The following is a 55,915-nucleotide window of genomic DNA, read 5'->3' as shown; positions in this document are numbered from 1 at the left end:
CGATCACCAGATTGACCGTTTCGGTGTCCGCGCCGATATGGGCCAGCCCTTTGCGCAGGAGCTGGATCGCCAGCACGCCGCCGAAGGTCGAGATGATCGAGCCTGCGCCCCCGGTCAGCTTCGTGCCGCCCAGCACGACGGCGGTGATCACCCAAAGCTCGTAGAGCTCCCCGTCATTGGGGTTCACCGAGCCACTCTCGGAATAGAACACCACCGCCGACAGGGCCGCGAGAAAACCGATAATCATGAAGTTGACCATCATATGCGGCCCGACCCGGATGCCCGCGTTCACCGCCGCCGCCCGGTTGTCCCCGATGGCGTAGGCGTTGCGGCCATGGACGGTGCGGTTCATCAGGAACCAGATTACAGCGGTGACGATCAGCAGGAACCACGTGGCCGTGTGCAGGCCCAGAAACTGCTGTTCGGCGAAATCCACGAGGGTCCAGTTCAGGTGGCTGGTCGGCTGCTCGCCATTATACATGAAGACGAGGCCGCGATAACCCAGCATGGAGCCCAGCGTCACGATGAAGGCATCCACGCCGGTTTTCCAGACGATCAGCCCGTTCAGCGCGCCGAGCGCCGTACCCACGGCCAGCGCGAGGATCCACGACACCGGGATGACCGCATCGCCGAGCCCGGCAAAGATGGGCCAGGTCATGCTGTCCAGCAGGATCACCGCACAGAACGCGTAGATCGCGCCGACGCTCAGGTCGATATTGCCGTTCACCATGATGATCGTCATGCCCATGGCGATGATCCCGATGGGAGCAGACTGTTTGAACAGCAGGAGCATGTTGTCGACGTCCATGAACGCCTTGTCACTGACGCTGAGGAACTCACCTGCGACGGTGAAGAAGATCAGCTCCAGCGCGATAAAGCCCCAGATGGCGCCGCGCTTGAGAAAGGTGGAGAGTGTTCCGGGTTTCATGATCTCTTCTCCTCAGGCGATCGGGGACCAGAGCTTGCCGCGCTTGGCTGCGATATCGAGCCAGACTGCAAGGATGATGATGACCCAGGTCACAACATACTGGACGTAGAATTGCAGACCGACAAGCAGGAGGCCGTTCTGGATGAAGCCGAGGATCAGCACGCCGATTACGGTTTTGAAGATCGTGCCGGATCCGCCCAGCAAGGATGCGCCCCCGAGGATGACCGCCGCAAGCACCTCCAGTTCCAGCCCCTGTCCGACCGTATTCTGCGATCCCATGGAGCGGCTGGCCTGAATGAGCCCGGCCGTGGCGACGCAAAAAGATGACATCAGATAGCAGCTGAACACGACCCGTGCCCGGCGAATGCCCGAGAAGGTCGCCGCGGTGCCGTTGCCGCCGACCGCGTAGACCTTCCTGCCAAAGGGCGTCTTGGCGAGGATGAGGCCCAGCACCGATGCCAGCAGCGCAAAAATCAGGATGGGCACCGGGATACCGATGATCTCCCCTTGGCCGAAGATGCCGAACCAGGTGGCCTCCTTGTCCGCAATGTCCATATTCTTGCCGCCGGACCACGTCAGCGTCAGGCCATGGATCGCAGAGAGCATACCAAGAGTGACGATGAGTGAGTTGAGCTTCAGATAGCCCACCAAAAACCCGATCAGCGCTCCGAGGCAGAGTGTCAGGGCGAACATTGCGGGAATGGCAAGGGTCGGTCCGATCTTGTCATGCAAGTCCAGCACAACGATGGTCGAGAACGACATCATCGAGCCAACGGACAGGTCCAGATTGCCGCTGATGACCACGAATGTGACCCCCAGCGCCATCACCCCGAGGATCGCCGAAGACCGCACCACGCCCATGACGTTGTCGGGGTCCAGAAAGCGGCCGTTGGCCAGCGTAAAGCCAATCATGAACAGCGCAAAAGCGACAAGGATCCCCTGTCGCGCCAGAAAGCTGCCGATATTCTGTTTCGTCAGACCTGACATGGTCTGTCACCTCCCCCGGTCGTGAAATAGCGGGTCATGCCCGATGGAAATCTGTCTGAGCAGAGGACGGTCCGGTCGCAAACGTTCCGGGCCGTCCACTGGTCAGAAAAACGGGGTCGGGCACAATGCGCCCGACCCCTTTAAGGTCGGATCAGAAGACCGGCTTGGTGAAATCACCCATGTTGTCCTGGGTGATCTTCGGCGTGTCGAAGTAGTTCAGCGCCGGAACGTCCTTGCCCTCAAGCACGTCGATGGCGGTCTGCAGCGCGGCCTCGGCGTCATCGACGGGCGACTGGTAGATGGATCCCCAGTACTCGCCACGCTCCATGGCCTCGTAGCCGACGGCAAAGTTCGTGGCGCCGACAAAGATGATGCCCTCGCGACCGGCGGCCTTGGCGGCGTTCAGCGCGCCCACGCCCATGTTATCGTCACCGGCGTAAACGCCGTCGATGTCGTCATACTTGACGAGGAACGCTTCCATGACCTTCTGGGACTTTTCACGGTTCCAGTCGCCGGGCTGGGTGTCGATCACGGTCACGTCCGGGCAGACTTCGGGCAGACGGTCTTCGAAGCCCTTGGCGCGCTCGATGGCGGTGGTGTAGCCGGGCTGGCCCGTGATGTGGACGACCTGCGCTTCGCCGTCGATGCCCATCTCTTTGAACTTGTCACACATGATTTCGGCGGAGCGGGAACCTTGGGTGATGTTGTCCGGGCCGGAGAAAGACGCCACGAACTCAGCGCCTTGCTCGGCGATATTGGAGTTGGTGACGATGACCGGAATGTCGGCCTGCTTGGCCTTGCGGACGGCGGGGATCACGGCTTCGCCATTGGTCGGCCAGATGATGATGGCGTCGACTTCCTGCTGGATCAGGTCTTCCATCTGGGCGATCTGACGGGCCACGTCGCCGCCGGCATCCAGAACCACGGCCTCAACCATCTCGTTGGCTTCGGCAGCCGCGATAAAGGCTTTTTCGTAGGTCGTCTGGTAGCTGTCCACGCCAACATTGTTCTGGGTGATGCCGATGGTCATTTTGCCGCCGTGCTCGCCGGCAAAGGCCATGCCGGTCAGCAGGGTGGTGGCGGCCAGGGTTGCGATCGTTGTTTTCATTTTGGATATCCTCCCAAGATATATTGATGGCACCACGCGTTGGTCTGAGGTTGCGTGGTTGACAAGGCAGACCATGCGCCCCGGTATCGCCAGCTTCTCTCCGAATTTTATCCATTTTGACACTTTATGGTTTCAAAATGGATAACTGCTCGCTGTGACTCAGTCTTCATCTTGTCCAATTTAGGGAGGTCGGTCGATGAGCCGTCTTGAAATGTCCAAATCGAAGATTGCTGTGCCCCCCATGCCAAAGGATACTCTCTCGGACAAGATCAGCCCGGCGCTTCGCGCCGGTACGGCGTCTGATCGGGTGTCCCATGCTATTGATTTCCTGACAGCAGTGGGCGACGAAGTGGATGGCCTCATCGAGCGTCCCGCGCCATCGCCGCACCTAAAAATGCTATGTCATGTGGTGCGAGGTCATCTGGAAGGCCGTATGATTACCGCCTCGTCTGCCATCGCGGCCTCGGGCGTGCCATACGCCACGGCGAACCGGCGTCTGGCAGAACTGATTGGCGACGAACTCATTGAACAGCGGGCAAAGACCCGGACAGGCAAGAGCTTTACCCTGCATCCGTCTGCGCGGTTGATGGACAGTATTCAGCAGCTGGCGGACCGGCTTCCCCGGCTTGCGGCGGAAACGCTCAGCCATGCGCCTGATGATGGCGACTATTACTTCGGCGGCTCCTACCGCACCAGCCAGGTGATCGGTCAGGTCCGCCCGCTGCCGCAGCCGTTGAAGCTCGCAGGCGGGTTGAAGGTTCTCGTGCATGGCGATCCGACCTTCCTGGCGATGTCGCATCTCAAGCGCCAGTTCGAGCAGATCATCGGGTGTTCCATCCACCAGCGCGCGTTCTCCATCGACCGTCTCCGGGCGGAAACCCTGCGCGATGCGGCGCGCCGGACTTCGCGCTACGATATCATTGCCGTGGATCTGCCGTGGATCGGTGAATTTGCGACCCAAGGCGTCCTGACCCCGCTCGACGAAGTGATGGATATCGAACGTCTTGACCCATCCGATTTCCACACCGCTGGCTGGCAGGCCGCGCACTGGGATGGTCGCCCGTATGGCGTGCCGAACCAAACGACGCCGGAGCTCTTGTTTTATCGCAAGGATCTGTTCGCTGAGGCCGGGCTGGAGCCGCCTGCAACGACTGAAGCGGTTCTGGCGGCGGCGAAAGAATTTCATAAGCCCACCCGGGGCCGCTACGGGATCGCGTGGAATGCAGCGCGCGGCACGGCGCTCGGGCATCAGTTTATGATGGCCTGCGCGGGTTTCGGACAGCCGGTTCTGGACCTGCCGAAAATCGCTGGCGGATTTGAGGCCATGAGCCTCGCGGGCCGGGATATGCGGCCGATGTTCGATCAGCCCCACGCCCTTATGGCTGCTGAATATCTGTTGGAGCTGATGCGCTATTCCCCGCCAGACATCCTGTCGATGAGCTGGTATGAGCGCGTCCGACCCTATGCGGCTGGCACGGTTGCCATGGCTTATGGCTACACATTGCTGGCGCCGTACTTTGAGGCCGACCCGGGCTCGCCCGCGCGGGACAACACTGGCTACTTGCCCCATCCCTCAGGGGCCGGGGCGCCGCCGGTTGCGCCCGTGGGCGGCTACTTGTTGGGCATTCCCGCGAATATCGCGCCCGAACGCCGAAAGGCCGCCGCCGAAGCGTTGATCTCCTTTACCTCAGCCGCGGCGCAGAAGCAGGTGGTCACCGCCGGATCGCGTAGCCAGCCTCGTTATTCGGTCGGTGCCGACCCCGAAGTTCGGGCGCTTAGCCCGATCTTTGAAGCGGTGGACGGAATGTCCTGGCGCGACGAGCTGCAGTTCTGGCCCCGGCCGCCGGTGCCTGGGATCACCGAGATCATTCAGGCTTGCGGCGAAGAACTTCACGATATGCTGCGCGGCATCACGTCGCCGCGTGACGCTCTGGCGCGGGTTCAGGCCCGGGCAGAGATAGCCCTCAAACAACCATAGGGAGGACAACATGGACACTGAACGTCTCAAAGGAAAGAACATCCTGATCACAGGAGCGGCGCGCGGAATGGGTGCGGCCAATGCCGAGCATTTCGCCGAGCAGGGCGCGAATGTGTGCCTCGGGGATCTTGATCTCGACGCCGCGCAGGAAATGGCCGACAAGATCAACGCCGCCGGGAACGGCAAGGCCATCGCCGTCAAGATGGACGTGACCAAGCGCGAAGACAACGCCAATGCCGTTGCCGCCGTGGTTGAAGCGTTTGGCGAGATCAATGTTGGTCTGTTCAATGCCGGTCTGAACAAGCCCCGGTTCTTCATGGATATTGATGAAGACAACTGGGACATGATCATGAACGTCAACACCAAGGCCATGTGGCTTGGGATGCAGGAGACGGCGAAGCAGATGATCGCGCAGGGCAAGCGCGACTATCCCTACAAGCTGATCAATGTGGGCTCCATCGCCTCGCGCAAGCCGCTGGTCGATGTGACGGTCTATTGCACGTCGAAATATGGCTGTCTGGCCCTGACCCATTGCGGTGCCATCGGCCTCGCGGAGCACGGGATCACCGTAAACGGCTACGCCCCCGGCGTGGTGGTGACGCCGTTGTGGGAGCAGCTCGACAAGGATCTCGTGGAGATTGGCTTTAAGGACCGCGAAGGTCAGGCCTATGACGACATCGTGCGCGACGCCCTGCAAATCAAGCGCGTCTCCTATCCCGATGACGTGAAGGGCACCGCTGCCTTCCTGGCCTCGTCCGACAGCGACTACATGACCGGCCAGATGATCCATATCGATGGGGGCTGGTGCATCCAGTAACCCCCTAACCAATTCACTTTAAACAAGAAACGGGTGCGCGAGACCGCACCCGAAGGAGAACGCCATGTCTCGCGCACTTATGCCGAATATGCTTACGCCCCAGGATCTTGAACCCAATTGGGAATGGCGCGAGCGCCTCCCGGCCTGGGGCCATACCTCGGTGGATTTCGAGCGCCGCATCGACCACGATCGCCTGCGTCGCTATCGCCTGGCCCGGACCCGTCAGTCGCTGCAGAACTCGCAAGCCGGTTCGCTGCTGTTGTTCGATGTGAACAACATCCGCTACGTGACAGCCACCAAGATCGGCGAATGGGAACGGGACAAGATGTGCCGCTTCTGTCTGCTGACCGGCGATGACAGCCCGTATGTCTGGGACTTCGGCTCCGCTGCCGTGCATCACAAGCGTCATTCCGACTGGCTGGAACCCGATCACTGCCTTGCCGGTGTCGTCGGTATGCGCGGGACCATTCCACCGGATTTCGGCCTGATGCAGAAATACGCCAAGATGATTGCCCAGCTCATCAAGGATGCGGGCATGGCGAATATGCCGGTCGGCGTGGACTATGCTGAGACCGCGATGTTCCACGCGCTCAAGGAAGAGGGCATCAATGTGGTCGACGGCCAGCAGATCATGCTGGCGGCGCGCGAGATCAAGAACTGGGACGAGATCCAGCTCCTGACGCAAGCGGCGTCGATGGTCGATGGCGTCTACCACATGATCTACGAAGAGCTGAAGCCGGGCGTCCGCGAGAACGACATCGTCGCCCTGTCGAACAAGATGCTCTACGAGATGGGCTCGGATGACGTTGAGGCGATCAACGCGATCTCGGGCGAGCGCTGCAACCCGCACCCGCACAACTTCACTGACCGACTGATCCGCCCGGGCGATCAGGCGTTCTTTGACATTCTGCAAAGCTATCAGGGCTACCGGACCTGCTACTACCGCACGTTCAACGTGGGTCGCGCGACACCGTCACAGAACGACGCCTATGTGAAGGCGCGGGAATGGATCGACGCCTCCATTGCGATGATCAAGCCGGGCGTGACCACCGACAAGGTGGCCGAGGTCTGGCCGACGGCGGAATCGCTGGGCTTCCCGAACGAAGATGCGGCGTTTGGTCTGCAATTCGGTCACGGTCTGGGTCTGGCGCTGCATGAGCGTCCGATCATCAGCCGCGCGATCAGTCTCGATCACCCGATGGAGATCAAGACGGGCATGGTGTTTGCGCTGGAGACCTATTGCCCCGCCACCGACGGCTACTCGGCCGCTCGGATCGAGGAAGAAGTCGTGGTGACGGAGACGGGCTGCGAGGTGATCTCGCTGTTCCCGGCCGAAGAACTGCCCATCGCCAACCGCTACTGAGCGCCGCCCGCCGGCGGCGCGCCTCCGGCGGGGGTATTTTCAGACACAAAGAAAGGGGCAAGGCGCCCCTTTCGACGGGGGATCGTCATGGCCGAGGCCAAGCACAATACCGAAGACTACCTGCGCATGTACCGGCAGATGGTGCGAATCCGCACCTTTGAGGACAATGCGAACCAGCTATACCTCTCGGCGAAAATGCCGGGGCTGACCCACATGTATTCCGGTGAAGAGGCCGTTGCGGTGGGCATCTGCGAAGCGCTCACCGACGATGATCGCATCACCTCGACCCATCGGGGCCATGGGCACTGCGTGGCCAAGGGTGCTGAGTTCAAAGAGATGTTCTGTGAGCTTTTGGGAAAAGAAGAAGGCTATTGCCGGGGCAAAGGCGGCTCGATGCATATCGCCGATCAGAGCCATGGCAATCTGGGTGCCAACGCCATTGTCGGCGGTTCGATGGGCATTGCGACTGGCTCCGCTCTGCGGGCGAAGCTGCTCGGATCGAACGATGTGACCGTGTGCTTTTTTGGCGACGGCGCGACGGCGCAGGGGCTGCTCTACGAGGTCATGAACATGGCCGCGCTCTGGAACCTGCCGGTCATCTATGCCTGCGAAAATAACGGTTATTCCGAGTACACCAAGACCGAGGAAATCGCCGCTGGTTCGATTACCGCGCGGGCCGAGGCTTTTGGCATCGAGGCGTATCAGGTGGACGGGCAGGATGTGCTTGCCGTCAACGCGCTGACCGAGCGGCTCGTGGACCGGGCGCGCAAAGGTGAGGGGCCGTTCTTTATCGAGCTGATGACCTATCGCTATCACGGGCACCATGTGGGCGATATCAACCGGGAATATTACCGCTCGAAGGACGAAGAGAAGGACTGGAAGGAAAACCGGGACCCGATCATCCGCTTCCGCGCCCATCTGGTGAGCGAAGGCATCGCCACCGAGGAAGAGATCGACGCGATCAATGCCGAGATCGAAAAGGACGCGTCTGACGCCGTGGCCTATGCGCTCGACGCCCCCTATCCCGACCCGTCCGAGGTCGACATGCACGTTTACGCGGACTGAGGAGAGAGACATGCGAGAGATTACCCTGTCCCAGGCCGTGAACGAAGCGCTGGCCGAGGAAATGCGCCGGGACCCGACGACATTTATCATGGGCGAAGACGTGGCCGAGGCCGGGACGCCCTTCAAGGTGCTCAGCGGCCTGGTCGAGGAATTCGGCACCGAGCGCGTCATCGACACTCCCATCGCTGAGCCCGGCTTTATGGGCATGGCGGTCGGTGCTGCGATGACTGGCGCGCGACCCATCGTCGATCTGATGTTCGGCGATTTCATCTTCCTGATCATGGACCAGCTTTGCAATCAGGCGGCCAAGACCCACTACATGTCGGGCGGCAAGCTCACCGTGCCGCTGGTTCTGCGCACCAATCTGGGCGCCACGCGGCGCTCCGCGGCGCAGCATTCCCAGTCGCTTCAGGCGCTTGTGGCTCATATCCCGGGGCTGAAGGTCGCCCTGCCATCGTCGGCCTATGAGGCGAAGGGGCTGATGAAGACCGCCATTCGGGACAACAACCCGGTGGTGATCTTCGAAGACAAGCTGATGTATCAGGATAAGGCGCCGGTCCCCGAGGAGGAGTATCTGATCCCCTTCGGCGAGGCGAATGTCAAACGGACGGGGTCCGACATCACGCTGATCGGCACGTCGTCCATGGTGCAGGTGGCCGAGAAAGCCGCTGAGATTCTCGCCGCCGAGGGCATCAGTGCCGAGGTGATCGATCCGCGCACGATCGTGCCGCTCGATGAGGCCACCCTGATCGAGAGCGTCAAGAAGACCTCGCGCGCCATTGTCATCGACGAGGGCCACCAGAGCTTTGGCGTGACCTCCGAGATCGCCAGCCGCCTGAATGAAAAGGCGTTCTACCATCTGGACGCGCCGGTTCTGCGGATGGGCGCGATGGATGTGCCGGTGCCGTTCTCGCCCGCGCTGGAGGATCTGACCGTGCCGACGCCCGAGAGCGTCGCCGCGGCGGCGCGCAAGCTGTGCGGCGGGGAGATGATCCATGCCGCATGAGGTGACGATGCCCCAGCTCGGCATGGCTCAGGACACGGGACGGATCGTCTCGTGGCTGAAGTCGCCGGGCGATGCGGTAGCCAAGGGGGACGCGCTCTTTGAGGTGGAAACCGACAAGGCCACCATGGAGGTCGAGGCGCAGGCGGCGGGTTTCCTGACCGGCGTGACAGCGGCGGCTGGCGATGACGTGCCCGTGGGTCAGGCCATCGCGCAGATCTCCGAGACCGCCGAGGAACCAGCCGCAGCGCCTGCTACGACCGCGGCCCCTGAGGCCGGGAACGATTTGCCTGAAGGCACCCCTGTGACCATGCCGCAGCTCGGCATGGCACAGGATGCCGGGCGGATCGTCGGCTGGCTGGTGGAGCCGGGCGCCGAGGTCGGCGCCGAAGATCCGCTCTTCGAGGTCGAGACCGACAAGGCCACTATGGAAGTTCCCGCAGGTCGTGCGGGCTACCTCGCGGCGACGCTGGCGCAGGCGGGCGAAGATGTGCCCGTGGGCGACCCGGTCGCGATCCTCTCCGACAGCGCTCCGGCCAACCCGGTTTCCCTGTCGGTGAAGGACGCCGCTCCTGCCTCGGCCCCGGCGCCAGCCGCGGTGCCCGACGCTCCGGCGAAGGAGGCCGTCGCGCCCCGGCAAGCCACTGCGGCGCCGATCGCTCCGGGCGGACGCATCCTTGCCTCGCCCAAGGCGCGGCGTCTGGCGATGGAACAGGGTCTCGACCTGAACCGGCTCGTAGAGGGGGGTCATCCCCAGCCCTACCATGTCGCCGATCTGGACGTCCTCCGCTCCCTCCCTGCCGCCACCCCGGCGGCTGCGGCAGGCGCAGGCCCCGCAACCCGTCGCCTGACCGCGCACTGTGCAACCGATGGCTTTGCCGGGTTTGCCGACTGGGCTGCGGGCACACACGGGCTGACCGACGCGGATGCGCTCCTGGCGGGTCTCGCCGGGGTGAGCCTCGGTCGTGACGGGTCTGCTGTCGCAGTCGAGCGTTTCGGCACTGCGCGCAGCTACGCTGTCACCGGCCCGGCCCTGTCGCAGGTGGCTGAGACCGAGGATGCCCCGGCGCTCATCCTGCGCGATCTGCGGGGCACGGGGATCACCGGAATCGAGATGGGCGCCGAAGATGCGCCGGTCCTGACCCTGACCGCCGAGGGCGCGGGCATCGGGCTGACGCTCGAATGTGGCGCGGGCCAGCTCAGCGCCGCCGAGGCCATCGCGCTTCTCTCCAATTTCGCAGGTCGGATGGAGCAACCGCTCCGCCATCTGCTCTGACAAAAGGCACCGCTCATGGAACATACCGACCTCTATATCGACGGCGAATGGCGCCAGACGGCAGAGCGCTTCGACGTGCTGAACCCGGCCACCGAAGAGGTGCTGGCCTCCGTCGCGTCTGCTGACATCGCCGATGCTGACGCGGCGCTGGACGCCGCCGAGCGCGCCATGGCCGACTGGGCCTCCCGCACGCCGCGCGCCCGCTCCGAGATCCTGCGCAAGGCGTGGGAACTCATGACCGCGCGGCTCGATCACTTTGCCCATCTCATCACGCTGGAGAACGGCAAGGCCCGCGCCGACGCCATGGGCGAGGCCACCTATGCCGCCGAGTTCTTCCGCTGGTTCGCCGAAGAAGCCGTGCGCGCCGACGGGCTGATCACCCACGCCCCGGCCTCCGGAGCCCGGATCGTGGTGCAGCATAAGCCGGCGGGCCTCGCCGTGCTGGTCACCCCTTGGAACTACCCCGCCGCCATGGGCACGCGCAAAATCGCGCCGGCTCTGGCCGCCGGGTGTGGCGTGATCATCAAGCCCGCCTCCGAGACGCCGCTGACCATGCTGGCCCTGATGCCGCTCCTCGAAGAGGCAGGTGTGCCCAAGGGGCTGGTCAATGTGCTGCCCTCGCGCCGGACCGGTGCGCTGGTGGACCACATGCTGCATGATCCGCGCGTGCGGGTGATCAGCTTTACCGGCTCGACCGGGGTGGGGCGGAAACTGCTGCACTCCGCTGCCGATCAGGTGCTGAAGCCCGCCATGGAACTGGGCGGCAACGCGCCCTGCATCATCTTTGACGATGCTGACATGGATAAGGCCATCGAGGGCACCATGCTGGCGAAGATGCGCAATCTCGGCGAGGCCTGCACTGCCGCCAACCGGATCTATGTCCATGAGGCCGTGGCTGACGAGTTCACCCGCCGCCTGACCGAGGCCATGTCCGCCCTGAAGGTCGGGGATGGCACCGATCCTTCGGTCGATGTGGGGCCGCTGGTCAATGCGGACACCCGCGACAAGGTGGCCGAGTTCGTCGCCGACGCCGTGGCCAAGGGCGCCAAGGTCGAGTGCGGTGGCGAGGCACCGGAGGGCAAAGGCTTTTACTACCCGCCGACGGTTCTCTCCAACGTGTCTGAGGACGCGGAATGCGTGCGGGACGAGATCTTCGGCCCGGTGGCCGCGATCCAGACCTTCACCGATCAGGAAGACGTCATCGCCCGCGCTAATGACACCGAATACGGGCTGGTGGCCTATGTCTTCTCCGAGGATTTCAAGCGCGCGCTGCAAGTCTGCGAGCGTCTGGAATACGGGATGGTCGGCCTGAACCGAGGTCTGGTCAGCGACCCGGCCGCCCCCTTTGGCGGGGTGAAACAGTCTGGTCTCGGCCGTGAAGGGGGACATGAAGGGATGCTTGAATTCATGGAAACCCAGTACATCTCGGCTGAGTGGTAAGGGGGCGATCATGAACGACGTCATCGCCAGCCCCTCCACCCGCCGCCGCGCTCTCGAACAGGGTGTGGATCTGAGTGAAAAGGCCCGCGCACTGGGCCGCCGCACCATGGGCGCCGAGGATCTCGGGGCCACCACCGCTGCGGCAGGTCCTGCGGGCGACACCGGCTACTGGAACGTAGATCACAGTCAGTATGGTCCAGTGACCGAGGAACCCATGAGCCGGTTCGCGCAAGTCGCCGCAAAGAACCTCGCCGCGGCCCAGAGCCTGATCCCCGCCGTGACCCATCACGACCGGGCGGATGTCTCGGCCATCGAGGCGTTTCGCAAGGCGCTGAAGCCCGAGGCACAGGCACGTGGCGCGAAGTTGACCGCGCTGGCCTTCCACGTGGCGGCATTGGCGCGGTGTTTGCGGGCTTTCTCCCGCTTTAACGCATCCCTGACCCCGGATGGGGAGACGCTGGTGCTGAAGGACTACGTCCATATTGGCATCGCCGTCGACACACCCCACGGGCTCATGGTTCCGGTGATCCGCGATGCGGATCGCAAGGGGCTCTGGCAGATTGCGGGCGAAATCGCCGATCTGGCAGGTCGCGCGCAGGCCAGAAAGGTCGGGCCGGATGAGATGGGCGGCGCGTCCATGACCATCACCAATCTCGGCGGTCTCGGGGGTAGTGCCTTTACCCCCATCGTTAACCCGCCCGAAGTGGCGATCCTTGGCATCACCCGCACCGAGACGGTCACTGTCTGGGAGGGCGACACGCCGCGCCCGGTGCCCATGGTGCCGCTGGATCTCAGCTACGATCACCGGGTGATCAACGGCGCCGATGCCGCGCGGTTCATGACCCATTACACGAGGTTGATCGCCGATCCGCGCAATATGCTGATTTGAGCGCCTGTCCGTCTCGCAGCTGATCGGGCCGGGGGGCTTCTGCTTCAAGCGGCGTCGCGACGCGCCATAGCGCTGATGTGTCAATCCGCTCTGAGATGAAGCCCCCTATGTGTTTAGTCCCGAGATCTTGCGGATCGGACCAAGGATGAATCGACCCGGCTTTGAGGTCCGGATTTTGCAGATTTGCTCGTAGGGTGTGAGATCACTCAAGGTCTTCAGACGACGGGCGACTTTGTAGGCGCGCAGGAAGGCGGCAAGGTGGCTGCGCCGCTGATCGTGGCAATCGTAGTTATGCCGTTTTACGTTTCGGCGCCAAGCTTGATCGGCCGGTTCACCCGTTCGACTTGGCCGCTCCTCGGGACATCCGTCCCCCGGACTATTTTCTAATCTTCGGGACCCCACGTGTGGTTAGGCTTGGTCAGGGGATGCTCGATTCCGCGCGTCATCGTCCTTGGGAATTACCCATCAAGTCGCTACAGGACCGAGCCCAATGGGTGACTGCGGGACGTGGCTCATCGTTGAAAACAGCGCCGCAGCGCCGACTGCGTCAGATGCGCGTTAGAGAGCTGCATGGCACAAAAAGAGTTTGTCGCGACAAAAGATCCTTCGGATTGTTCGCCTGCCGCTCTGACTCCGGCGGTAGCAGTGAAATGCGCGGGAATGAGACGATCACGGCGTCCTCGGCTTCAGTGGGAACGGTTTTGGCCGTGGTTCCTTCGGACCGGTCCTCAGGGCCTCCACCGTTTGTTGCGTGCGCCGATTGGCACCCATTTGGTGATTGACTCCAAGTTCACGGCTTCGCTCCGGGATCGAAGCTTGCGATAACCGTATGTGAGCGCGGAAGTTGTGCGTGGTCGTGGCGCGGCCATCACGATTTTGGTCCATGGCGCTTCCTTCCATTTATGCGAAAGGTTCACACCATCAAACGGTGGGGCAGAACGGCTGCCCACATAATTTGTCATTTTTTTTGCGTCCCGAACTCATGTCTCTATTGCTGTTTGTGTTGGGTGCGCGTACCTCTAGCGGTGGGACACCCCTCCCCAACGAGGGGCGCTTATCTGGAAGGGTAGCATGACTGTTACTGAGACCCCGGCAACGCGGCCGGCTAATCCGCGTTTTTCATCTGGCCCCTGTGCCAAACCTCCCGCATTTTCGCTGGACGCGCTCGTGGACGCCCCCTTGGGCCGCTCGCACCGTGCGACCGTTGGCAAAGCCAAGCTGAAGCAGGCCATCGACGAGACCCGCGAGATCCTCGGCGTGCCCGAAGACTACCGCATCGGGATCGTCCCGGCCTCTGACACCGGCGCCTTCGAGATGGCCATGTGGAGCCTGCTGGGCGCTCGCCCGTCAGAGACGCTGGCGTGGGAGAGCTTTGGCAAGGGCTGGGTCACTGACGTGGTCAAGCAGCTGAAACTGGCCGAAAACACCGTGCGCGAAGCGGGTTATGGCGAGATCGTTGACCTAAGTGAGGTCGATTGGAACAAGGATGTCTGCTTCACTTGGAACGGCACCACCTCCGGCGTGCGTCTGCCCAATGGCGACATGATCCCCGCCGACCGCGCTGGTCTGACGCTCTGTGACGCGACCTCTGCGGCTTTTGCGCAGGATCTGCCGTGGGACAAGCTCGACGTGACGACCTTCTCTTGGCAGAAGGTGATGGGCGGTGAGGCGGCCCACGGCGTGATCATCCTCAGCCCGCGCGCCGTCGAACGGCTGGAGAGCTATACCCCTGCGTGGCCGATGCCGAAGATCTTCCGCCTGACCAAGGGTGGCAAGCTGATCGAGGGCATCTTCCGCGGCGAGACGATCAACACGCCGTCGATGCTTTGCGTCGAGGATTACCTGCAGGCACTGGTCTGGGGCAAATCCGTGGGCAGCCTGACCGGCCTGATGGACCGTGCCAACAGCAACGCTCAGGTGGTCTGGGATTTCTGCGACGCCCGCGACTGGATCGCCAATCTGGCCGAGGATCCGGCGCTGCGATCGAACACGTCCGTTTGCCTGAAATTCACCGATCCAACCGTTGCCGGGGATGCGGATTTCGCTAAGGCGGTGGTCAAGAAACTCGACGCCGAGGGCGTGGCCTATGATCTGGGCAGCTATCGCGACGCGCCTCCGGGGCTGCGGATCTGGTGTGGTGCGACGGTGGAGACCTCCGATCTTGAGGCGCTGATGCCGTGGATCGACTGGGCCTATCACGCCGTGCTCGCCGAGCGCGCCGCTTGACATGACACCGGCGCCCGTCGCGGCGCCGGCCCTCTCACAGACGTCTTTGCAAAGGAGCCCCTCACATGGCGCCCAAAGTTCTCGTGTCCGACAAGCTGTCGGAAACCGCCGTCCAGATCTTCCGTGACCGTGGCATCGAAGTGGATTTCGAACCCGGCCTCGGCAAGGATAAGGACCGTCTCCTCGAAGTGATCGGCCAGTATGACGGCCTAGCCATCCGCTCCGCCACCAAGGTCACCGAAAAGGTGCTGGCGGCTGCAGGTAACCTCAAGGTTATCGGTCGCGCCGGGATTGGTGTCGATAATGTCGATCTGCCCGCCGCCTCGGCGAAGGGTGTGATCGTGATGAACACGCCGTTTGGCAACTCCATCACCACCGCTGAGCACGCCATCGCTATGATGTTCGCCGTCGCGCGCCAGATCCCCGAGGCCAGCGCCTCGACCCATGCGGGCAAATGGGAAAAGTCCCGCTTTATGGGTGTTGAGCTGACCGGCAAGACGCTGGGCGTGATCGGTGCGGGCAATATCGGCTCGATCGTCATCTCCCGCGCGCTGGGTTTGCGGATGAAGGTCATCGCCTATGATCCGTTCCTGTCGGAAGAGCGCGCCACCGAGATCGGCTGCCGCAAGGTCGAGCTGGACGAGCTGCTGGCGAAGTCCGATTTCATCACCATGCACGTGCCGCTGACGGACAAGACCCGTAACATCCTCAGCCGCGAAAACATCGCCAAGCTGAAGCCCGGTGTACGGGTCATCAACTGCGCCCGGGGCGGTCTGGTGGACGAAGAGGCCATGGCCGAGGCGCTGAAAGAGGGCCGCGTCGCCGGGGCTGCCTTCGACGTGTTCGCCGTCGAGCCTGCAACCGATTCGCCGCTCTTTGGCCTCGAAAACGTGGTGGTCACCCCGCATCTGGGCGCCGCCACCACCGAGGCGCAGGAGAACGTCGCCTTGCAGGTGGCCGAGCAGATGTCGGACTACCTGCTGACTGGCGCCGTCTCCAACGCCCTGAACATGCCCAGCGTCACCGCCGAAGAAGCCAAGGTCATGGGGCCCTGGCTGAAGCTGGCCGAGCATCTGGGCGCGTTCATCGGCCAGATGACCGACGAGCCGATCGAAGCGATCAATGTGCTCTATGATGGCGCTGTCGCCGAGATGAACACCAACGCGCTGAACGCGGCGGTGGTCGCGGGCGTGATGCGGGAGCGTAATCCCGACGCCAACATGGTTTCTGCACCGGTCATGGCGCGTGACAGCGGCATCGAAGTCTCGAAGACCACGCAGGAGCAGACCGGCGTGTTCGACGCCTATATCAAGGTGACGATGAAAACAGCCCAGCGTCAGCGCTCGGTCGCGGGGACAGTGTTCTCGGACGGCAAGCCGCGCTTTATCCAGATCAAGGGGATCAACATCGATGCCGAGGTGGGCGCGCATATGCTCTACACCACCAATGCCGACAAAGCGGGGATCATCGGTATCCTTGGTCAGACCATGGGCGAGAACGGTGTGAACATCGCGAACTTCACCCTCGGGCGGTCAGATCGGGGCAAGGATGCTCTGGCCCTGCTCTACCTCGACGATGCGGTCGAGGCGAAAGTCATCGACGATCTCATGGGGACAAGGGCGTTCAACGCCGTACGTCCCCTGCGATTCGCGGTCTGAATTCGCTCGACTTAAGATTGTATGAAGAACCTACCGCCCATTCGCCTGAATGGGCGGCTTTTCTTTTTTTCAAAATCAGAGGGTTAGATGGAGATCTGAAATTTCACAGGAATTTCACTCCCAAATGGGGATGACGTTGGGTTAACTTTTATGTGTTATCTAAAGTAATTTTTATGACCAAACTTTTCTTCGACGCGAACGGGAGCGTCTTTCGGTTCCGGATCGTTGTTTCTGTCCTGCCGTCCTTCGGGCCGGCAGGACATTTACTTTGTGGAGGATCTCAACTGCGGACGAGTTTCTCGTAGCTCTCGGCCACATCGAGGGTCAGAGCGCCGACCTCGAAGGAATAATCCCCGATCTGTCCGACGGGTGTCACCTCGGCGGCGGTGCCGGTCAGCCAGCACTGCTCAAAGCTCTCCAGCTCTTCCGGCATGATGTGGCGCTCATGAAACGTTATGCCCTTGTCGCGCAGCATCTGCAGGACGGTCTGCCGGGTGATCCCGTTCAGGAAGCAATCGGGCGTCGGTGTATGCACCTCGCCGTTTTTGACAAAGAAGACATTCGCCCCGGTCGCCTCAGCCACGTAGCCACGATAATCCATCATCAGGGCATCAGAGCATCCCTTGGCCTCGGCGGTATGCTTGGACATGGTGCAGATCATGTAGAGACCGGCGGCCTTGGCTTCGCAGGGGATCGTCGCCGGGTCGGGGCGGCGCCATTTGGAGATGTCGAGCTTTGCGCCCTTGGTTTTGGCGTCGCCGTAATAGGCGCCCCATTCCCAGACCGCGACCGCCATGCGGACAGGGTTGCGGGCCGAGGCGACGCCCATATCCGGACCCGCACCGCGCCAGGCCACAGCCCGGACATAGGCATCCGTCAGGTTGTTGGCCTTCAACGTGGCTTCCTTGGCGGCCTCAATCTCCTCGACGGAGTAGGGGATCTCGAAATCGATGAGCTGGGCGGAACGTTTCAGCCGCTCGGAATGCTCGACAGATTTGAAGATCTTGCCATTATAGCAGCGTTCGCCTTCGAACACAGAGGAGGCATAGTGCAGCGCGTGGGTCAGGATGTGCACCTTCGCATCGCGCCATTCCACCAGCGATCCGTCCATCCAGATCTTCCCGTCGCGATCATCATACCCGCCTGACATGCCAGTGCTCCTTTTCTGATCGTGCGTGCCGCAGTGCGGCAACGTCACAAAATTGCGATAAACTGGCAGTTGGGCTATCTGGCGCCTTGTGAAATGTCAATTCTACTGACATAAATCGTGAATGGGGTGAGAGTGAGGATCGTGAGAATGACGGATCGCGGACCAACCGGCGAGAGTTTGTTGTTTCTGACTGATGCGCAGCTCAGGCGCGGCATCGAGGCGATGTTCTTTGCCTATCGAGGGTTTACCGCTGATCCGGATCGGATCCTGTCGGAACATGGCTACGGGCGGGCGCATCACCGAGCGATCCACTTCATCAATCGCTGGCCGGGTACGAATGTGAACAACCTGCTGGCGATTCTGGGCGTGACGAAGCAGTCCCTGAACCGGGTCTTGCGCACGCTGATCGAGGATGGTCTGGTCGAGAGTAAGGTGGGAACTGTGGACCGGCGTGAGCGGCATCTGAGTCTGACCGAGAGCGGTCGGGATTTCGAACGGGAGTTGAGCGAGGCTCAGACCGCCCGGATGCGCGAAGCGTTCCGGCGGGCAGGACCCGAGGCGGTCACGGGGTTTCGACGGGTGCTCGAAGAAATGATGGACGACGATCTGAAGCGTTTGTTTGAGGGGGCCGCATGACCGACCGCCCGCACATTCTGATTGTCGATGATGACGAACGTCTCCGTGACCTCTTGAAAAAGTACCTCTCTCGCAAAGGCTTCTTTGTCTCGGCCGCCCGCGACTCCCAGCATGCCCGACGAATTCTTTCAGGTCTCGATTTCGATCTGGCGATCGTTGATGTGATGATGCCGGGCGAGGACGGTGTGTCCCTCTGCCAATGGCTTGTCTCGGACCGGGGCCTGCCGACGTTGCTCTTGACTGCCCGCGGCGAGACCGAAGAGCGGATCCGCGGGCTCGAGGCCGGGGCGGACGACTATATGTCAAAGCCCTTTGAGCCCATGGAGCTGCTGCTTCGGATCAACGCCATCCTGCGCCGTGTGCCGCCGCCCGAAGAGCCGGAAGCGCCGAAAATGCTGCATCTTGGCCCGATCCGCTACGATGTGAGCCGGGGAGAGTTGTGGCGGGGGGACGAGTTGATCCGCCTGACCGCGACTGAGTCCGCGCTGATGCGGCTCTTTTCCCGAGAGGTCGGAGAGGTGGTCAGCCGCACCCGTTTGATCGAAGATCTGGGGCGTGCGGGACCGGAAGGGGCGGGGGCGCAGGAGCGCGCGGTCGACGTGCAGATCACGCGTCTGCGACGTAAGATCGAGGCCGACCCGAAGAATCCCCGGCACCTGCAAACCGTCCGGGGTGCAGGATATATGCTTGTCGCTGATTGACCCGAGGCCGATATGTCCGTGATCTGGTACTCCAATCCCTCTGGCTTTGACCACGTTACACCGCCGGGCCATCCAGAGCGGGTGGACCGATTGAACGCGGTGGAAGCAGGGCTGGAGCCGCTGAGGCTCGACCGCCGTGACGCGCCCGATTGCACCGACGCGCATTTGCGGCTCTGCCATCCGCAATCCTATATTGACGCGATCTCTGACAGCATCCCGGAGGCTGGCTCGGTCTCCATCGACCCGGACACCCATGTGTCTCCGGGGTCGCTGGTGGCCGCACGTCACGCCGTGGGCGGGTGTGTCGCGGCGGTCGATGCGGTGCTGGATGGGGAAGCGCAGGCCGCTTTTGTGGGGTGCCGTCCGCCCGGTCACCATGCCGAGACCGCCCGCAGCATGGGGTTCTGTCTGTTCGGCAATGTGGCCATCGCGGCGCGGTACGCGCTGGAGCGGGGCCTGCATCGAATCGCGGTTATCGACTTCGATGTGCACCACGGAAATGGCACGCAGGATTTGCTCTGGGGCGTGCCGGAGGTACTGTTTGTCTCCTCCCATCAGATGCCGCTCTGGCCCGGATCCGGCGCGGCCCATGAGACGGGGGCGCATGGCCAGATCCTGAACGTCCCGTTGCCCACCGGCAGCAATGGAACGCAGATGCGGGAAGCTTATGACCTGCTCGTGTTCCCCCGCATTGCCGCCCACGCCCCCGAGTTGTTTCTGATCTCCGCCGGATTTGATGCCCATCGCGCCGATCCCTTGGCTGGGTTGAACTGGCGGACGGAAGATTATGCCTGGATCACCCATCGGCTCTGCGATCTGGCGCTGGAGCATTGCGGCGGGCGTATCGTCTCGACACTCGAAGGCGGGTATGATCTGGACGCGTTATCCGCCAGCGTGGCGGCCCATGTGGGTGTTCTGAAAGAGAGGTTGGCATGAGCGATAAGCCGGTCGCAGAGATGAGCTTCGAGGAGGCCATGCGCGAGCTTGAGGCCGTCGTGGGCAAGCTGGAGAACGGGGATGTGCCGCTCGAGGAGTCGATCGCGCTTTACGGGCGCGGCGCTGATTTGCGCAAGCGCTGTGCCGAAACCTTGCAGGCCGCCGAGGAAAAGGTGGCGAAAATCACCACTGATGCCGAGGGTCGCCCGACGGGGACGGAGCCGCTGGACCCGTGAGTTTTGCCCAGCGACTGAAAGAGGCGCAGGCGTTCTGCGAAGCGCGGCTGATGCGGGCTGCCGATGGTCCGGACGAGATCCACGCCGCCATGCGCTACGCTCTGACCGGCGGGAAGCGTTTGCGCGGGTTTCTGGTGTTGGAAAGCGCGCGGCTTCACGGTGTGTCCGCCGGCGCTCCGGTCGAGGCCGCCGCGGCCACCGAAGCTCTGCATGCCTATTCCCTGGTCCATGACGACCTGCCCTGCATGGATGACGACGATCTGCGGCGCGGGCGTCCGACAGTGCATGTGAAATGGGATGAGGCCACTGCTGTGCTGGTGGGCGATGCGCTGCAAACGCTCGCCTTTGGATTGTTGGCCGATCCCGTTTGCCATCCCGACGCGGGCGTTCGGTGCCGCCTGATCGCCGGGCTGGCTGAGGCCTCCGGTGCGCGCGGCATGGTGTTGGGGCAGGCGCAGGACATCGCGGCGGAGACCGCCGAGACGCCTTTGGCGCTGGACGGGATCGAGGCGTTACAGGCCAATAAGACCGGCGCCCTGATCGTCTGGTCCGCGACGGCTGGCGCCCATCTTGCCGACGCCGATCCCGACCCCATGCGACGCTATGCGGACGCACTTGGCCGGGCGTTCCAGATTGCCGACGATATCCTCGATGTGGAGGGCACGGCCGAGGAGGTAGGCAAGGCTGTGGGCAAGGATCAGGGCGCGGGCAAGGCGACGTTCGTCTCGCTCTTGGGCCTCGACGGGGCCAAAGCCCGGGCGCGGGATCTGGTGGAGGAGGCCTGCGCGGCGCTCGATCCGTTCGGGTCTGACGCGGAAACCCTTCGGCACTGTGCCAGATTCGTGGTCTCGCGCGACCGCTGAGGTTTGCAGTGCCCGGGCAAGCGGGCTAAGTCTGGAAAAATCGTTTCAGGCAGGCCCGCCCATGACCCATCGTCCCGACACTCCCATGCTCGACCGTATCTCGGTGCCCGCCGATCTGCGCGCCCTCTCTGACCGCGATCTGCATCGCGTCGCCGAAGAGCTGCGCTCCGAGACGATCTCGGCGGTCAGTGAAACCGGAGGCCATCTGGGCGCGGGGCTGGGTGTGGTCGAACTGACCGTAGCCCTCCATGCGGTGTTTGATACACCGCGCGACCGGCTGATCTGGGATGTCTCGCATCAGTGCTACCCGCACAAAATTCTCACCGGCCGCCGCGACCGCATCCGGACCTTGCGGCAAAAGGATGGGCTGTCCGGTTTTACCAAGCGCAGCGAATCGCCCTACGATCCGTTCGGCGCGGCCCACAGCTCGACCTCGATCTCGGCGGCGCTGGGCTTTACCATCGCCCGCGATCTGGGCGGCGCACCGGACCCGGCCTTGGGCGACGCCATCGCGGTGATCGGCGACGGAGCGCTGTCGGGCGGCATGGCCTATGAGGCGCTGAATAATGCGGGGCATCTGGGTCGCCGCATGTTCGTGGTCCTCAACGACAACGAGATGTCCATCGCGCCCCCCACCGGCGCCATGTCGAGCTACCTGTCCCGTCTCTATGCGGGCGCGCCGTTCCAGGAGTTCAAGGCCGCAGCCAAGGGTGCCGTCTCCATGCTGCCCGAACCCTTCCGCGAGGGGGCCAAGCGCGCCAAGGACATGCTGAAGCACATGACGGTGGGCGGGACGTTGTTCGAGGAACTGGGCTTTTCCTATCTCGGGCCCATTGATGGCCATGATCTGGACCAACTCCTGCCGGTTTTGCGCACTGTACGGGCGCGGGCCGATGGACCGGTTCTGCTGCATGTGATTACCAAAAAGGGCAAGGGCTATCATCCGGCGGAAAACGCCTCGGATAAGGGCCACGGCGTCGCCCGGTTCGACCCGCTGACCGGTGAGCAGAAAAAGCCGAAATCCAACGCGCCCTCCTACACCCGCGTCTTTGCCGAGACGCTGTTTCAGGAAGCCGCCGAGGACGACAAGATCTGCGCCGTGACAGCGGCGATGCCCGACGGCACCGGGCTCGACCTCTTTGCCAAGCGCTTTGGCAGCCGCTGTTTCGACGTGGGCATTGCCGAGCAGCATGGCGTGACCTTCTGCGCCGGTCTCGCGGCGGGCGGGATGAAGCCCTTCTGCGCCATGTATTCCACTTTCCTGCAAAGGGGCTACGACCAGATTGTCCATGACGTGGCCTTGCAGCGGCTGCCGGTGCGCTTTGCTATCGACCGGGCCGGGCTGGTGGGGGCTGACGGCGCGACCCATGCAGGGAGTTTCGATATTGCCTACCTCGCCAACCTGCCCGGCTTCGTGGTCATGGCCGCCGCCGATGAGGCGGAGCTACGCCATATGGTGGCGACCGCCGTGGCCCATGATGGCGGCCCCATCGCCTTCCGCTTCCCGCGTGGCGAAGGCACCGGGGTCGAAATGCCCGAGCGGGGCGAGGTTCTGGAGATCGGCAAGGGCCGGATGATCCGCGAAGGCTCCCGCGTGGCCCTCCTCAATTTTGGCGCGCGGCTGAAGGAGGTCGTGGAGGCCAGCGAGGCGCTGGAGGCGCGGGGCCTGTCGCCCACTGTCGCCGATGCGCGCTTCGCGAAACCGCTGGACGAAGACCTGATCCTCCGCCTCGCCCGCGATCACGAAGCGCTGATCACCATCGAAGAGGGCGCCGTGGGCGGCTTTGGCAGCCATGTGGCGCAGCTTCTCGCGGAGAAGGGCGTGTTTGATACCGGCCTGAAATACCGCTCGATGGTGCTGCCCGACACGTTCATCGACCATGCGAGCCCGCGTGATATGTATGCGACGGCCGGGCTGAACTGCGAGGATATCGAGGCGAAGGTGCTGGAGACCCTCGGCATCGACAGCCTGCGCAACCGCGCCTGACCGTTAGCCAGCCTTCAGCAAAGCCGCGAGCCCGTCGCGGTAGCTGGGGTAGCGAAGACGGACGCCGAGCTCGGCTTTGATCAGGTCATTCCGAACTCGCTTCGACTCGGCATAGAAGCTGCGCGCCATGGGGCTGAGATCGGCGGTGTCGAAATCGACTTCGGGCGGGCGAGGCAGATCCAGCAGATCGGCGGCATGGGCGATCACGTCCTGAGGCGGGGCAGGGTCATCGTCGCAGACATTATAAACAGCGCCGGGCCGGGGCTTGCCGATGGAGGCCAGCAGGACCTGCGCGATATCTTCCACATGAATGCGGGAAAAGATCTGACCGGGCTTGATGATCCGCCGCGCCGTCCCCTTGCGAACCTTGGCAAAGGGACCGCGGCCGGGGCCGTAGATCCCGGCGAGGCGAAAGATATGCAGCGGCAGCTCGTGGGCCTTGGCCAGCGCCTGCCAGCCGCGCTCGGCCTCGACCCGGGCCTGGCCGCGTCTGGTCGAGGGGGTCAGGGGCGTATCCTCGTCCACCCATCCGCCCTGATGGTCGCCATAGACCCCGGTGGTGGAGAGATAGCCAAACCAGGACAGCCGCGCCTTGGCGAAGGCGTCGCTATACTCGGCGAGCACCGGGTCGCCGTCATCAGGAGATACAGAATGCAGCACATGGGTGGCTCCTGCGATCTCTTCGGTCAGGTCGGTATCGGGCCAGATCACCGGGCGCACGCCTGTTGTTGCGATGGCTTCGGCCTTTTCTTCGCTCCGGGTCGTGCCAACCACATCCCAGCCGCGCGCCAGCAAGAGCGGCGCGAGCGCGCGCGCGGAATAGCCGTGGCCGATACTGAGTAGCCGCATCAGAGTCTCTCCTCTGTCAGGGGGCAGGGACCGCCGCACAACGTCGCCAACACATCCGCAAAGATGCGGGGCGCATCGGGAACGGTGGCAAAGAGCGTTGCCGAAGATCGCAGTTTCAGCGCGTCTACGGGGCCGAAGATCTGATCCAGCGGTGTGCCGCGATGGTCGTGCAACACCTCGAACATCTCGATGAGCCGTGGCCCGAGCACCCGATGCGCCAGATAGCGCTCTGCCTCATCGAGGCCGGCGACTCCATAATACCGCGCCTGTTCAGAGCGCCCCAACCCGCGCAGTTGCGGATAGATGTACCACATCCAGTGGCTCTCCTTCCGGCCCCTGCGAATCTCGTCGCGGGCCCGGGAGAAGCTGCCGTCCTGTGCGGTGACGAAGCGTTGAAGGTCGTCTGCGTCGGGTTTCATGGCCCCACATTAGACGATGGCGCGGCGAAGGACAGAGGGGACCGGCCCTTGCTCTGCCGCGCAAAGCGGAGTTAGCTGCCAGCGAAAAAGGATAAGAAAATGACAGACAGTTCGAAGGTCCTGACGCCGCCCCACACAGATCCCCGGACGTTCACCGATGCCACTGCAGCGGTGGAGCGCCTGAAAGAGCTTTATTACGAGGCGGTGGCCTTTCTTTCCGGGCATTTCGTGCGCTGTCTCTCGGGTGAAGTGCCCGAGCAACGCCACCGGGCCTTCTATCCCGAGATCCGCCTGATCTCGAACAGCTTTCACGATGGCGACAGTCGCCTCTCCTTTGGTCATGTGACCCAGCCGGGGCATTACTCGACGACCGTCACCCGGCCTGAATTATTCAGCAATTATCTCACCCAGCAGATTGCGCTCCTGTTGGAGACGACCTGTCCTGCGGTAGAGATTGGCGTTTCTGATACCCCCATGCCGCTGCATTTCGCCGTAGCCGATGACAAGGATCTGGTCGTGCCGCAGGAAGGCGCCATGCATTTCACCATGCGCGACGTGTTCGATACGCCAGACCTGAACGTAACCCATGACGCCATCGTAAATGCCGAAGGCTATCTGCACCCGGATGGTTCACGGCCGCTGGCGCCTTTTACGGCGCCGCGGATAGACTACTCGCTGGCGCGCCTCGCGCATTACACGGCGACGGATCCGGCGCATTTCCAGAACCACGTGATCTTTACCAACTACCAGTTCTACGTGGATGAGTTCGAGCAATATGCCCGCAAGATGCTTGCCGATCCGTCCACGGGCTATACAGGCTTTGTGGCGCCTGGGAACCAGCGGATCACCGATAGCGAAGGCACAATCACCACGCTGCCGAAGATGCCGCAGATGCCGACCTATCACCTTCAGCGCCCCGGCGGGCAGGGCATCACGCTGGTCAATATCGGCGTCGGACCGTCCAATGCGAAGACCGCCACTGACCACATCGCCGTGCTCCGCCCACATGCCTGGCTTATGGTGGGCCACTGCGCGGGGCTCAGAAACAGCCAGCGTCTCGGGGATTTCGTGCTCGCCCACGCGTATCTGCGCGAAGATCACGTGCTGGACGATGACCTGCCCATCTGGGTGCCCATCCCGGCTCTGGCCGAGATCCAGATCGCTCTGGAAAACGCGGTGGAGGAGGTCACAGAGCTTCAGGGCTACGAGCTAAAGCGGATCATGCGCACCGGCACTGTGGCCACGATCGACAACCGCAACTGGGAATTGCGCGAGCAGTCTGGTCCGGTGCAACGTCTGAGCCAGTCCCGGGCCATTGCGCTCGACATGGAGAGCGCGACCATCGCTGCCAATGGGTTCCGGTTCCGGGTCCCCTACGGTACGCTGCTTTGTGTCAGTGACAAGCCGCTGCATGGCGAACTGAAACTGCCTGGCATGGCCACGGATTTCTACAAGACTCAGGTCACGCGACACTTGTTGATTGGGATCCGGGCGCTTGAGACGATCCGGGACATGCCGCTGGAGCGGATCCACTCTCGAAAGCTGAGATCCTTTGAGGAGACCGCATTTCTGTGACTTTGCGGTGCTAAATCAGGTGGAAAAGGTCAATTATGACCTTTCAAGCCGTTGTGCCTCTGAAAAAGATCGCGTTTAGTCGCTCTCAGAATCGTCAAAAAACGAAGGAGACAGGGATATGGCGCAAAAGCCGATGACCAAGACCCAGCTTGTTGCTGCTCTGGCCGAGAAGATGGATACCGACAAGAAAAAGGCCGGCGAGGCGCTCGACGCGATCACCAGCCTGATCACCGAAGAGGTGTCCGCTGGCGGTGCTGTGACCCTGCCGGGCGTTGGCAAGATCTTCTGCCGCGAGCGTCCCGCCCGCACTGTCCGCAACCCGTCCACGGGTGAGCAGATGCAGAAAGAGGCCGATAAGGTTGTCAAGATGACCATCGCCAAGGCCCTGAAGGACAGCGTCAACGCTTGATCCCTTCTTTGCCGCGACTGCCGGCAGCCATCCAATTATATAATCAGGGCGCGGGGTACCGCGCCCTTTTTTTGGCCAAATGACCCGTAAAAAAAGCCCCGCGCATCCGGGGGGATGGCGGGGCAAGTTTGTGCCGGTCGGTTGCGCCCTCGGGCGCATCCGTCACTATAGAGTGCCCGGCACTGGCGGACGTGAGATCAGCTCATTTCCGAGCGGATCTGTTGTCTCAGAATGTCGATGGGCACCCGCTGACCGTCGCGGATGAAGGACCAGTAGGTCCAGCCATTGCAGGAGGGGGCGCCGTCCAGCGCGGCGCCGACCTGATGGATCGAGCCGCGCGCATTGTCGGCCACCAGCGTGCCGTCGGCGCGGACCTTGGCCTGCTGGCCGCGCGGGTTGACGAGCATCTCGCCGGGGCGCAGCATCCCACGCTCGACCAGTTGGCCAAAGGGCACGCGGGGTTCGGCGCGTTTCGCGGTGGTCACTTCCAGCCCGGCGCGGTCAAAGCGGCGAACCCGGTCGAGGCGGCGTTTGGCGACCTCGATATAGCTCTCGTCGCGCTCGATTCCGATGAAGTCGCGGCCCAGCATCTTCGCGACGGCGCCGGTGGTGCCGGTGCCAAAGAACGGATCGAGCACCACGTCCCCGGGATTGGTTGAGCCAATCAGCACCCGGTGCAGCAGCGATTGCGGTTTCTGGGTCGGATGCGCCTTGGCGCCGTCGGCATCCTTCAGCCGTTCATGACCCGAGCAGATCGGCAGCACCCAGTCGGAGCGCATCTGCACCCCTTCGTTGAGGGCCTTCAGCGCGTCGTAGTTAAAGGTATATTTCGCGCCCTCATCCCGGCTGGCCCAGATCATCGTCTCATGGGCGTTGGTAAAGCGCTTGCCGCGGAAATTCGGCATCGGGTTCGTCTTGCGCCAGACCACGTCGTTCAGAATCCAGTACCCCAGATCCTGCAGGGTCGCGCCGACGCGGAAGATGTTGTGATAGGAGCCGATCACCCAGATCGCCCCGTTGGGCTTCAGGATCCGGCGGGCCTCTTTCAGCCAGGCGGTGGTGAACTTGTCATAGGCGGCAAAGCTGGAAAACTTGTCCCAGGCGTCGTCCACGGCATCGACCTTGGAATTGTCGGGGCGGTGCAACGTGCCCTTGAGCTGCAGGTTATAGGGCGGATCGGCAAAGACCAGGTCCACCGAGCCCGCAGGCAGGCTGGCCATCTTCTCAATGCAATCCCCGTGCAGAATTTCGTTCAGAGGCAAGGTCTTTGCCCCTTCCAGCGTCTTTGTCGTCATGGTCACCGCCTCTGGTTCAGCCATTTTGGCCGTTTGTTATAGCTCCAGATTGCCGGGGGTGATTCTGCCTTGCAAAGTGTTTTTGTGCTCTGATTCGATTGATTTTTCTTGCAACAAGATATTGCGGACCGGCGCGAAGCTGCGTCTATGATGTGTGGTCGCGCCGTGGCTTTTCAGCGCCGTCAAGTGCTGTGCGGTGCCGTAGCCCGCGTTTTTTTCCCAACCATATTCCGGGTACTGTTGCGCCAGCGCCCGCATGCCCCGATCCCGCCACTCTTTGGCCACAATCGACGCAGCTGCGATCGAGACGCTGCGGCCATCCCCTTTGGGGATCGTATGCGCTGGGCAGGGCAGATCCTTGGGGGCTCGGTTGCCGTCGATCAGCAGCGCGTCGGGGGTTACAGGCAGCGCGGCGATGGCGCGGTGCATGGCGAGAAAGGTTGCCTGAAGTATGTTGATCTCATCAATTTCCTCGACCGTCGCCTCGCCAATGCCGACAAGCGCCACCCTGTGAATATCACGCGCCAGTTCGGCCCTGCGATTTACGGTGAGTTTTTTGCTGTCATTGAGGCCGGGGGGCACCATGACGGGCGCAAGGATCACGGCAGCGGCAGTGACTGGTCCCGCGAGCGGTCCCCGGCCGACCTCATCCACTCCGGCGATCAACCGGGCACCAAGACGATGAAGGCTGGATTCGATGGAATAGTCGGCCATGGCACCGGCATGGGTGAAGGTCCGTTAAATCTCAACAAAAAAGACCCGGGCGCACGCACCCGGGCCAGTCTGGTCGCCGCCGGGGTCAGCGGCGACCGGCAATCCGCACACCATTCTGGCGCAGACAGGGCAGGCCGTAGCCGCGCATCGGGCCATCGGGTGTGCGGAAGGTGTCACGGCACTGACGCGGCAGGTCTTCGCGGGTGATGCCGTTGTAGCGGAGACAAGGTGCCGCAGCGATGCGCGGGGGACGCTCGCCGGTCGAGGTGTGGACGACGCAATGCTCGGGCACAGTCGGGGTCCAGTCGCGCTGCCAGCGATCCCGGTTGTCCCAACGATCCCAGCGACGCTCCTGATCCCAGCGGTCGTTATGGGCGAGGCGCTGGTCTTCTTCACGGCGGCGGGCAACCTCGTCGTCACGGGCCTGTTGCGCGGCGGCCTTGCGTTCCTTTTCCCGGCGTTCCTTTGCCTTGCGTTCCTTTTCGAGACGCTCTGCCTCGGCGCGTTCCTTTTCGCGCTTCTTGCGCTTCTTCTTTTTATCGTCGTCGTCATCATCCTTCGACTTCTGGACCGCGTAGGCCAAAACGCCGAGCCCTGCGAGCGCGGCCAGGATCTGGCCGATCTGCTGCTCTTGCTGTGGGGTCGTGCGGCGGGTCTCGGCGGTGACGGGCGTCGCGATGAGAGAGGCGCTGATGAGGGCGGCGGTGAGCAAGCGGGTCATGGCTGATCTCCTGTGGGTCTGACGCATGGGATATGCGGCCTTGTGGGATCAGACCTGCCCCTGAGGGTCGAAATCAGGCAATAACAGGCGCGTGTCAGGGGATAACACGCCTTGCGTCATGGCCAGACCGGACCCCGCGTGGCAGGATCGCGGGAAGAATCGCAGCTTCGGAGCGATGTGATGCGACAGGCAATACGAGCAGTTCTCATGGCAGTCCCCGCGACCGCCCTTGTAGCAGGCATGGCGGGGGCCAGTTGTTTCGTGGAATACAAGGCCAAGCAGGACGATCCGCTGCGCCTTCATTACGGGATTGTCGAACTCGATGACGACGAGTGTGATCGGGTCGAGGACGCGGTCGCCGAGCGGCTGGAGGCGGGGGGCTGGACGCTCCTGACGGTGATGGACACCCTGAAAGAGAAAGAAGCACATGAGCGCAAAGACGATGCTGGCACGTATTTCCTCCGCTACTGACTCGTCGAAATCCATCGGTTGGATGATCGCCATGGGCCTCTTTGCCGTGGTGGGTATTCTGGCGGTGGCTGCCATCCTGCTCTTTGCGAGCCTGCCTGACGCGGATGCGTTTGACGCGCGGGTCGAGCGGATCTTTGTCGAAAACACCGGGCTGACCGGCGGGCAGGACATTCGCCTGCTGGAGATCCTGGCCCAATCGGGGACGGCTTTCTCCGAGGTGTTGGCGTCTTACCGGACCGTGATCTTTGTGCTGCTTGTGTTTGCAGTGGCACTCCTGGTCGTGGCGCTGGCTTTTCTGGTGGTGTTGAGCGCCCTCTACCGCCGGATGCGCGAGATCGAGCGGGCGGGTATTCAGGTGCAGTCGCTGCTCATCAGTCGCGAGGCGCGGTCTGTGAGCCTGAACAACATGGAATTCACCCTGACCGCCGCCGCCATCGAGACGCTCTCGGTTCTGGCGGAAGCGCGGCTCGATGACGAGATCCTGAACGGGGCCGAGATCGAAGCACTTGTCTCCGGGCGCGACGCGTCCGACTGCGATGAAGCCGCGGGGGCCACGCGGATCAAGCGTCTGCGTGACGCGCTGGGCAATCAGTTGATCAGCGCGGTGCTGGTGCGCACGGTGGCGCGACGGGGGTACATGCTGGCCATCGACCGCGATGTGATCCGGATGGTCTGAAACAGGTCAGCCGCAATGCGGGATTGTCACCGCCTGATCGTCACCCAGAACAACCAGCCCGACAGAGCCACGTTCGAGAAACGCGGGGTCTCCGTCTCGCGTCCGGATGCGGGCTTCGGCATGGAGAATCCCACCCTCCCGCACGGCACTGCGACCGGCGAGGGCGACCCCGGGCTGATGGCTCTCGAACAACACATCTTCGTCACGACCCTGAGCGGGCAGGTCGATCTGAGCCGTCAGCACAGGCGACCCGTCGCGCATTTCGATCCGGCAGCGCGAAGACCGCACGCCCGCCCGGTTGCCCGGAACAGGTTGATCAGCGAGCGACAGGCGGATGCGCGCGTCGGGTCGCGTGGACGTGGCGAGCAGTGCCGCGCCGACGGTGGCCTGAACAGGTACACAGACGTCCTTGCAGACACCGATATCGAGATCGACATCCAGCGTGATTGGCTCACCGGCGCGGCGCGGCGTAATCTCCACGGGCAGCACGACCGTGTCCTGATAGCCGAAATACCGCAGCCCTTTCGTCCCGAACCGATCGGGAGTCGGCCAGTGGACCCGGAACGCGCCGACATTTTCCGACCGCGACCAGTCGAAACTCGGTGCGATTCCCGCCTCGCCCGGGATGCGCCAATAGGTCTTCCACCCCGGGGCGAGACGGATTTCCAGCGCTGCCATGTGATGGGTGTCGCTTTGCCGCCAGCCGGGCAGAACCCGGATCTGGGCGATGTCTGCCGCGAATGCCGCCGGTGCGGCGATCGCTGCAATGAGAATTATGGCAAGTCTTCGGATCATGGGCTGTAAATAAAGGTGCTCCGGGTGATTTGAAAAGTCACGATGACGGCATTTGCTGTCACGCTGCCCTTGCGTCACAGCAGGACTGCGCCATGATAAGACCATGCAAAGCGTCACCTCTCTGACCGGTAAACTGCTGATCGCGATGCCCGGCATGGGCGATCCGAGATTCGACCATTCCGTCATCGTGCTCTGTTCCCACGGAACCGACGGAGCCATGGGCCTCATCGTTAATAAGCCTTCTGCGGAGATCAGCCTGACCAAATTGCTCAAGCAATTGTCTATCGCGACGGCGGGCTGTGAGGATCGTCCGGTCTTTTACGGCGGGCCGGTGGAAAATTCCCGGGGCTTCGTCCTGCACTCGGCTGATTACTTTCAGGGGGATGCCACGCTGGACGTTGATGGGCGATATGGGATGACGGCGACCCTTGACGTGTTGCGGGCCCTTGCCTCGGGTGGTGGCCCTGACGCTGCGATTGTCATTCTGGGGTATGCGGGCTGGGGATCGGGACAGCTTGAGGCAGAGTTGGCTGAGAACGTCTGGCTGGTCGCTGATGCGGGGTCCGAGCTGGTTTTTGAGACTCAGCCAGACGCCCTCTGGAGCGCAGCTATAGCGTCGTTGGGGATCGACCCGCTGCTCCTGTCTGGCGAAGGGGGGCAGGCCTGACCTGAGTTCTGTGGCAAAGACCCATTGATATCGGGGTAGCAGAAGGGTCTTTTGCGGAAAGCAGTGAGACTTATGATGGTGTTTCTCCGCATTCTCGGCGCACATGGCACGCCTGCAGGGTTTGAGGCCTCACGAATCTCTGTCCGTTCATCCCTTGCCCGCGATCACGCCATTGTGGCGCCCTCGTCCTTGACCTTCGCCGCGTGGGTTAGCCATGTCTGGGTCATGACATCAATGCGGCGCGGAAGCGCTGGTCTCTGGCGGAGGAGAGCATCAATGATCAAGAGCGCCATAAGCTTCGCTGCGCTGGCGATGTCGTTCGCCGGTGCCGTCATGGCGTCTGAAGCAGCCCTGGAACGCGGTGCCTCGATCTATGCCGAGGCCTGCGCGTCCTGCCATGGCGCCGATCTTTCCGGTGAGCCGGACTGGCAGCAGCGTGGCGCGGACGGTCGGTTGCCCGCCCCACCCCATGACGAGACCGGCCATACCTGGCATCATCCGGACCCGATCCTGATGGCGATCATAGTCCATGGCACCGCCGCTGTCGTGGGGGGAGGATATGAAAGCAACATGCCGGGCTTTGGAGAGAAATACTCTGATGAAGAACTCTGGGATGTGCTGTCCTGGATAAAATCCCAGTGGCCGGAGGATATCCGTGCCCGTCAGGCAGAGATCACCCAACAGGCTGCTCCCTGACCTCAGGCGCTGTTACGGGCGATTGTGAGACTGCCTTGGTCCGTCGCGACAGTCTGAACCAGATGGCTCGCAAGAATATCGCGCAATCTGGACAGGCTGATCGGCTTCGACAACATCAGGTCGATATCGATCATTCTATTCGCGTCAAAGCCGATCTCGCCGGAGAGACAGATGCAAATCGCCTGCTCATTGTTCTTTTTGACAAGCGGCGCGAGGCTCACGCCTTTGCCGTCTCCCAGTGAATTGTCGAGCAAAGCCAGATCAAATCGCTCGCCCGAACTAAGTAGGGCCATCGCTGTACTGAGCGAGTTCGCGGTGCGCACCTTGGCATTGTCCCTGCGCAGCGTGGCAGCATAGAGTTTGGCCAGCTGCGCCTCATCTTCGACGAGCAGGATAGAACAGCCAGCCAGCGATGTTGCCGGGGCCGTGGGGATATTATCCGGGCACTTCTGTGGGTAGGCTGCTGGGAGCAGCAGAAAGAATCTGCATCCCGTGCGATAGTTGGGGTCATACCGTATGCTGCCGCCATTGTTGCGCGCAAAGCCATAAACCGTGGCAAGACCGAGGCCTGTTCCGCCATTTCTGACCTTGGTGCTGTAGAATGGCTCAAAAATCTTTGGCGCGATATGGGGTGGGATGCCGGGGCCGGTGTCGCAGACGGAAATCATGATGTAGCAACCGTCAGGTGACAGGCGATGATGCCGTGCGACCTCATCGGCCGGCGCAGGGTCGATCACTATACTCAGGTGACCCCGCCCGCCCATGGCGTCGCGAGCATTCTGGCAGAGGTTCATGATCGCCGCCTCAAGCAGCGCGTGATCGACGAGCAAAGAGGCCTTCAGATTGCACCGGATAGATGTCCCGATGTCAGGACCCATGGCGGTCGCCACTACGGGCCCGGTAAGCTTGGCCCAGTGATTGAGGTCCAGTGACCGCCGGTTTTCGTACTCGGCAGTGGAAAACTGACGCAACTTCTGGACCGTCATTGCCGCCTGATCCACCATCCCGCGTGCCGCTTCGAGCTGCGCCGTTGCGGTGCCCGAGACGGTCATATCGTTCGCAGCCGCTTCGATCTGGCCCGCGATGATGCTGAGTACGTTGTTGAAATCATGGGCGATGCCGCAGGCGATCCGACCCAACGCCTCAAGTTTCTCTGTCCGATGGGTAAGTTGTTCCCGCTCGCGGATCTGCGTGACCTCGTGGCCGAGGGACAACACGTAACTGTCTTTCAACGTGACCCGATGGAGAATCCACGCTCCCTTTTGATCCGAGATCTGCAGGCGTGTGGTCCGCGTCAGGTCCTCCGGGCCGTCGTCCGAGCACAGAAAGCGGGTCAACTCATAGCCCTTGGCACTGGCTTCACTCGCGATCGCCTCTGTTGTCCAGGTGTCGTCCCGCATCCAACTGATTGGATCCGGCGCGACGTCCGGGATGTTAGAGAATTGCACGTTTCCCCGATGATCGCGCAGGCTGACGTGGACGTCGAGCAGCCCGAGGCCCCGTTCGAAGGCTCTGAACAAATCGTCCCGTTCAATGGCCGCCTGCGCGAGCCTCTCGGTGTAGCATCGCCGCTTTCGCATGGCCGAGTGCGTTTGATCGGCAAGACGCGCTAGTTCTTCAAAGTAGAATTTCTCGACCGTGGGTGGCGTCACCTCCATGTCCTGTGCAGCCTGTTCTGTCCATAAGACGAGCGCGCTGGTCCCCTCCTGAAAACGCCGGATAAAGATAGTCAGGAAACCGAGCGAGAAGGTCAAAGATGCTGTCAGAATGAGCGCAATGCGGACAAGCGCATCCTGGAGGTGGACCATTATCAAGGGCGATAGATTCACGTCTGCGATCAGTACGCCCTCAGACCCGCCCAATGTCCGGTAAATGCGTTCCACGGTGAATTGCAGTGGCAGATCGAAGAGTTTCGCAACGGCTGCCAGAGGACCCATTTCCCTTTGGAGCGTGCCGGCCGAGGCCAGCGTTTCGCCGAAGTTGTCCAAAATGACGAAACGGTCAAAGTGACCGGTCTTCAGGGCTTCGTTGGCGATATGAGCGGCAAGTGAGCTGGTCGGCCCTTCGATGGCCAGCCCAACTGGTGCCGCCGTTGCCTCCAGAACAGGTTCGATTATGGTTCGGGAACTATGTTGCAGGTCCCGGTGCAGGAACAGAATCTCGAACGCCGTGATTGCCAGGATCTGCAGAGCTACAAAACAGAGGGCTCCCTGCCGGACGGTGGCGATCTGTGGCAGTCGTGTTCGGTGTGAGTGTTTGCTCTGCATTGTCAAAGCCTGGACACATCGGAGGGCAGAGCCCGCTCGGGATACCAGCGGGACCACAGTGTCTCGAAGCCGCCATCCTGACGCGCCGCTTCATAGGCCTTGCGCAATCGGATACGGGTCTTCGCTGCGACTTGCTTGCTGACGACGAGATACGTGAATGTCGGTGCAAACGCGTCTATGTCGATTGCTTTGAGCCTGTCCGCTGGTCCGTAGGGCGTCGTCTGAAGGTTCGCGGCCCTGATAATCCTTGCAGCATGTGCCGCACCGACGATGATGCCAGTGATCTTTTTGCGCAGGATTGCGCGCGCCATCTCGACATCGAAGCCCGCATCCGATGTTTGGATGTGCTGTGAACCGGGACGGTGTGCGGGCGCCTTGAGGTTGCTCTCTGTCACGAAACTCCGACCGAATTCCGGGTCGGTCACAAGTCGGTGTTCAAATTCAGCATCCCAGACGGAAGATGCGATCACCATGACGTTGCCCGGCAACCGGGTGAAGTCGTCCAGCGTCCCGATGCGTTGAACGGGCAGGTCCTCGCGCGCGACCAGATAAGCCCGTTCCGTATCCGTGCAGCCAATGAAATCCATGAGGTGCTCACGCTGTGGGTGGTAGTTGACCTCCAGCAGAAAATGCAGCGTTCCGGTTTGGACACTGCGGAGTGCTCTCGACCAGCTCAGACACTCGCATCCTTCAAATTCCGCGCCCGGCATCGCCCGGCGGAGAAGATCCCGCAGCAAATCAGGGCCGAACCCGATCCAGGTCCCGCTGCTGTCCTGACCACTCAGCGGCAGCGTCTCGGGGCGAAGGCAGGCTTTGAACGTCTGTCGGCCGTTCCCCGACGCGGCCAAGCTGCCAAGACCGTAGGCCGCACAGGACACGAGAAACTGCCGTCGTTCAAATAAGCCTACCACACTCGATACCCCAACAATTCTGACGCCCCACTGATGGCTCGTAATTTCGCCTCAGGGGAAATGACGACGCCACATTAAGGATTTAAAGAGAGGTAGGGTTAAGTTTGCTTTAAGAGCTTCCTGGGATCTGCCACAAAAAAAAGCGCCGGGAGCAGGTCCCGGCGCTTTCCGTTTCGGCCTTTGGACCGATCAGGCTTCGAGATCGAAGCGATCCGCGTTCATGACCTTGGTCCAGGCAGCGACAAAATCGCGGGCGAATTTGCCGGCATTATCGTCCTGAGCATAGACCTCGGAATAAGCGCGCAGGATCGAGTTCGAGCCGAACACCAGATCGACGCGGCTGGCTGTCCATTTGGTGGCGCCGGTCTTGCGGTCGATGATGTCGTAGCTGTTCTCGCCGGTGGGCTCCCAGCGATAGGCCATATCGGTGAGATTGACGAAGAAGTCATTCGTCAGGGCGCCTGGCCGATCCGTCATCACGCCTTTGCCCGACCCGCCATGGTTGGCGTTCAGTGCGCGCATGCCGCCGACCAGCACCGTCATCTCCGGCGCGGTCAGGCCCAGAAGCTGGGCGCGGTCGAGCAGCAACTCCTCGGGAGCGGCGGCGTACTGGCCTTTCATCCAGTTGCGGAAGCCATCGGCGAGCGGTTCGAGATATTCGAAGCTGTCACCATCGGTCTGCTCCTGTGTCGAGTCGCCACGACCGGGAGCAAAGGGCACCTCGATGTCGTGACCACCGGCCTTGAGCGCATCTTCCAGAGCCACGTTGCCCGCCAGCACAATCACGTCGGCGATGCTGGCGCCGTGCTGGGACGCGATGGGCGCAAGGGCGTTCAGCACTTTTTGCAGACGCTCCGGCTCGTTCCCGGCCCAGCCCTTGTGCGGCTCAAGACGGATGCGCGCACCATTGGCGCCGCCACGATTGTCGGAGCTGCGGAAGGTGCGGGCGCTGTCCCAGGCGGTGGCGATCATCTCGGGACCCGAGAGACCGGCACCCCGGATGGCAGCCTTCACCGCGTCCACGTCGTAGGAGGTGCTGCCGGCGGGAACCGGGTCCTGCCAGATCAGGTCCTCCTTCGGCGCGTCCGGGCCGATGTACCGGATATTCGGCCCCATATCGCGGTGGGTCAGCTTGAACCAGGCACGCGCGAAGACCTCCGAGAAATACTCGGGATCGTTATAAAACTTCTCCGAAATCTCGCGATAGATCGGGTCTACCTTGAGGCCCATATCCGCATCGGTCATGATCGGGTTATGCCGCTTGGACGGGTCCTCGGCATCGACCGGTTTCTTCTCCTCGGGCAGGTCCACAGGCTCCCACTGCCATGCACCAGCGGGGGATTTCTTCAGCTCCCACTCATAGTTCAGCAGCAGGTCAAAATAGCCGTTGTCCCATTTTGTGGGTTCGGTCGTCCAGGCGCCTTCAAGACCCGACGTCACCGCATCCTTGCCAATGCCGCGTGCGCCCTTCATCTGCCAGCCAAAGCCCTGCTCTTCGATCGGCGCGCCTTCGGGCTCGGGGCCCTGCTTGGAGCCGTCGCCATTGCCGTGAGCCTTACCGACCGTATGGCCGCCAGCGGTCAGCGCGACGGTTTCCTCGTCATTCATCGCCATCCGGGCAAAGGTCGTGCGCACATGCTGAGCAGTCAGGGCGGGATCCGGATTGCCGTTCACACCCTCGGGGTTCACGTAAATCAGACCCATATGCACAGCGGCCAGCGGATCGGCCAGCGTGTTGGCCTCGGTGATGTCCTCGTAGCGGTTGGCCGCGTCGGCGAGGAATTCCTGCTCCGAGCCCCAGTTCACGTCCTTGCTGGGGTGCCAGATGTCAGGGCGGCCATAGGCAAAGCCATAGGTCTTCAGTCCCATGGATTCGTAAGCCACGGTCCCGGCCAGCACCAGCAGGTCGGCCCAGGAGAGCTTGTTGCCGTATTTCCGCTTGATCGGCCACAGCAGGCGACGGGCTTTGTCGAGGTTGCCGTTATCGGGCCAGGAGTTCAGCGGCGCAAAGCGCTGATCGCCGGTGCCGCCGCCGCCGCGACCATCCTGAATCCGGTAGGTGCCTGCGGCGTGCCACGACAGGCGGATGAACAGCCCACCATAGTGACCCCAGTCGGCGGGCCACCAGTCCTGGCTGTCGGTCATCAGCGCATGCAGGTCTTTCTTCACGCCGTCGAAGTCGAGCGATTTGACCTCTTCGCGGTAGTTGAACTCTTCGCCAAGCGGGTTGGTCTTGGTGTCATGCTGGGCCAGAATGTCGAGGTTCAGCGCATTCGGCCACCAGGAGGTCACATCGGTTTTGCGCTCGGTCGCACCGCCATGCATCACAGGGCAGCCCCCGCTTCCTTTGACGTCAAAACTATCCATGAAATCCTCTCCTTTTCGCCGGGTTTTTCACCCTTGTGTCCAGTCTCTGCGCGCTTTGTATCAGGGTGGTTCCATTAACAGAAGTTGATAGTTTTTATCGAAACGATAAACTGCAACTATGAAACGGCTCACCCTCCGTCACCTCAGATATTTCGAAGCGCTGGCGCGTCACGAACATTTTGGCCGCACTGCCGAAATTCTATCAATCTCCCAGCCCGCCCTGTCGGTTCAGATCCGGGAATTGCAGGAAATTCTGGGCACGGATCTGCTGGAAAAGGGCTCTCGGCGAGTGGTTCTGACCCATACAGGGCGGGACTTTGCCGTCCGGGCACGGGAGATCCTGAAGGACGTCGATAGCCTCAGCGAGATTGGCGCGGGGCGGGCAGGGGAACTGGGTGGGCAACTGCGTCTCGGGGTGATCCCAACCATCGCCCCCTATCTTTTGCCCGGCATCATCGCCCGCCTTCAGGCGGAGATGCCGCAAATTCAACTGCGCCCGCGAGAGGCGATCACAGAACGACTGATTCGCGATTTGCGCGATGGGGAGCTGGACCTGGCGCTGCTGGCCCTGCCGATCTCCGAACCGGGTTTGCATGAGGAGCCGCTTTTTGACGAAGAGTTCGTCTTCGTCCGTCCCGCCGCCGAGGCAGACCGCCCCATGCCGCCGGTCGAAGCGCTCCGCGAGATGCGTCTCCTGCTGCTCGAAGAAGGTCACTGCTTTCGCGATCAGGCTCTGGAGGTTTGCGCCCTGTCCCCCGGTGTGGCGCGCGACATGATGGAGGGCAGCTCACTGACCACGCTGGTGCAGATGGTTGGGGCGGGGATCGGCGTGACGCTAATCCCGGAAATGGCGGTGCCGCTTGAGACGCGGCTGGCCGATGTGGCCGTGGCCCGTTTCGCCACGCCGCGCCCGACCCGCAGCATCGGTCTCGTGTGGCGCGAGACCTCACCCTTTGCGACCGAGTTCAGGGCACTGGCATCGCGGATGTTGCCGGGCTGACCGTTGGTCAGCGGCCTCGCAGCCGGATCATCAGAAACGGTATTCCCAACGTGAGAAACAGGATCCGGCTCAAATGGTGCACGGCGATGAAAGCCGGATCATAGCCCAGCGCCACTCCGATGGCCGCCATGGCCTCGATCCCACCGGGGGCAAAGGCCACCCAGAGCGCGCCCATATTGTAGCCGAACATCAGTGACGTCAGTACGACCATGGCCAGCGTCAGAACCAATGTTGTGGCCAGCAGAACAAATGTAACGGTGGCGAGGCCCTTCAGATCACGTAGCGACAGGCCCGACAGCCGTGCGCCCAGAACCGTACCGGCAATGGCCATACCACTGAAGGATGCAATTTCGGGCGGACGCCCATCGGTCAGCCCGGTGGCATGGGCCAGCCCCGACAGGACCATGCCGGAGAGCAGACATCCGGCAGGCAGGCCTGACAGACCCCGCCCCAGCGGCAGGGCAATGGCGACGATCAGCGTGAGCCAGACCCAACCCATTTGCGCGCTCACATCGGGGGGCACCGGAGGTTGAAGCAGGAACGTCACCGGCGGCACCAGAAAGACGACCAGAAAGATTCGCATGGATTGCAGGACGAAGACCGGGCGGACGTCCTCCCGGCTTTCCGAGGTCAGCGCCATCACCGTCGACAGGCTGCCGGGCGTTGCGGCCAACAGCGCGATTTCCGGGTTCAGCCCCGCGCGCCGTCGCAGGATGCTCGTGCCAAGCCAGAGAATCAGCACTGTGTTGAGGATCAGCATGGCAATACTTGGTGCCCAACGGACCAGATCAGCTCCGAAATCCGGGCCGATGCCTGAGCCGAGCGTGACGCCGATGAGACAAAAGCCCAGATCACGGACGAGCTTGCTGACCTCAAGGTGCCGCCCCATGGCGGTGAGCGCGCCGGTTGCAAGCGCCGCTCCAATCAATGCACCGACGGGCAGCCCCAGCGCAACGGCCAGTGCCGCTCCGGCAAAGCCAGCGATCAGGGTCAGAGTATGTCTCATGAGGCTGTCCTGCGGCCCTTCCGGGGGACTGGTCAAGCGCCTGTCGGCGCTGGAGCAGGGCCGTCCGGATCGCATTTCACACCGGCTACGCCGACTCCCGGTTTACAACCCGCAGGGACTGGTCTAATGGCGCGGCTCCGGGAAGACCTCCCCAAGGTGAGTCGGCGCAAAGCCGGCCGGACAAAGCAAAACACATGATAAGGTTATAATGACATGAGACATGCCCGCGGTTACCGCCGACTGAACCGGACCCATGAGCACCGCAAAGCTCTCTTCGCCAACATGGCTGGCTCGCTGATCGAGCACGAGCAGATCAAGACGACCCTGCCCAAGGCCAAAGAACTGCGTCCGATCATCGAAAAACTCATCACCCTCGGCAAGCGTGGCGATCTGCACGCCCGCCGTCAGGCGCGCGCGCAGCTGAAGCAGGACGCCTACGTGGCGAAGCTCTTCGACGTGCTCGGCCCCCGCTACGCCGAGCGTCAGGGCGGCTATGTCCGCGTGCTGAAGGCTGGCTTCCGCTACGGTGATATGGCGCCCATGGCGATCATCGAATTCGTCGACCGTGACGTGGATGCCAAAGGCGCCGCCGACCGTGCCCGCGTCGAGGCCGAAGAGGCCGCCGAGGGCTGATCCTTCGGCGATCGCGATATCACAGGCCCTCGGGAGACCCCCGGGGGCCTTTTTGGTTTGCCAGGCCTTTGACACTTTGCGCAAGGCGCGCGGCTGGCCTAGAGCTGAGACATGTCTGATCTGTTTGACACCAGAGACACGGCGGACGCGCCAGCGGAGACCCGGCATCGCCCCTTGGCCGACAGGCTGCGCCCGGCTGCGCTTGGCGAGGTCATCGGGCAGGATCACTTGCTGAATCCCGAAGGCCCGCTGGGCTCCATGCTCGCCGCCGGGTCGCTGTCGTCGTTAATCCTCTGGGGACCGCCGGGCGTGGGCAAGACCACTATTGCGCGGCTGCTTGCGCGCGAGACGGACCTGCATTTCGTCCAGATCAGCGCGATTTTCAGCGGTGTGCCAGAGCTGCGCAAAGTGTTTGAGGCCGCCAAACAGCGCCGTGCGGCGGGGCAGGGGACGCTGCTGTTCGTCGACGAGATCCACCGCTTTAACAAAGCGCAGCAGGATGGGTTTCTGCCGCATATGGAGGACGGGACGATTCTGCTGGTCGGGGCAACTACCGAAAACCCGTCCTTTGAATTGAATGCGGCGCTCTTGTCCCGCGCGCAGGTGCTGGTGCTGGCACGGCTCGGGTCAGAGGCGCTGGATCAGCTCATCACCCGCGCCGAAGAGGCGCTCGGCACAGCGGTGCCCCTGACGCAAGAAGCGCGGACGGCGCTGGCAGAGATGGCGGATGGCGACGGGCGGGCGCTCCTGAATCTTGTGGAGCAGGTGGCAGCCCTCAGGGCGCAAACCCCGCTCACCCCCGCCGATCTCCAGTCCCGTCTGCAACGGCGCGCCGCGCAGTACGATAAATCGGGCGAAGCGCATTACAACCTGATCTCCGCCCTGCACAAATCCGTGCGCGGCTCGGATCCCGACGCGGCGCTCTACTGGCTGGCGCGGATGCTGACGGGCGGCGAGGATCCGCGCTATCTGGCGCGGCGGATCACCCGGATGGCGGTCGAGGATATCGGCCTCGCCGATCCGCAGGCGCATCGGGTCTGCCTCGATGCTTGGGAGACCTATGAGCGGCTGGGCAGTCCCGAGGGCGAGCTGGCGCTGGCGCAGGCGGTGACTTATCTGGCGCTCTCACCGAAATCCAACGCGGGCTATGTGGCCTACAAGGCGGCCATGTCTGCCGCGCGTCAGACCGGCTCGGAACCGCCGCCGAAGATCATTCGCAATGCGCCGACGAAGTTGATGAAAGAGCATGGTTACGGTGCAGGTTACGCCTATGACCACGACGCCGAGGACGCATTTTCCGGGCAAAACTACTTCCCGGACGGCATGGCCCGGCAGAGCTTTTACCAGCCGGTGCAGCGGGGCTTTGAGCGGGAACTGAAAAAGCGTCTCGACTGGTTTTCCGATCTGCGGGCCAAGCGGAATCGGGCGGGCGAAGATTGACACCGCGCCTGCCTTTGGACAGGAGGACGGGATGATACCGATTTTCTTCCAAGTTGCTCTGGGTGGCGCCATTGGTGCCACTGCCCGCTGGGGTCTCGGCCTCTGGGTTGCCCGCGTGGCCGGGCCAGGCATGCCGCTGGGGGTTCTTAGCGCCAACGTGCTGGGCTCGCTGGCGATGGGACTCTTCATGGGGCTGGCCGCCGCGCGCGGATGGGGGTCCTTCAGTCCCTTTGTGGCGACCGGGGTCCTTGGCGGATTTACCACCTTTTCGTCCTTCTCCCGCGAGGCCATCGAGCTGATCGAGGCCGGGCAGGCGGGGACGGCGATCCTTTATATTGCCCTGTCCGTGGGGGCCGGCCTCGGCGCTCTGTATCTGGGGCTGACACTGGCGAGGGCCATGGCATGAGCGGCGTTCACTTTCGGGAAGTCAAACCGGACGAGGGCGATCAGCGCCTCGACCGCTGGTTCCGCGGTCACTATCCGCAGGTGCCTCAGGGCCGCATCGAAAAGATGTGTCGCAAGGGCGAAATCCGGGTGGATGGCGGCCGGGTCAAGGGCTCGACCCGGGTCGAAGCGGGCCAGACCGTGCGCATTCCGCCGCTGCCCGACGCCCCTGCGCCGCAGCCCTTCGTTCAGCGCACCCGCGTTTCCGACGCAGATGCTGAAATGATGCGCAACGCAGTGCTGTACCGGGACGACGATATCATCGCGATCAACAAGCCCGCCGGGTTGCCGACACAGGGTGGTTCCGGTCAGACCCGCCATGTGGACGGCCTGTCCGAGGCGCTGCAATTCGACGCGGAGGATAAACCGCGCCTCGTTCACCGGCTGGATAAGGACACCTCGGGTGTGCTGCTCTTGGCGCGCAACCGGCAGGCGGCCAAGGCCCTGACTGATGCGTTGCGTCACAAGGCGACGCGCAAGATCTACTGGGCTGCCGTTGCAGGCGTACCATTTCCGCGCACAGGTACGATCAAGTTCGGACTGGTCAAGGCGCCGGGCCATGGGCGCGGCGGCGAAGGCGAAAAGATGATCTGCCTGCACCCCGACGACGTCCGCCAGACCGAAGGCGCCAAGCGCGCCGAGACCGACTTTACCGTGATTTCCGCTCTGGGCGGTCGGGTATCGTGGTGTGCGCTGGAGCCGGTCACCGGGCGGACCCACCAGCTCCGGACGCATATGGCAGAGCTGGGGCATCCGATTATCGGGGACGGCAAATATGGCGGCTCGGGGCAGGAGAATCTCGGTGATGGCTGGGGGGCACAGCTGGGCGGCGAGATGAGCCGGAAGCTGCATCTCCACGCGCGATCGCTGACTTTCCGCCATCTGGGGACCGGCGCGCCGCTGACCGTGACCGCGCCCTTGCCCGAGCACATGGTGCGGACGTGGAAATCGCTCGAATGGTCGCTCGATGACGCGGCGGATGATCCGTTTTCGCCGGAGGCCTGACCTTTGAAGCTCGCGCTCTTCGACATGGACGGAACGCTGATCGACAGCCAGGGGCATATCGTCCAGTCCCTATCCGCCGCCTTCGCTGCGATTGACCGTCCCGCGCCAAGTCGCGCCGAGATCCTGTCACAGGTTGGACGTTCCCTGCCACTCTTTATGCGGGCGCTGGCGCCGGGTCTGGAGCCGGAGGAGGAGGAGCAGGCGCTTAACGCTTACAAGGCCAGTTACAAGGCGATGCGCGAGCGCGGCGTGCCGCCGCTGTTTGAAGGCATCGCGGATGTGCTGGAGGCGATCCACGCGCAGGACGACTGGCTCTGGGGTATCGCGACGGGCGCATCCTGTCGCGGGCTGAACGCGATTGCGGAGGGTCATGCCTTGCGACTTGCGACACGCCAATGCGCCGATGATCATCCGTCTAAACCCGACCCCTCAATGGTCTACGCGGCGCTGCAGGAAACCGGGGTAAGCGCGGTGGATGCCGTGGTCATTGGCGATACGGTCTTTGACATGGAGATGGCTGCAGCGGCTGGTGTGACGGCGCTGGGCGTGAGCTGGGGCTATCACCGTCCGATGGATCTGCTGGATGCAGGGGCGGTCGTGGTGGCGGAGACGCCTGCAGATATTCTGGTGGAATTGCAGAGGATGTGGGGATCGAATGGCTGAGTGGGCAGCGCGCAGGTTCTGGAAAGAAGCGACTGTCGAGGCGCGAGGTGACGGTTTCGCCGTGCTTCTCGACGGTCGGCCGATCAAAACTCCGGCAGGGGCGCCTCTGAGCCTGCCGACCGCAGATCTGGCGCGCGCGGTCGCCGATGAGTGGGCCGCGCAGCAGGAGGTCATCGACCCCAACATGATGCCGCTGACCCGGATGGCCAATTCAGCCATCGATAAGGTCGGGGCAAAGCGGGCCGAAGTGATCGCGATGCTGACCGAATACGGTGATACGGATCTGCTGAATTACCGGGCCACTGAACCGCTGGAACTGATCGCGCGGCAGTCCGAAGCCTGGGACCCGATTCTCGACTGGGCGGCCGGGCAATTCGGCGTCCGGATGAAGGTCACGCAAGGTGTGATGCCGGTGGCGCAAGATCCGCAAGCATTGGCGATGCTGGCCGCACCCATGCATGAGATGAGCGATTTCGGACTGACGGCTTTCCACGACCTTGTCACCTTGTCCGGCTCTCTTGTCTTGGCTCTGGCGCTGGTTGGCGGCGCGCGGGACGCAACTGAGATCTGGGATCTGTCGCGTTTGGATGAGCGCTGGCAGGCGGAGCTTTGGGGCGAAGATGAAGAAGCGGCAGAGCAGGCGGAGCTGAAGAAGGCTGCGTTTCTGGATGCTGTCGCATTTTGGTCGCTCCACAGAATGTGACCCGCGAGCCGGGCTTTGTGAAATGTCCGGAATTCGCCATACACTCGGGATTTTTCGGATATTTCAAAACTGAATACGACCGGAGTCCCTTGACGCCCGTCTCCGATTGCCGCCAAAGTCTTTCCAGTTTTCGACCCCGGAGGGTCGGATTCAGAAAAACGCCGATCTGAACGGCGATAACGAGTCGGAAGGGCTGACCTTTCGGACACATCAGGAAGAGGTTTACATGAAAAAAACCAAGATTCTCGGCTTTGCCGCTGCAACTCTCGTTTCGGCCGGTGCTGCCTATGCGGGTACGCTCGAAGATGTGCAGGCGCGCGGCACCCTGAACTGTGGTGTGAACACGGGTCTGGCCGGCTTTGCATCACCGGACGCCAATGGTGAGTGGCAGGGCTTTGACGTGGCCTATTGCCGCGCTCTGGCGGCCGCCGTTCTCGGCGACCCGAGCGCCGTCGAGTTCAAGTCGCTGACGGGCAAGACCCGTTTCACCGCACTTGCCTCCGGCGAGATCGACATTCTGGCCCGTAACACCACCTGGACATTCAGCCGCGACGTGGACCTGAAGTTTGATTTCGTCGGTGTGAACTACTACGACGGTCAGGGCTTCATCGTACCCAAGGATCTGGGCGTGACTTCCGCCAAGGAACTCGACGGCGCCACGATCTGCGTGCAGACGGGTACCACCACCGAGCTGAACCTGTCGGACTTCTTCCGCAAGAACAACATCAGCTACGAGCCGGTAAACATCGAAACCGAGGCCGAAGCCAAGCAGCAGTATCTGTCCGGTTCCTGTGATGCCTTCACCACTGACGCGTCCGGCCTCGCGGCTAGCCGTGCCACCTACGAAGACCCTTCGGCGCACGTGATTCTTCCCGAGATCATCTCGAAAGAGCCGCTCGGCCCCGTGGTCCGTCATGGCGACAATGACTGGGCCGATATCGCCCGCTGGACCCTGAACGCGCTGATTGCTGCCGAAGAATACGGCGTGACCTCCGCGAATGTGGGCGAAATGAGCGCTGCCGCGACCGACAATCCCGAAGTGAACCGTTTGCTCGGCACCGAAGGTAACCTTGGCGAAATGTATGGCCTGTCGGCCGACTGGGCTGCCAAGGCGATCAGCGTCGGCGGTAACTATGGTGAAATCTTCTCCAAGAACATCGGTGAAGACACCCCGATCGGTCTGGCCCGCGGCCTGAACGCGCAGTGGACCGAGGGCGGCCTGCTCTACTCCCCGCCGTTCCGCTAAGATCGCTTGTGAAGGGGGGCGCCATCCGCGCCCCCCTTTGCATTTCCCAACAAGAACAAAAATCGACCGCAGCTTCGTCTGAAAGGTCGAAATGGGAGAGAAAAGAATGTCATCCGCCCCTGATACCAGCGCAGGGCAAGCTGGCGGTTTCCGCCTGTCCATGCTGCTGAACGACACACGTTATCGTGGTCTGACATTCCAGTTCATCGCTTTGGCCGTCATCATCTTCCTGATGTTCTGGCTGGGTACGAATCTGGTACGCAACCTGGCCGCTGCCGGCCTCAACATTTCATTCCGCTTTCTTGGCGAAACGGCCAATTATGACATTGGGCAGAGCCTGATTGAGTATAGTAGCCAATCGACCCACATGCGCGCGGCCATGGTCGGCCTGCTGAACACGCTACTGGTCGCTTTCCTTGGGTGTGTCCTCGCGACGATCATCGGCGTGACAGCGGGCGTGCTGCGCCTGTCGAAGAACTGGCTCGTGGCCCGCCTCATGTCCGCCTATGTCGAAGCGTTCCGCAACGTACCGGTCCTTATCTGGATCCTCGTGATCGGAACGGTGGTCTCGCTGGGACCGAGTCCAAAGGTCTATCTGGGCGATGACCCGGAGCGCGGTCTCTTCCTCGGTCTGTTCGCCTTTACCAATCGTGGCCTGACCGCGCCCGCCCCTGTCTTTGGGCCGGGGTCTCTCTGGGTGGTGCTCACGCTGGTGGCTTCGATCATCGGGGTCATTGCCTATCTGAAGCACCGCAAAAAGACGCTGTTCTCCACCGGAACGCTGCTGCCCACATGGCCCGTCCCGGCTTTGCTGATCGTGCCCACGGTGCTGGTGTTCTTTATCCTCGGCCAGCCGATCAAGCTGGACATGCCCGATCCGTTGGCGAACCGTTTCAACCTGCAGGGCGGGTTTGAAATCGGGCGTCCGTTGATCGCGCTGTGGCTGGCGCTGTCGGTTTATACCGGAGCCTTTATCGCCGAGAATGTGCGTGCTGGTATTCTCGCCATCTCCAAGGGCCAGACCGAAGCCGCTGCGGCGCTGGGGCTGCGTCCACGCCGGATCATGAACCTCGTTGTTCTGCCGCAGGCGCTGCGGGTGATCATCCCACCGTTGATCTCGCAATATCTGAACCTGACCAAGAACTCGTCCCTGGCCATCGCGGTCGGTTATACCGACATCACCGCGACGCTGGGCGGGATTACCCTGAACCAGACCGGGCGGGCCATCGAGTGCGTGCTGCTCCTGATGCTGTTCTACCTGCTCATCAGCCTGTCGATCTCGGCGGTGATGAACGTCTATAACGCCTCGGTCGCGTTGAAGGAGCGTTGAGATGAGCGACACACACGCAGAATCCGTCGCCTATGTCCGCGATACCTTTATCCCACAACAAGAACCGCCCGTCCGTGAAAAGGGCGTGGTCAAGTGGATGCGCGAGAACTTGTTCTCGTCCGTCCCTTATACGATCCTGTCGCTGCTGGCGCTCTGGGCAATCTGGAGCATCCTGTCGAGCTTTCTGCCCTGGCTGCTGAACGGTGTCTGGAATGCCAGCTCTCTCTCCGAATGCCGCGAGACTCTCGATGGCGCGCGGGGTGGGTGTTTCGCTGTGCTGAGCGAGCGCTGGAACCAGCTCCTGTTCGGCTTTGCCTATCCGTCAGAGTTTTACTGGCGGCCGACTCTGGCCTTCGTGCTTCTGTTCGCAGCAGCGGCGCCGGTGCTGGTGCCGATGTTGCCGCGAAAGCTCCTGATCTTCACGCTGGTCTACCCTTTTCTGGCGTACTGGCTGATCTGGGGCGGAACCATTGTGGCGCCCATCATGGGACTCGTTGGCCTGATTGTTGGCGCGGTGGTGTTCCAGACCCTGTCTCACCGAGGCTTTGCCATCGGCGTTCTTGGCGCGGTCATCTCAGCGATCGCGATCTGGTGGATAGGCGGCAGCCTCGCAGGCGGTCCCCTGTCCGGCGTGATGGCGCTGGAACAGGTGGAGTCGGCGAAGATGGGCGGCTTCATGCTGAACATGATACTCGGCACCGTTTGCGTCTCGTTGTCTTTGCCATTCGGGATCCTGCTGGCGCTGGGGCGACAGTCGAAACTGCCGATCATCCGGGTCTTCTCGGTCTGCTTCATCGAGTTTATCCGGGGCGTTCCGCTGATCACGCTTCTGTTCGTGGCCAACGTGGTTCTGGCCTACTTCCTGCCGCCGGGGACGAACTTTGACCTGATCCTGCGGGTGATCATCATGATCACCATGTTCGCCTCCGCCTATATCGCCGAGGTGATCCGGGGCGGTCTGGCGGCACTGCCGCGCGGTCAGTATGAGGCTGCGGACAGTCTTGGGCTCGACTACGCGCAGGCCATGCGTCTGATCATCCTGCCGCAGGCTCTGAAGATCTCCATCCCCGGTATCGTCAACGTGGCGGTGGGTCTGTTCAAGGACACGACGCTGGTCTCGATCATCTCGATGTTCGACGTTATCGGCATGATCCGGGGTCCGATCCTGTCTTCGACCGAGTGGAGCGGCGTCTACTGGGAGCTCTATGGCTTCGCGGCGCTGATGTTCTTTGTCATCTGCTACGGCATCTCTCAATATTCCCAGTGGCTCGAGCGCAGGCTTGCCACGGATCACCGTTAAGGAGCGTTACACATGGAAACGGGTACGCACTCCGCGGCTGCACCGCGCAGCCAGATGCAGATCTCGGATGAGGTCGCCATCGAAATCCAGAAGATGAACAAGTGGTACGGGGCCTTCCACGTGCTGCGCGACATCGACCTGACCGTCTACCGGGGCGAGCGGATCGTGATTTGCGGGCCTTCGGGGTCCGGCAAATCGACGCTGATCCGCTGTATCAACGCATTGGAGGAACACCAGCAGGGGCGGATTGTCGTGGACGGCACGCACCTGTCTTCGGATCTCAAGAATATCGACCGGATCCGGTCCGAGGTCGGCATGTGCTTTCAGCACTTCAACCTCTTCCCGCATCTCACGATCCTCGAAAACTGCACCCTCGCGCCGATCTGGGTCCGCAAGATCCCCAAGCGCGAGGCCGAGGAAACCGCGATGCATTTCCTCGAAAAGGTAAAGATCCCCGATCAAGCAAACAAATATCCGGGCCAGCTCTCGGGTGGTCAGCAGCAGCGTGTGGCCATCGCCCGCTCGCTCTGCATGCGGCCCCGGATCATGCTGTTCGATGAACCCACCTCTGCCCTCGACCCCGAGATGATCAAGGAGGTGCTCGACACCATGATCGAGCTCGCCGAGGAGGGGATGACCATGCTCTGCGTGACCCATGAAATGGGCTTTGCGCGGCAGGTCGCGAACCGGGTGATCTTTATGGCCGATGGTCAGATCGTGGAGCAAAACGAGCCTGAGGCGTTCTTCAACAACCCTCAGAACGAGCGCACCCAGCAGTTCCTGAGCCAGATTCTCGGGCACTGACCTCTGGTCGGGGCTTTGCGTCTGGACACGGTTCGGCGCCCCTGATAACAGCCCAACATTCCGCGGCCCCGGATTCGTTCGGGGCCGTGGTTTTTATTGGATAGGGGACCTACGGGGCCCTTCACCCGCGGCGGGCTCGCCCCGTCGCCACAGATACGGAAGACAGGAAGCATGGCACTTAAGTCGTACAAGCCGACGACGCCTGGCCAGCGCGGGCTGGTACTGATCGACCGTTCGGAACTGTGGAAAGGTCGTCCGGTCAAGGCTCTCACCGAGGGTCTGACCAAGAAGGGCGGCCGGAACAACACCGGACGGATCACGATGCGCCGCCGCGGCGGCGGAGCAAAGCGGCTCTACCGCATCGTCGATTTCAAGCGGACCAAGCACGACATGGAAGCGGTCGTTGCGCGGATCGAATATGACCCCAACCGGACTGCGTTCATCGCTCTGGTTCAGTACACCGATGGCGAGCAGCGCTACATCATCGCGCCGCAGCGTCTGGCAGTGGGTGACAAGATCATCTCCGGCGCCAAGGTTGACGTAAAGCCCGGCAACGCAATGCCCTTCTCCGGCATGCCGATCGGTACCATCGTTCATAACATTGAGCTGAAGCCCGGCAAGGGTGGCCAGATCGCACGCGCCGCGGGCACCTACGCCCAGTTCGTGGGCCGTGACGGTGGCTACGCCCAGATCCGTCTCTCCTCCGGTGAACTCCGGATGGTGCGTCAGGAATGCATGGCCACGGTTGGCGCGGTGTCGAACCCCGACAACTCGAACCAGAACATCGGTAAAGCGGGCCGCAACCGCCACAAGGGCATCCGTCCCTCCGTGCGTGGTGTGGTCATGAACCCCATCGACCACCCCCATGGTGGTGGTGAGGGCCGGACCTCGGGTGGTCGTCACCCGGTGACGCCCTGGGGTAAGCCGACGAAGGGTGCACGCACCCGCAACACCAAGAAGTCGTCGCAGAAGCTTATCATCCGCTCGCGTCACGCCCGTAAGAAAGGCCGGTAATCTATGGCACGTTCCGTCTGGAAAGGGCCTTTCGTGGACAGCTATGTCCTCAAAAAGGCCGAAAAAACCCGGGAGTCGGGCCGCAACGAGGTCATCAAGATCTGGTCGCGCCGCTCCACCATCCTGCCCCAGTTCGTGGGCCTCACCTTCGGTGTGTACAACGGCAAAAAGCATGTGCCGGTGAACGTGACCGAGGACATGATTGGCCAGAAGTTCGGGGAATACTCGCCGACGCGGACCTATTACGGTCACGCTGCGGACAAGAAAGCCAAGAGGAAGTAAGCCATGGCGAAGGACAAGAATCCCCGCCGCGTGGCCGAAAACGAGGCAATGGCGAAGACGCGCATGCTGCGCACCTCTCCGCAAAAGCTGAACCTCGTGGCCGGCATGATCCGCGGTAAGAAGGTTGAGGCGGCGCTGACCGACCTGACCTTCTCCAAGAAGCGCATCGCCCAGGACGTGAAGAAATGTCTTCAGTCCGCTATCGCGAACGCTGAGAACAACCACAATCTGGACGTCGATGAGCTCATCGTCGCCGAGGCGTGGGTGGGCAAGAACCTGGTGATGAAGCGCGGTCGCCCCCGTGCTCGTGGCCGCTTTGGCCGGATCCACAAGCCGTTCTCGGAAATCACGATCAAGGTCCGCCAAGTCGAGGAGCAAGCCTGATGGGTAACAAGGTCAACCCGATCGGCATGCGGCTTCAGGTCAACCGGACCTGGGACAGCCGCTGGTATGCCGACACGAACGAGTACGGCGATCTCCTCCTCGAGGATATCCGTATCCGTGAGTTCATCAAGGAAGAGTGCAAAGCCGCCGGCATTAGCCGTGTGATTATCGAGCGTCCGCACAAGAAGTGCCGCGTCACGATCCACACCGCCCGCCCCGGCGTCATCATCGGTAAGAAAGGCGCGGATATCGAAACCCTGCGCCGCAAGCTTGCCGCGATGACCGAGAGCGAGCTGCACCTGAACGTCGTCGAAGTGCGTAAGCCCGAGCTCGACGCTCAGCTGGTTGGTGAGTCCATCGCCCAGCAGCTCGAGCGTCGTGTGTCGTTCCGCCGCGCCATGAAGCGCTCGGTTCAGAACGCCATGCGCATGGGCGCCCTCGGCATCCGCGTGAACCTCGCCGGCCGTCTCGGCGGCGCCGAGATCGCCCGGACCGAGTGGTATCGTGAGGGCCGCGTGCCGCTTCATACCCTGCGTGCCGATATCGATCACGCGCAGGTCGAGGCTCTGACGGCCTACGGCATCATCGGGATCAAGGTCTGGATCTTCAAAGGTGAGATCATGGAGCATGACCCGGCCGCCCGCGATCGTCGCGCCCAGGAACTTCAGGATGGTCCCGCCCCGCGCGGCGGCCGCCGTTAAGGAGGGCAGGATATGCTTCAACCGAAGCGCACTAAATTCCGCAAGATGCACAAGGGCCGCATCCATGGCAAAGCCAAGGGTGGCTCCGAGCTGAACTTCGGCTCCTTCGGCCTCAAGGCCGTCGAGCCCGAGCGGATCACCGCCCGTCAGATCGAGGCCGCCCGTCGTGCCATGACGCGCCAGATGAAGCGTCAGGGCCGCGTGTGGATCCGCATCTTCCCCGACGTTCCCGTGACCGCCAAGCCCATCGAAGTGCGTATGGGTAAAGGTAAGGGTTCCGTCGACCGGTGGACCGCCAAGGTCAAGCCGGGCCGGATCATGTTCGAGCTGGACGGTGTTCCCGAGGACATCGCCCGCGAGGCGCTGCGTCTGGCCGCCATGAAGCTGCCGATCAAGACCCGCGTCGTTCAGCGCGAAGACTGGTAACCCAGCCTTAGCAAGAATTGAAAAAGGGCGGGGTTTTTCCCCGCCCTTTGCGTTTTCATCCGAGCGGCAACCACTGCTTATCCCTGAGACAAGGCCGCGAAGTTTGGCTGCCCGTTCGACGCCATCAGCCCGCCGTCCACCGGTAGCACCACACCATTCACAAACGCGGCGTCATTTCCGGCCAGGAAGGCGATAACGCTGGCGATCTCTTCCGGCTCAACGAGGCGACCCATCGGAATGCGCGCAGCGAATGCATCCATCGCCTTCTGGTTCTCACTCAGACCCGCTGCAAGACGCGTATTGGCGGTAGCGGGAGCGACTGCGTTTACGCGGATGCCTTCCATACCCAGTTCCAACGCGAGGCTTTGGGTCATCAGTGATACTGCGCCCTTGGAAGTGTTGTAGCCATACATTCCCCAATCGGCACGCAGACCCGACACGGAGGACACGTTCACAACGTTGCCCTTGGTCTTACGCAGATAGGGCAGGGCGGCGAGGGTCATATACCGAACGCCGTGGACGTTCACGGTCAGCATGGCCTCGAAATCGTCGTCGCTCAGCCCGTCAGCACCGCCGGGCTTGACCACTCCGGCATTGTTGACCACCACGTCGATCCGGCCAAAAGCCTCTATCGCCTTGTCGATCACGCGCTGCACGTCGTCTTTCTTACTGACGTCACCGGGTGCGGTCACCGCGTGTTCTCCGATCTGGCGCGCCACCTCTGCCAACGGATCATCGCTGCGCCCGTTCAGAACCACGTTGTAACCGTCCTGCGCAAAGCGTTTGGCCGTAGCCTTACCGATCCCGGTTCCTGCGCCTGTCACGATCACTGTCTTACGCTTACTCATCACAAGCTCCTGTCTCTGTGTCTCTATCGGAGATGTGGCGCGCTCACGCTTCATAGCAACCCTGAGATGAAGATCACGCGACGTTACACGCGGATCTTCGGGATAAATTCTGCTCGCGCTGCAACGAGGACAGGTCTATGACGCGTCCATGGCACAGATTGAAAACCTCTTCGTCACCCCGCTTTATCGCGCCCGTCTGTCTGAGCATGGTCCGGCCATTGATACGGAGGAGCTGGAAAATTCCTGTATCGCCATCGCCGAAGATGACGAGGCGGGGCAGGATTGGTGCGAGGAGAACGGTTATCCCGGCTATACGAGCTACGCGTCTCTCACCGATCTGCCTTGGCGGTTCCCAATCTTTGCGGACGTGGTCAAAGTTCTTGATGCGCACGTGGCAGCCTTTGCCCAAAGCCTGGAATTTGATCTCGGAGACAAATCTCTGGTGCTGGAAGATCTCTGGATCAATATCCTGCCCGAAGGTGGATCTCACGGATCGCACATTCACCCTCATTCGGTGATCTCAGGAACGACCTATGTGTCCATGCCGGAGGGTGCTTCGGCTTTGAAGCTCGAAGACCCCCGTCACGCCATGATGATGGCGGCACCGCCGCGGGTAAAGGAGGCCCGACGGGATCTTCGCAGCTTTATCTATGTTCAGCCCGATGTGGGTGACGTGCTCCTTTGGGAGAGCTGGCTGCGCCACGAGGTCCCGATGAACATGGCCGAAGACGAGCGTATCAGCGTCAGCTTCAATTATAAGTGGGAGTGAGGCTGCTCCTTTTGCCCCAAACTATTTGAGCGGCGAAGGGTGGCGCAGATGTCCCGCGGACGCGGGCGAGCGAAATCTGCTGACGTGACGTCCGAATTGCTTTGATCTCTGGATTTCGCCGAATCTCCCGTCTCGCGAGTTCTGTCGGATATCCCCCCTCGGGCATCGCACGGCGCAGCCCGCGCCAAACCTCTTCGCCTAGCATGTCTCTGGCCGTTGGCCCGGGGAAGAAACTCTCAGCGAGGATGCCGTTTGCCCTGATGATATGGTGCCGTGGGAGCAGAATATGCCAGAAATGGTCCTCTTCGCGGAGCGTCCGTCGTTCCATCGGCATAAGATCGGATAACTTCTTCGCCGGGATCAGGACTTCTTCGCCTTCAAGGTCGCAGAGGACCCGGTGCTGTTGGGACACCCAGAGTTGCTCGTGCAGACTGTCGGGCAGAGTGATGCCGTAACAGTCGCGACCATTGCCTTCCTGGGGGCGGCTATATCCGAGCCAGCGGATCTGCTGATAACCGCCATCGAGGGTCCAGACCTTCGTCCCGATGCCAAGGGTTTCCACCTTGCGCCAACCGCGATCCGTCAGGATCCGCGAGCCGGTGACATAGCATACGGGGGCGTAAGCCGCATCTAAAGCCAGAGGGTTGTCGCCGACGTAATTGGTGTATTGCTGGGTGGTCAGATCGATCCGCGCGATTTCGGACCGGACATTGTAGTCGACGAGATCTGCATCCAGTAAATCCAGCAAGACAGTCCCGTCCTGCAGCGCCCTGAGCTGCACAGTCTGGTTGGTGAAGACCTTGCCGTTGAGGAGGGTGATCGTTGCCTCGGTCGTTCGGACAGCGAGGGAGTAGATATCTTGCGACCCGGTCAGCGTCGCGCTGTCTTCAACCTTGTAAATGTCCTCAGCACCGCCGGCGCCCGCGCCGGATGTGTCGTAAAACGTCCCACCGTTACCGTTGATAAACGTTCCGGTCGTTGATTCAGCGACGGCGGTCGTGGTGCCAGTGGTGTCGAGCCCGTTGACGTTGAAGGAAGTAGGCGACAGCTGCGGGACCAGCTGTGACGTACCGTCCCAGACTGCATCGGTCAGCAAGACGAAATTGTCTGGCTGCTCTACGATGGTGGCGCGGTTGATGTTGAAGCCGCCGTAATCCGCGTCATGCGCCGTTGGAGTTATGCTCTCAATTGGCTTCGCATAAAGATCGCTGGTTCCGTCGGTCCACGTGCTGTTCCGGATGACAAAAACACGTCCATCCGAATCCTGCATGATGTTAATCGAAGCTGTGTCCGTATCACCGTCTTCGTACGTGATCGTTGCCGTGACGGCGCCCAAATAGTCGAACTCGGTGTTATAGCCGGTGCCGCCGAGGCTGTAGGTCATGTAGTCCGTGGACAGGAGCGTGGCACTCGCATCCTAGTGGATGTCCACGACATTTGCTTCGCCATCAACATCGACAAGGGTCACATCGACTTTGTCTTGTGACAACGGGCTGCCCGCGCTGCCAAAGGTCTGGTTCAGCAGGACAGACGCGATATTAGAGGTGGTCGCGGGATTTCGGACCGGGTGCTAATCGGTAGTGTCTGAGGAAGAACGCACAGAAATGACGAAACGGAAACGCTATTCGGCAGAGTTCAAGGCGAAGGTGGCTTTGGAAGCCATCCGCGAGGAGCTGACGACGGCCGAGCTGGCCAAGAAGTATGACAGCCACCCTACCATGATCAGCGGCTGGAAACGGACCGCGATTGAGAACATGGCACAGGCCTTCACCGGCCAGGCGACCGCGGAGCCGACGATATCGGCGGCAGAGGTCGGAAAGCTGCACGCCAAAATCGGG

At 62.1% G+C, this 55,915-nt stretch carries 56 protein-coding genes (1 of these 56 cut by a window edge); 40 read left to right on the top strand and 16 right to left on the bottom strand.

The window, feature by feature from the left end:
* The 3 genes from FEV53_RS01280 to FEV53_RS01270 form a co-directional block, all read right to left on the bottom strand.
* Window positions 1–928 carry the 5' portion of an ABC transporter permease gene (locus FEV53_RS01280; protein WP_142833009.1) on the bottom strand. 74 nt of this gene lie to the left of the window's left edge, so the window shows 928 of its 1,002 coding nt (coding positions 1–928); the start codon lies at window positions 926–928; its stop codon lies beyond the left edge, outside the window.
* A gap of 12 nt (window positions 929–940) precedes the next feature.
* Window positions 941–1,915 carry an ABC transporter permease gene (locus FEV53_RS01275; RefSeq protein ID WP_142833008.1) on the bottom strand — a complete coding sequence of 325 codons (975 nt, stop codon included), beginning with the start codon at window positions 1,913–1,915 and terminating at the stop codon, window positions 941–943.
* Between the two features lie 151 nt (window positions 1,916–2,066).
* On the bottom strand, window positions 2,067–3,023 hold the full coding sequence (locus FEV53_RS01270; protein WP_142833007.1) for a sugar ABC transporter substrate-binding protein: 957 nt from the start codon (window positions 3,021–3,023) through the stop codon (window positions 2,067–2,069).
* Window positions 3,024–3,219: 196 nt separating this feature from the next.
* Here FEV53_RS01270 and FEV53_RS01265 point away from each other — a divergent pair, with 196 nt between their 5' ends.
* From FEV53_RS01265 to serA, 10 genes are all read left to right on the top strand, one after another.
* The gene (locus FEV53_RS01265; protein WP_142833006.1) at window positions 3,220–5,001 is read left to right on the top strand and encodes an ABC transporter substrate-binding protein; all 1,782 of its coding nucleotides are present in this window, start codon (window positions 3,220–3,222) and stop codon (window positions 4,999–5,001) included.
* Window positions 5,002–5,011: 10 nt separating this feature from the next.
* On the top strand, window positions 5,012–5,818 hold the full coding sequence (locus tag FEV53_RS01260; RefSeq protein ID WP_142833005.1) for an SDR family NAD(P)-dependent oxidoreductase: 807 nt from the start codon (window positions 5,012–5,014) through the stop codon (window positions 5,816–5,818).
* Window positions 5,819–5,882: 64 nt separating this feature from the next.
* Complete coding sequence (locus tag FEV53_RS01255) at window positions 5,883–7,181, top strand: M24 family metallopeptidase (protein ID WP_142833004.1); 1,299 nt, start codon at window positions 5,883–5,885, stop codon at window positions 7,179–7,181.
* An 87-nt stretch (window positions 7,182–7,268) separates the two neighbouring features.
* Window positions 7,269–8,246, top strand: a complete 978-nt coding sequence (locus tag FEV53_RS01250) for a thiamine pyrophosphate-dependent dehydrogenase E1 component subunit alpha (protein WP_142833003.1) — start codon at window positions 7,269–7,271, stop codon at window positions 8,244–8,246.
* 10 nt (window positions 8,247–8,256) lie between these two features.
* The gene (locus FEV53_RS01245) at window positions 8,257–9,252 is read left to right on the top strand and encodes an alpha-ketoacid dehydrogenase subunit beta (protein WP_142833002.1); all 996 of its coding nucleotides are present in this window, start codon (window positions 8,257–8,259) and stop codon (window positions 9,250–9,252) included.
* Window positions 9,242–10,525: a biotin/lipoyl-containing protein gene (locus FEV53_RS01240; protein ID WP_142833001.1), complete on the top strand. Its 1,284-nt coding sequence runs from the start codon at window positions 9,242–9,244 to the stop codon at window positions 10,523–10,525. The genes FEV53_RS01245 and FEV53_RS01240 overlap by 11 nt, the downstream gene beginning before the upstream one ends.
* A 15-nt stretch (window positions 10,526–10,540) precedes the next feature.
* A complete protein-coding gene (locus FEV53_RS01235) occupies window positions 10,541–11,965 on the top strand; it encodes an NAD-dependent succinate-semialdehyde dehydrogenase (RefSeq protein WP_142833000.1) in 1,425 nt (474 codons plus the stop codon).
* Between the two features lie 10 nt (window positions 11,966–11,975).
* Window positions 11,976–12,854 (top strand): 2-oxo acid dehydrogenase subunit E2, encoded by an 879-nt coding sequence (locus FEV53_RS01230; RefSeq protein WP_142832999.1) that lies wholly within the window; start codon window positions 11,976–11,978, stop codon window positions 12,852–12,854.
* A gap of 1,071 nt (window positions 12,855–13,925) precedes the next feature.
* On the top strand, window positions 13,926–15,080 hold the full coding sequence (locus FEV53_RS01225) for a phosphoserine transaminase (RefSeq protein ID WP_142832998.1): 1,155 nt from the start codon (window positions 13,926–13,928) through the stop codon (window positions 15,078–15,080).
* A 65-nt stretch (window positions 15,081–15,145) separates the two neighbouring features.
* Window positions 15,146–16,738, top strand: coding sequence for a phosphoglycerate dehydrogenase (gene serA, locus FEV53_RS01220; RefSeq protein WP_142832997.1), 1,593 nt, complete (start codon window positions 15,146–15,148; stop codon window positions 16,736–16,738).
* A gap of 280 nt (window positions 16,739–17,018) precedes the next feature.
* Here the strand turns inward: serA and FEV53_RS01215 are convergent, their stop codons facing one another.
* Complete coding sequence (locus FEV53_RS01215) at window positions 17,019–17,888, bottom strand: branched-chain amino acid aminotransferase (protein ID WP_142832996.1); 870 nt, start codon at window positions 17,886–17,888, stop codon at window positions 17,019–17,021.
* 147 nt (window positions 17,889–18,035) lie between these two features.
* On the opposite strand from FEV53_RS01215, the gene FEV53_RS01210 reads away from it, so the two are divergent.
* The 6 genes from FEV53_RS01210 to dxs all read left to right on the top strand — a co-directional run bounded on the left by FEV53_RS01210 (window position 18,036) and on the right by dxs (window position 23,247).
* On the top strand, window positions 18,036–18,524 hold the full coding sequence (locus FEV53_RS01210) for a MarR family winged helix-turn-helix transcriptional regulator (RefSeq protein ID WP_142832995.1): 489 nt from the start codon (window positions 18,036–18,038) through the stop codon (window positions 18,522–18,524).
* Window positions 18,521–19,225 (top strand): response regulator, encoded by a 705-nt coding sequence (locus FEV53_RS01205; RefSeq protein WP_142832994.1) that lies wholly within the window; start codon window positions 18,521–18,523, stop codon window positions 19,223–19,225. Before FEV53_RS01210 ends, FEV53_RS01205 begins: the two co-directional genes overlap by 4 nt.
* A 12-nt stretch (window positions 19,226–19,237) precedes the next feature.
* On the top strand, window positions 19,238–20,161 hold the full coding sequence (locus FEV53_RS01200) for a histone deacetylase family protein (RefSeq protein ID WP_142832993.1): 924 nt from the start codon (window positions 19,238–19,240) through the stop codon (window positions 20,159–20,161).
* Entirely contained in the window at window positions 20,158–20,397 is a 240-nt protein-coding gene (locus tag FEV53_RS01195) for an exodeoxyribonuclease VII small subunit (protein WP_142832992.1), read from the top strand. The genes FEV53_RS01200 and FEV53_RS01195 overlap by 4 nt, the downstream gene beginning before the upstream one ends.
* Window positions 20,394–21,260, top strand: a complete 867-nt coding sequence (locus tag FEV53_RS01190; RefSeq protein WP_246100699.1) for a polyprenyl synthetase family protein — start codon at window positions 20,394–20,396, stop codon at window positions 21,258–21,260. Before FEV53_RS01195 ends, FEV53_RS01190 begins: the two co-directional genes overlap by 4 nt.
* 61 nt (window positions 21,261–21,321) lie before the next feature.
* Window positions 21,322–23,247, top strand: coding sequence for a 1-deoxy-D-xylulose-5-phosphate synthase (dxs, locus tag FEV53_RS01185; RefSeq protein ID WP_142832991.1), 1,926 nt, complete (start codon window positions 21,322–21,324; stop codon window positions 23,245–23,247).
* Window positions 23,248–23,250: 3 nt separating this feature from the next.
* Here dxs and FEV53_RS01180 read toward each other — a convergent pair whose 3' ends face one another.
* Together FEV53_RS01180 and FEV53_RS01175 are read right to left on the bottom strand one after the other, a co-directional pair.
* Window positions 23,251–24,096, bottom strand: coding sequence for an SDR family oxidoreductase (locus tag FEV53_RS01180; protein ID WP_142832990.1), 846 nt, complete (start codon window positions 24,094–24,096; stop codon window positions 23,251–23,253).
* Window positions 24,096–24,515, bottom strand: coding sequence for a DUF1810 domain-containing protein (locus FEV53_RS01175; protein ID WP_142832989.1), 420 nt, complete (start codon window positions 24,513–24,515; stop codon window positions 24,096–24,098). Before FEV53_RS01175 ends, FEV53_RS01180 begins: the two co-directional genes overlap by 1 nt.
* Window positions 24,516–24,614: 99 nt before the next feature.
* Between FEV53_RS01175 and FEV53_RS01170 the strand changes: the two genes are divergently transcribed.
* Together FEV53_RS01170 and FEV53_RS01165 are read left to right on the top strand one after the other, a co-directional pair.
* Window positions 24,615–26,090 carry an AMP nucleosidase gene (locus FEV53_RS01170; RefSeq protein ID WP_142832988.1) on the top strand — a complete coding sequence of 492 codons (1,476 nt, stop codon included), beginning with the start codon at window positions 24,615–24,617 and terminating at the stop codon, window positions 26,088–26,090.
* A gap of 118 nt (window positions 26,091–26,208) precedes the next feature.
* Window positions 26,209–26,499: an HU family DNA-binding protein gene (locus tag FEV53_RS01165; RefSeq protein ID WP_142832987.1), complete on the top strand. Its 291-nt coding sequence runs from the start codon at window positions 26,209–26,211 to the stop codon at window positions 26,497–26,499.
* A 197-nt stretch (window positions 26,500–26,696) separates the two neighbouring features.
* On the opposite strand, the gene FEV53_RS01160 is transcribed toward FEV53_RS01165, so the two are convergent.
* The 3 genes from FEV53_RS01160 to FEV53_RS01150 all read right to left on the bottom strand — a co-directional run bounded on the left by FEV53_RS01160 (window position 26,697) and on the right by FEV53_RS01150 (window position 29,229).
* Window positions 26,697–27,794: a site-specific DNA-methyltransferase gene (locus FEV53_RS01160; RefSeq protein WP_142832986.1), complete on the bottom strand. Its 1,098-nt coding sequence runs from the start codon at window positions 27,792–27,794 to the stop codon at window positions 26,697–26,699.
* Between the two features lie 36 nt (window positions 27,795–27,830).
* Window positions 27,831–28,508, bottom strand: coding sequence for a ribonuclease HII (locus FEV53_RS01155; protein ID WP_142832985.1), 678 nt, complete (start codon window positions 28,506–28,508; stop codon window positions 27,831–27,833).
* 85 nt (window positions 28,509–28,593) lie between these two features.
* Window positions 28,594–29,229, bottom strand: coding sequence for a hypothetical protein (locus tag FEV53_RS01150; RefSeq protein WP_142832984.1), 636 nt, complete (start codon window positions 29,227–29,229; stop codon window positions 28,594–28,596).
* 207 nt (window positions 29,230–29,436) lie between these two features.
* Between FEV53_RS01150 and FEV53_RS01145 the strand changes: the two genes are divergently transcribed.
* A complete protein-coding gene (locus FEV53_RS01145) occupies window positions 29,437–29,700 on the top strand; it encodes a hypothetical protein (protein WP_142832983.1) in 264 nt (87 codons plus the stop codon).
* The gene (locus FEV53_RS01140) at window positions 29,672–30,376 is read left to right on the top strand and encodes a winged helix-turn-helix domain-containing protein (RefSeq protein ID WP_185962058.1); all 705 of its coding nucleotides are present in this window, start codon (window positions 29,672–29,674) and stop codon (window positions 30,374–30,376) included. Before FEV53_RS01145 ends, FEV53_RS01140 begins: the two co-directional genes overlap by 29 nt.
* A gap of 6 nt (window positions 30,377–30,382) precedes the next feature.
* Here the strand turns inward: FEV53_RS01140 and FEV53_RS01135 are convergent, their stop codons facing one another.
* Window positions 30,383–31,171: a protein-disulfide reductase DsbD domain-containing protein gene (locus FEV53_RS01135; protein WP_185962050.1), complete on the bottom strand. Its 789-nt coding sequence runs from the start codon at window positions 31,169–31,171 to the stop codon at window positions 30,383–30,385.
* Between the two features lie 103 nt (window positions 31,172–31,274).
* On the opposite strand from FEV53_RS01135, the gene FEV53_RS01130 reads away from it, so the two are divergent.
* Together FEV53_RS01130 and FEV53_RS01125 are read left to right on the top strand one after the other, a co-directional pair.
* Window positions 31,275–31,838 carry a YqgE/AlgH family protein gene (locus FEV53_RS01130; protein WP_142832981.1) on the top strand — a complete coding sequence of 188 codons (564 nt, stop codon included), beginning with the start codon at window positions 31,275–31,277 and terminating at the stop codon, window positions 31,836–31,838.
* Window positions 31,839–32,114: 276 nt separating this feature from the next.
* Window positions 32,115–32,534 (top strand): c-type cytochrome, encoded by a 420-nt coding sequence (locus tag FEV53_RS01125; protein WP_142832980.1) that lies wholly within the window; start codon window positions 32,115–32,117, stop codon window positions 32,532–32,534.
* Between the two features lie 2 nt (window positions 32,535–32,536).
* Here the strand turns inward: FEV53_RS01125 and FEV53_RS01120 are convergent, their stop codons facing one another.
* The 3 genes from FEV53_RS01120 to katG all read right to left on the bottom strand — a co-directional run bounded on the left by FEV53_RS01120 (window position 32,537) and on the right by katG (window position 38,079).
* Window positions 32,537–34,801: an ATP-binding protein gene (locus FEV53_RS01120; RefSeq protein ID WP_142832979.1), complete on the bottom strand. Its 2,265-nt coding sequence runs from the start codon at window positions 34,799–34,801 to the stop codon at window positions 32,537–32,539.
* 2 nt (window positions 34,802–34,803) lie between these two features.
* Window positions 34,804–35,712 (bottom strand): transporter substrate-binding domain-containing protein, encoded by a 909-nt coding sequence (locus FEV53_RS01115; RefSeq protein WP_221931563.1) that lies wholly within the window; start codon window positions 35,710–35,712, stop codon window positions 34,804–34,806.
* Window positions 35,713–35,901: 189 nt separating this feature from the next.
* Window positions 35,902–38,079, bottom strand: coding sequence for a catalase/peroxidase HPI (gene katG, locus FEV53_RS01110; RefSeq protein ID WP_142832977.1), 2,178 nt, complete (start codon window positions 38,077–38,079; stop codon window positions 35,902–35,904).
* A 118-nt stretch (window positions 38,080–38,197) separates the two neighbouring features.
* Here katG and FEV53_RS01105 point away from each other — a divergent pair, with 118 nt between their 5' ends.
* Window positions 38,198–39,079 (top strand): hydrogen peroxide-inducible genes activator, encoded by an 882-nt coding sequence (locus FEV53_RS01105; protein WP_142832976.1) that lies wholly within the window; start codon window positions 38,198–38,200, stop codon window positions 39,077–39,079.
* Window positions 39,080–39,086: 7 nt separating this feature from the next.
* Here FEV53_RS01105 and FEV53_RS01100 read toward each other — a convergent pair whose 3' ends face one another.
* Entirely contained in the window at window positions 39,087–40,085 is a 999-nt protein-coding gene (locus tag FEV53_RS01100) for an AbrB family transcriptional regulator (RefSeq protein WP_185962048.1), read from the bottom strand.
* 213 nt (window positions 40,086–40,298) lie between these two features.
* Between FEV53_RS01100 and rplQ the strand changes: the two genes are divergently transcribed.
* The 15 genes from rplQ to rplP all read left to right on the top strand — a co-directional run bounded on the left by rplQ (window position 40,299) and on the right by rplP (window position 52,460).
* A complete protein-coding gene (gene rplQ, locus FEV53_RS01095) occupies window positions 40,299–40,718 on the top strand; it encodes a 50S ribosomal protein L17 (protein ID WP_142832974.1) in 420 nt (139 codons plus the stop codon).
* A 111-nt stretch (window positions 40,719–40,829) separates the two neighbouring features.
* Window positions 40,830–42,158 carry a replication-associated recombination protein A gene (locus tag FEV53_RS01090; protein ID WP_142832973.1) on the top strand — a complete coding sequence of 443 codons (1,329 nt, stop codon included), beginning with the start codon at window positions 40,830–40,832 and terminating at the stop codon, window positions 42,156–42,158.
* 31 nt (window positions 42,159–42,189) lie between these two features.
* Complete coding sequence (gene crcB / locus FEV53_RS01085) at window positions 42,190–42,564, top strand: fluoride efflux transporter CrcB (protein WP_142832972.1); 375 nt, start codon at window positions 42,190–42,192, stop codon at window positions 42,562–42,564.
* Entirely contained in the window at window positions 42,561–43,607 is a 1,047-nt protein-coding gene (locus tag FEV53_RS01080; RefSeq protein ID WP_142832971.1) for an RluA family pseudouridine synthase, read from the top strand. Before crcB ends, FEV53_RS01080 begins: the two co-directional genes overlap by 4 nt.
* A gap of 3 nt (window positions 43,608–43,610) precedes the next feature.
* Window positions 43,611–44,270 (top strand): HAD-IA family hydrolase, encoded by a 660-nt coding sequence (locus FEV53_RS01075; RefSeq protein WP_142832970.1) that lies wholly within the window; start codon window positions 43,611–43,613, stop codon window positions 44,268–44,270.
* The gene (locus FEV53_RS01070; RefSeq protein WP_142832969.1) at window positions 44,263–44,973 is read left to right on the top strand and encodes an ATP12 family chaperone protein; all 711 of its coding nucleotides are present in this window, start codon (window positions 44,263–44,265) and stop codon (window positions 44,971–44,973) included. The genes FEV53_RS01075 and FEV53_RS01070 overlap by 8 nt, the downstream gene beginning before the upstream one ends.
* A 226-nt stretch (window positions 44,974–45,199) precedes the next feature.
* Complete coding sequence (locus tag FEV53_RS01065) at window positions 45,200–46,219, top strand: amino acid ABC transporter substrate-binding protein (RefSeq protein WP_142832968.1); 1,020 nt, start codon at window positions 45,200–45,202, stop codon at window positions 46,217–46,219.
* Between the two features lie 106 nt (window positions 46,220–46,325).
* Complete coding sequence (locus FEV53_RS01060; RefSeq protein WP_142832967.1) at window positions 46,326–47,549, top strand: amino acid ABC transporter permease; 1,224 nt, start codon at window positions 46,326–46,328, stop codon at window positions 47,547–47,549.
* Window position 47,550: 1 nt separating this feature from the next.
* The gene (locus tag FEV53_RS01055; RefSeq protein WP_142832966.1) at window positions 47,551–48,849 is read left to right on the top strand and encodes an amino acid ABC transporter permease; all 1,299 of its coding nucleotides are present in this window, start codon (window positions 47,551–47,553) and stop codon (window positions 48,847–48,849) included.
* A 54-nt stretch (window positions 48,850–48,903) separates the two neighbouring features.
* On the top strand, window positions 48,904–49,653 hold the full coding sequence (locus FEV53_RS01050) for an amino acid ABC transporter ATP-binding protein (RefSeq protein WP_142833130.1): 750 nt from the start codon (window positions 48,904–48,906) through the stop codon (window positions 49,651–49,653).
* A 171-nt stretch (window positions 49,654–49,824) separates the two neighbouring features.
* Window positions 49,825–50,667 carry a 50S ribosomal protein L2 gene (gene rplB / locus FEV53_RS01045; protein ID WP_142832965.1) on the top strand — a complete coding sequence of 281 codons (843 nt, stop codon included), beginning with the start codon at window positions 49,825–49,827 and terminating at the stop codon, window positions 50,665–50,667.
* A gap of 3 nt (window positions 50,668–50,670) precedes the next feature.
* Entirely contained in the window at window positions 50,671–50,949 is a 279-nt protein-coding gene (rpsS, locus tag FEV53_RS01040) for a 30S ribosomal protein S19 (RefSeq protein WP_142832964.1), read from the top strand.
* 3 nt (window positions 50,950–50,952) lie between these two features.
* On the top strand, window positions 50,953–51,333 hold the full coding sequence (rplV, locus tag FEV53_RS01035) for a 50S ribosomal protein L22 (protein WP_142832963.1): 381 nt from the start codon (window positions 50,953–50,955) through the stop codon (window positions 51,331–51,333).
* Entirely contained in the window at window positions 51,333–52,034 is a 702-nt protein-coding gene (gene rpsC / locus FEV53_RS01030) for a 30S ribosomal protein S3 (RefSeq protein ID WP_142832962.1), read from the top strand. Before rplV ends, rpsC begins: the two co-directional genes overlap by 1 nt.
* A gap of 12 nt (window positions 52,035–52,046) precedes the next feature.
* Window positions 52,047–52,460, top strand: a complete 414-nt coding sequence (gene rplP / locus FEV53_RS01025; RefSeq protein WP_142832961.1) for a 50S ribosomal protein L16 — start codon at window positions 52,047–52,049, stop codon at window positions 52,458–52,460.
* Window positions 52,461–52,537: 77 nt separating this feature from the next.
* Here rplP and budC read toward each other — a convergent pair whose 3' ends face one another.
* Window positions 52,538–53,308 (bottom strand): meso-2,3-butanediol dehydrogenase, encoded by a 771-nt coding sequence (budC, locus tag FEV53_RS01020; protein WP_142832960.1) that lies wholly within the window; start codon window positions 53,306–53,308, stop codon window positions 52,538–52,540.
* 148 nt (window positions 53,309–53,456) lie between these two features.
* Between budC and FEV53_RS01015 the strand changes: the two genes are divergently transcribed.
* The gene (locus tag FEV53_RS01015; RefSeq protein ID WP_142832959.1) at window positions 53,457–54,077 is read left to right on the top strand and encodes a TIGR02466 family protein; all 621 of its coding nucleotides are present in this window, start codon (window positions 53,457–53,459) and stop codon (window positions 54,075–54,077) included.
* Here FEV53_RS01015 and FEV53_RS01010 read toward each other — a convergent pair.
* On the bottom strand, window positions 54,058–55,461 hold the full coding sequence (locus FEV53_RS01010; protein ID WP_142832958.1) for a Hint domain-containing protein: 1,404 nt from the start codon (window positions 55,459–55,461) through the stop codon (window positions 54,058–54,060). The two genes, FEV53_RS01015 and FEV53_RS01010, sit on opposite strands and share 20 nt — an antisense overlap.
* A gap of 220 nt (window positions 55,462–55,681) precedes the next feature.
* Here FEV53_RS01010 and FEV53_RS01005 point away from each other — a divergent pair.
* The coding region (locus tag FEV53_RS01005; protein ID WP_142832957.1) for a transposase at window positions 55,682–55,915 on the top strand (234 nt) is incomplete at its 3' end.

Origin of the sequence: Palleronia caenipelagi (assembly GCF_007004065.1) — a bacterium.
Taxonomy (GTDB): Bacteria; Pseudomonadota; Alphaproteobacteria; order Rhodobacterales; family Rhodobacteraceae; genus Palleronia; species Palleronia caenipelagi.
The sequence above is the reverse complement of the archived record's forward strand: the minus strand, read 5'-3'. Positions and strand labels throughout refer to the sequence as shown.

Excerpts from the sequence above, each read along its gene's own strand:
- FEV53_RS01275 (WP_142833008.1), bottom strand. The coding sequence starts at position 1,915 with ATGTCAGGTCTGACGAAACAGAATATCGGCAGCTTTCTGGCGCGACAG.
- FEV53_RS01270 (WP_142833007.1), bottom strand. The coding sequence starts at position 3,023 with ATGAAAACAACGATCGCAACCCTGGCCGCCACCACCCTGCTGACCGGC.
- FEV53_RS01265 (WP_142833006.1), top strand. The coding sequence starts at position 3,220 with ATGAGCCGTCTTGAAATGTCCAAATCGAAGATTGCTGTGCCCCCCATG.
- FEV53_RS01260 (WP_142833005.1), top strand. The coding sequence starts at position 5,012 with ATGGACACTGAACGTCTCAAAGGAAAGAACATCCTGATCACAGGAGCG.
- FEV53_RS01255 (WP_142833004.1), top strand. The coding sequence starts at position 5,883 with ATGTCTCGCGCACTTATGCCGAATATGCTTACGCCCCAGGATCTTGAA.
- FEV53_RS01250 (WP_142833003.1), top strand. The coding sequence starts at position 7,269 with ATGGCCGAGGCCAAGCACAATACCGAAGACTACCTGCGCATGTACCGG.
- FEV53_RS01245 (WP_142833002.1), top strand. The coding sequence starts at position 8,257 with ATGCGAGAGATTACCCTGTCCCAGGCCGTGAACGAAGCGCTGGCCGAG.
- FEV53_RS01240 (WP_142833001.1), top strand. The coding sequence starts at position 9,242 with ATGCCGCATGAGGTGACGATGCCCCAGCTCGGCATGGCTCAGGACACG.
- FEV53_RS01235 (WP_142833000.1), top strand. The coding sequence starts at position 10,541 with ATGGAACATACCGACCTCTATATCGACGGCGAATGGCGCCAGACGGCA.
- FEV53_RS01230 (WP_142832999.1), top strand. The coding sequence starts at position 11,976 with ATGAACGACGTCATCGCCAGCCCCTCCACCCGCCGCCGCGCTCTCGAA.
- FEV53_RS01225 (WP_142832998.1), top strand. The coding sequence starts at position 13,926 with ATGACTGTTACTGAGACCCCGGCAACGCGGCCGGCTAATCCGCGTTTT.
- serA (WP_142832997.1), top strand. The coding sequence starts at position 15,146 with ATGGCGCCCAAAGTTCTCGTGTCCGACAAGCTGTCGGAAACCGCCGTC.
- FEV53_RS01215 (WP_142832996.1), bottom strand. The coding sequence starts at position 17,888 with ATGTCAGGCGGGTATGATGATCGCGACGGGAAGATCTGGATGGACGGA.
- FEV53_RS01210 (WP_142832995.1), top strand. The coding sequence starts at position 18,036 with ATGACGGATCGCGGACCAACCGGCGAGAGTTTGTTGTTTCTGACTGAT.
- FEV53_RS01205 (WP_142832994.1), top strand. The coding sequence starts at position 18,521 with ATGACCGACCGCCCGCACATTCTGATTGTCGATGATGACGAACGTCTC.
- FEV53_RS01200 (WP_142832993.1), top strand. The coding sequence starts at position 19,238 with ATGTCCGTGATCTGGTACTCCAATCCCTCTGGCTTTGACCACGTTACA.
- FEV53_RS01195 (WP_142832992.1), top strand. The coding sequence starts at position 20,158 with ATGAGCGATAAGCCGGTCGCAGAGATGAGCTTCGAGGAGGCCATGCGC.
- dxs (WP_142832991.1), top strand. The coding sequence starts at position 21,322 with ATGACCCATCGTCCCGACACTCCCATGCTCGACCGTATCTCGGTGCCC.
- FEV53_RS01180 (WP_142832990.1), bottom strand. The coding sequence starts at position 24,096 with ATGCGGCTACTCAGTATCGGCCACGGCTATTCCGCGCGCGCGCTCGCG.
- FEV53_RS01175 (WP_142832989.1), bottom strand. The coding sequence starts at position 24,515 with ATGAAACCCGACGCAGACGACCTTCAACGCTTCGTCACCGCACAGGAC.
- FEV53_RS01170 (WP_142832988.1), top strand. The coding sequence starts at position 24,615 with ATGACAGACAGTTCGAAGGTCCTGACGCCGCCCCACACAGATCCCCGG.
- FEV53_RS01165 (WP_142832987.1), top strand. The coding sequence starts at position 26,209 with ATGGCGCAAAAGCCGATGACCAAGACCCAGCTTGTTGCTGCTCTGGCC.
- FEV53_RS01160 (WP_142832986.1), bottom strand. The coding sequence starts at position 27,794 with ATGACGACAAAGACGCTGGAAGGGGCAAAGACCTTGCCTCTGAACGAA.
- FEV53_RS01155 (WP_142832985.1), bottom strand. The coding sequence starts at position 28,508 with ATGGCCGACTATTCCATCGAATCCAGCCTTCATCGTCTTGGTGCCCGG.
- FEV53_RS01150 (WP_142832984.1), bottom strand. The coding sequence starts at position 29,229 with ATGACCCGCTTGCTCACCGCCGCCCTCATCAGCGCCTCTCTCATCGCG.
- FEV53_RS01145 (WP_142832983.1), top strand. The coding sequence starts at position 29,437 with ATGGCAGTCCCCGCGACCGCCCTTGTAGCAGGCATGGCGGGGGCCAGT.
- FEV53_RS01140 (WP_185962058.1), top strand. The coding sequence starts at position 29,672 with ATGCTGGCACGTATTTCCTCCGCTACTGACTCGTCGAAATCCATCGGT.
- FEV53_RS01135 (WP_185962050.1), bottom strand. The coding sequence starts at position 31,171 with ATGATCCGAAGACTTGCCATAATTCTCATTGCAGCGATCGCCGCACCG.
- FEV53_RS01130 (WP_142832981.1), top strand. The coding sequence starts at position 31,275 with ATGCAAAGCGTCACCTCTCTGACCGGTAAACTGCTGATCGCGATGCCC.
- FEV53_RS01125 (WP_142832980.1), top strand. The coding sequence starts at position 32,115 with ATGATCAAGAGCGCCATAAGCTTCGCTGCGCTGGCGATGTCGTTCGCC.
- FEV53_RS01120 (WP_142832979.1), bottom strand. The coding sequence starts at position 34,801 with ATGCAGAGCAAACACTCACACCGAACACGACTGCCACAGATCGCCACC.
- katG (WP_142832977.1), bottom strand. The coding sequence starts at position 38,079 with ATGGATAGTTTTGACGTCAAAGGAAGCGGGGGCTGCCCTGTGATGCAT.
- FEV53_RS01105 (WP_142832976.1), top strand. The coding sequence starts at position 38,198 with ATGAAACGGCTCACCCTCCGTCACCTCAGATATTTCGAAGCGCTGGCG.
- FEV53_RS01100 (WP_185962048.1), bottom strand. The coding sequence starts at position 40,085 with ATGAGACATACTCTGACCCTGATCGCTGGCTTTGCCGGAGCGGCACTG.
- rplQ (WP_142832974.1), top strand. The coding sequence starts at position 40,299 with ATGAGACATGCCCGCGGTTACCGCCGACTGAACCGGACCCATGAGCAC.
- FEV53_RS01090 (WP_142832973.1), top strand. The coding sequence starts at position 40,830 with ATGTCTGATCTGTTTGACACCAGAGACACGGCGGACGCGCCAGCGGAG.
- crcB (WP_142832972.1), top strand. The coding sequence starts at position 42,190 with ATGATACCGATTTTCTTCCAAGTTGCTCTGGGTGGCGCCATTGGTGCC.
- FEV53_RS01080 (WP_142832971.1), top strand. The coding sequence starts at position 42,561 with ATGAGCGGCGTTCACTTTCGGGAAGTCAAACCGGACGAGGGCGATCAG.
- FEV53_RS01070 (WP_142832969.1), top strand. The coding sequence starts at position 44,263 with ATGGCTGAGTGGGCAGCGCGCAGGTTCTGGAAAGAAGCGACTGTCGAG.
- FEV53_RS01065 (WP_142832968.1), top strand. The coding sequence starts at position 45,200 with ATGAAAAAAACCAAGATTCTCGGCTTTGCCGCTGCAACTCTCGTTTCG.
- FEV53_RS01060 (WP_142832967.1), top strand. The coding sequence starts at position 46,326 with ATGTCATCCGCCCCTGATACCAGCGCAGGGCAAGCTGGCGGTTTCCGC.
- FEV53_RS01055 (WP_142832966.1), top strand. The coding sequence starts at position 47,551 with ATGAGCGACACACACGCAGAATCCGTCGCCTATGTCCGCGATACCTTT.
- FEV53_RS01050 (WP_142833130.1), top strand. The coding sequence starts at position 48,904 with ATGCAGATCTCGGATGAGGTCGCCATCGAAATCCAGAAGATGAACAAG.
- rplB (WP_142832965.1), top strand. The coding sequence starts at position 49,825 with ATGGCACTTAAGTCGTACAAGCCGACGACGCCTGGCCAGCGCGGGCTG.
- rpsS (WP_142832964.1), top strand. The coding sequence starts at position 50,671 with ATGGCACGTTCCGTCTGGAAAGGGCCTTTCGTGGACAGCTATGTCCTC.
- rplV (WP_142832963.1), top strand. The coding sequence starts at position 50,953 with ATGGCGAAGGACAAGAATCCCCGCCGCGTGGCCGAAAACGAGGCAATG.
- rpsC (WP_142832962.1), top strand. The coding sequence starts at position 51,333 with ATGGGTAACAAGGTCAACCCGATCGGCATGCGGCTTCAGGTCAACCGG.
- rplP (WP_142832961.1), top strand. The coding sequence starts at position 52,047 with ATGCTTCAACCGAAGCGCACTAAATTCCGCAAGATGCACAAGGGCCGC.
- budC (WP_142832960.1), bottom strand. The coding sequence starts at position 53,308 with ATGAGTAAGCGTAAGACAGTGATCGTGACAGGCGCAGGAACCGGGATC.
- FEV53_RS01015 (WP_142832959.1), top strand. The coding sequence starts at position 53,457 with ATGGCACAGATTGAAAACCTCTTCGTCACCCCGCTTTATCGCGCCCGT.
- FEV53_RS01010 (WP_142832958.1), bottom strand. The coding sequence starts at position 55,461 with ATGACCTACAGCCTCGGCGGCACCGGCTATAACACCGAGTTCGACTAT.